The 57671-nt window shown below is 74.8% G+C and carries 52 protein-coding genes (1 of these 52 running past the window's edge); 28 read left to right on the top strand and 24 right to left on the bottom strand.

From position 1 onward, the window contains the following. Both BMY88_RS16745 and BMY88_RS16740 read right to left on the bottom strand, forming a co-directional pair. Positions 1-1377, bottom strand: the 5' portion of a protein-coding gene (locus BMY88_RS16745; RefSeq protein WP_091946005.1) for a DUF6049 family protein. The gene continues 879 nt to the left of window position 1, outside the view; 1377 of the gene's 2256 nt are visible here — the first part of the coding sequence; its start codon is at positions 1375-1377; its stop codon lies off the left edge, out of view. A 74-nt stretch (positions 1378-1451) separates the two neighbouring features. Beyond that, entirely contained in the window at positions 1452-1928 is a 477-nt protein-coding gene (locus BMY88_RS16740; RefSeq protein WP_091946002.1) for an NUDIX hydrolase, read from the bottom strand. A 123-nt stretch (positions 1929-2051) separates the two neighbouring features. Between BMY88_RS16740 and BMY88_RS16735 the strand changes: the two genes are divergently transcribed. After that, complete coding sequence (locus BMY88_RS16735; protein ID WP_244524736.1) at positions 2052-3563, top strand: CCA tRNA nucleotidyltransferase; 1512 nt, start codon at positions 2052-2054, stop codon at positions 3561-3563. A 1020-nt stretch (positions 3564-4583) separates the two neighbouring features. On the opposite strand, the gene BMY88_RS16725 is transcribed toward BMY88_RS16735, so the two are convergent. Beyond that, on the bottom strand, positions 4584-5885 hold the full coding sequence (locus BMY88_RS16725) for an MFS transporter (protein WP_091945996.1): 1302 nt from the start codon (positions 5883-5885) through the stop codon (positions 4584-4586). Between the two features lie 111 nt (positions 5886-5996). On the opposite strand from BMY88_RS16725, the gene BMY88_RS16720 reads away from it, so the two are divergent. Next, on the top strand, positions 5997-6656 hold the full coding sequence (locus BMY88_RS16720) for a YqgE/AlgH family protein (RefSeq protein ID WP_091945993.1): 660 nt from the start codon (positions 5997-5999) through the stop codon (positions 6654-6656). 109 nt (positions 6657-6765) lie between these two features. Here the strand turns inward: BMY88_RS16720 and BMY88_RS16715 are convergent, their stop codons facing one another. The 3 genes from BMY88_RS16715 to BMY88_RS16705 all read right to left on the bottom strand — a co-directional run bounded on the left by BMY88_RS16715 (position 6766) and on the right by BMY88_RS16705 (position 9471). After that, positions 6766-7533, bottom strand: a complete 768-nt coding sequence (locus BMY88_RS16715) for a hypothetical protein (RefSeq protein ID WP_091945990.1) — start codon at positions 7531-7533, stop codon at positions 6766-6768. A 173-nt stretch (positions 7534-7706) separates the two neighbouring features. Next, positions 7707-8786, bottom strand: coding sequence for an inositol-3-phosphate synthase (locus BMY88_RS16710; RefSeq protein WP_091945987.1), 1080 nt, complete (start codon positions 8784-8786; stop codon positions 7707-7709). A 73-nt stretch (positions 8787-8859) separates the two neighbouring features. Beyond that, positions 8860-9471, bottom strand: coding sequence for a PadR family transcriptional regulator (locus tag BMY88_RS16705; RefSeq protein WP_091945984.1), 612 nt, complete (start codon positions 9469-9471; stop codon positions 8860-8862). A gap of 166 nt (positions 9472-9637) precedes the next feature. Here BMY88_RS16705 and BMY88_RS16700 point away from each other — a divergent pair, with 166 nt between their 5' ends. The 3 genes from BMY88_RS16700 to BMY88_RS16690 all read left to right on the top strand — a co-directional run bounded on the left by BMY88_RS16700 (position 9638) and on the right by BMY88_RS16690 (position 14253). After that, the gene (locus BMY88_RS16700) at positions 9638-10054 is read left to right on the top strand and encodes a DUF5318 family protein (RefSeq protein ID WP_091946305.1); all 417 of its coding nucleotides are present in this window, start codon (positions 9638-9640) and stop codon (positions 10052-10054) included. Between the two features lie 168 nt (positions 10055-10222). Next, complete coding sequence (locus tag BMY88_RS16695) at positions 10223-12673, top strand: transglycosylase domain-containing protein (RefSeq protein ID WP_244524735.1); 2451 nt, start codon at positions 10223-10225, stop codon at positions 12671-12673. A gap of 20 nt (positions 12674-12693) precedes the next feature. Further along, positions 12694-14253, top strand: a complete 1560-nt coding sequence (locus BMY88_RS16690) for a glycosyltransferase family 87 protein (protein ID WP_244524734.1) — start codon at positions 12694-12696, stop codon at positions 14251-14253. Here the strand turns inward: BMY88_RS16690 and BMY88_RS16685 are convergent. Next, positions 14250-15062: a deoxyribonuclease IV gene (locus tag BMY88_RS16685; protein WP_211435694.1), complete on the bottom strand. Its 813-nt coding sequence runs from the start codon at positions 15060-15062 to the stop codon at positions 14250-14252. The genes BMY88_RS16690 and BMY88_RS16685 overlap by 4 nt on opposite strands. 118 nt (positions 15063-15180) lie before the next feature. On the opposite strand from BMY88_RS16685, the gene BMY88_RS16680 reads away from it, so the two are divergent. The 6 genes from BMY88_RS16680 (at position 15181) to dnaB (ending at position 21319) form a co-directional block, all read left to right on the top strand. Next, positions 15181-16248, top strand: a complete 1068-nt coding sequence (locus tag BMY88_RS16680; RefSeq protein ID WP_091945976.1) for a hypothetical protein — start codon at positions 15181-15183, stop codon at positions 16246-16248. 220 nt (positions 16249-16468) lie between these two features. Beyond that, positions 16469-16759: a 30S ribosomal protein S6 gene (rpsF, locus tag BMY88_RS16675; RefSeq protein ID WP_091945974.1), complete on the top strand. Its 291-nt coding sequence runs from the start codon at positions 16469-16471 to the stop codon at positions 16757-16759. 2 nt (positions 16760-16761) lie between these two features. Then, positions 16762-17268, top strand: a complete 507-nt coding sequence (locus BMY88_RS16670) for a single-stranded DNA-binding protein (RefSeq protein WP_091945971.1) — start codon at positions 16762-16764, stop codon at positions 17266-17268. A gap of 100 nt (positions 17269-17368) precedes the next feature. Next, positions 17369-17605 carry a 30S ribosomal protein S18 gene (gene rpsR, locus BMY88_RS16665; protein ID WP_026856604.1) on the top strand — a complete coding sequence of 79 codons (237 nt, stop codon included), beginning with the start codon at positions 17369-17371 and terminating at the stop codon, positions 17603-17605. Position 17606: 1 nt separating this feature from the next. Next, positions 17607-18062 (top strand): 50S ribosomal protein L9, encoded by a 456-nt coding sequence (gene rplI, locus BMY88_RS16660; protein WP_244524733.1) that lies wholly within the window; start codon positions 17607-17609, stop codon positions 18060-18062. Positions 18063-18706: 644 nt separating this feature from the next. Continuing rightward, positions 18707-21319: a replicative DNA helicase gene (dnaB, locus tag BMY88_RS16655; protein WP_091945968.1), complete on the top strand. Its 2613-nt coding sequence runs from the start codon at positions 18707-18709 to the stop codon at positions 21317-21319. 69 nt (positions 21320-21388) lie between these two features. Here dnaB and BMY88_RS16650 read toward each other — a convergent pair whose 3' ends face one another. Beyond that, positions 21389-22042 carry a class I SAM-dependent DNA methyltransferase gene (locus BMY88_RS16650; RefSeq protein ID WP_244524732.1) on the bottom strand — a complete coding sequence of 218 codons (654 nt, stop codon included), beginning with the start codon at positions 22040-22042 and terminating at the stop codon, positions 21389-21391. A gap of 64 nt (positions 22043-22106) precedes the next feature. After that, positions 22107-22805 (bottom strand): NUDIX hydrolase, encoded by a 699-nt coding sequence (locus BMY88_RS16645; RefSeq protein WP_091945965.1) that lies wholly within the window; start codon positions 22803-22805, stop codon positions 22107-22109. Positions 22806-22899: 94 nt separating this feature from the next. Here BMY88_RS16645 and BMY88_RS16640 point away from each other — a divergent pair, with 94 nt between their 5' ends. After that, the gene (locus tag BMY88_RS16640; protein WP_091945961.1) at positions 22900-23898 is read left to right on the top strand and encodes an SPFH domain-containing protein; all 999 of its coding nucleotides are present in this window, start codon (positions 22900-22902) and stop codon (positions 23896-23898) included. Then, positions 23895-24773, top strand: coding sequence for an NAD(+)/NADH kinase (locus tag BMY88_RS16635; RefSeq protein ID WP_091945959.1), 879 nt, complete (start codon positions 23895-23897; stop codon positions 24771-24773). The genes BMY88_RS16640 and BMY88_RS16635 overlap by 4 nt, the downstream gene beginning before the upstream one ends. Before the next feature lie 13 nt (positions 24774-24786). On the opposite strand, the gene BMY88_RS16630 is transcribed toward BMY88_RS16635, so the two are convergent. From BMY88_RS16630 to BMY88_RS16620, 3 genes are all read right to left on the bottom strand, one after another. Beyond that, positions 24787-25857 (bottom strand): T6SS phospholipase effector Tle1-like catalytic domain-containing protein, encoded by a 1071-nt coding sequence (locus tag BMY88_RS16630; RefSeq protein WP_091945956.1) that lies wholly within the window; start codon positions 25855-25857, stop codon positions 24787-24789. A 149-nt stretch (positions 25858-26006) separates the two neighbouring features. Continuing rightward, positions 26007-27206 carry a fatty acid desaturase family protein gene (locus BMY88_RS16625; RefSeq protein ID WP_091945953.1) on the bottom strand — a complete coding sequence of 400 codons (1200 nt, stop codon included), beginning with the start codon at positions 27204-27206 and terminating at the stop codon, positions 26007-26009. A gap of 38 nt (positions 27207-27244) precedes the next feature. Beyond that, positions 27245-28354, bottom strand: a complete 1110-nt coding sequence (locus BMY88_RS16620) for a ferredoxin reductase (RefSeq protein ID WP_091945949.1) — start codon at positions 28352-28354, stop codon at positions 27245-27247. A 93-nt stretch (positions 28355-28447) separates the two neighbouring features. On the opposite strand from BMY88_RS16620, the gene BMY88_RS24705 reads away from it, so the two are divergent. Next, on the top strand, positions 28448-29632 hold the full coding sequence (locus tag BMY88_RS24705; protein ID WP_211435693.1) for a PucR family transcriptional regulator: 1185 nt from the start codon (positions 28448-28450) through the stop codon (positions 29630-29632). A gap of 106 nt (positions 29633-29738) precedes the next feature. Here BMY88_RS24705 and BMY88_RS16610 read toward each other — a convergent pair whose 3' ends face one another. The 4 genes from BMY88_RS16610 to BMY88_RS16595 all read right to left on the bottom strand — a co-directional run bounded on the left by BMY88_RS16610 (position 29739) and on the right by BMY88_RS16595 (position 34038). After that, a complete protein-coding gene (locus tag BMY88_RS16610) occupies positions 29739-30344 on the bottom strand; it encodes a class I SAM-dependent methyltransferase (protein WP_170861146.1) in 606 nt (201 codons plus the stop codon). A 37-nt stretch (positions 30345-30381) separates the two neighbouring features. Then, the gene (locus BMY88_RS16605) at positions 30382-30828 is read right to left on the bottom strand and encodes a pyridoxamine 5'-phosphate oxidase family protein (RefSeq protein ID WP_091945943.1); all 447 of its coding nucleotides are present in this window, start codon (positions 30826-30828) and stop codon (positions 30382-30384) included. A 25-nt stretch (positions 30829-30853) separates the two neighbouring features. Beyond that, positions 30854-32206, bottom strand: a complete 1353-nt coding sequence (locus BMY88_RS16600; RefSeq protein WP_091945941.1) for a DNA polymerase IV — start codon at positions 32204-32206, stop codon at positions 30854-30856. Between the two features lie 95 nt (positions 32207-32301). Next, a complete protein-coding gene (locus tag BMY88_RS16595) occupies positions 32302-34038 on the bottom strand; it encodes a DEAD/DEAH box helicase family protein (RefSeq protein WP_091945938.1) in 1737 nt (578 codons plus the stop codon). 218 nt (positions 34039-34256) lie between these two features. Between BMY88_RS16595 and BMY88_RS16590 the strand changes: the two genes are divergently transcribed. Further along, positions 34257-35129, top strand: a complete 873-nt coding sequence (locus BMY88_RS16590; protein ID WP_091945936.1) for an alpha/beta fold hydrolase — start codon at positions 34257-34259, stop codon at positions 35127-35129. A gap of 3 nt (positions 35130-35132) precedes the next feature. Here the strand turns inward: BMY88_RS16590 and BMY88_RS16585 are convergent, their stop codons facing one another. Further along, positions 35133-35357, bottom strand: a complete 225-nt coding sequence (locus BMY88_RS16585) for a hypothetical protein (RefSeq protein WP_091945932.1) — start codon at positions 35355-35357, stop codon at positions 35133-35135. Between the two features lie 122 nt (positions 35358-35479). On the opposite strand from BMY88_RS16585, the gene BMY88_RS16580 reads away from it, so the two are divergent. Then, positions 35480-35839, top strand: coding sequence for a hypothetical protein (locus BMY88_RS16580; RefSeq protein ID WP_211435692.1), 360 nt, complete (start codon positions 35480-35482; stop codon positions 35837-35839). A gap of 45 nt (positions 35840-35884) precedes the next feature. On the opposite strand, the gene BMY88_RS16575 is transcribed toward BMY88_RS16580, so the two are convergent. After that, a complete protein-coding gene (locus tag BMY88_RS16575) occupies positions 35885-37522 on the bottom strand; it encodes a sensor domain-containing protein (protein ID WP_091945930.1) in 1638 nt (545 codons plus the stop codon). Positions 37523-37659: 137 nt separating this feature from the next. Here BMY88_RS16575 and pgm point away from each other — a divergent pair, with 137 nt between their 5' ends. Then, positions 37660-39294 (top strand): phosphoglucomutase (alpha-D-glucose-1,6-bisphosphate-dependent), encoded by a 1635-nt coding sequence (gene pgm, locus BMY88_RS16570; protein ID WP_091945928.1) that lies wholly within the window; start codon positions 37660-37662, stop codon positions 39292-39294. Between the two features lie 92 nt (positions 39295-39386). On the opposite strand, the gene BMY88_RS24700 is transcribed toward pgm, so the two are convergent. Both BMY88_RS24700 and BMY88_RS16560 read right to left on the bottom strand, forming a co-directional pair. Then, entirely contained in the window at positions 39387-40415 is a 1029-nt protein-coding gene (locus tag BMY88_RS24700; RefSeq protein WP_280138735.1) for a methyl-accepting chemotaxis protein, read from the bottom strand. 124 nt (positions 40416-40539) lie between these two features. Then, positions 40540-41439 (bottom strand): sensor domain-containing diguanylate cyclase, encoded by a 900-nt coding sequence (locus BMY88_RS16560; protein ID WP_244524731.1) that lies wholly within the window; start codon positions 41437-41439, stop codon positions 40540-40542. A 221-nt stretch (positions 41440-41660) separates the two neighbouring features. Here BMY88_RS16560 and BMY88_RS16555 point away from each other — a divergent pair, with 221 nt between their 5' ends. Further along, complete coding sequence (locus BMY88_RS16555; protein ID WP_244524730.1) at positions 41661-42623, top strand: hydroxymethylglutaryl-CoA lyase; 963 nt, start codon at positions 41661-41663, stop codon at positions 42621-42623. Positions 42624-42660: 37 nt separating this feature from the next. Next, entirely contained in the window at positions 42661-43194 is a 534-nt protein-coding gene (locus BMY88_RS16550) for a flavin reductase family protein (protein WP_244524729.1), read from the top strand. A 16-nt stretch (positions 43195-43210) separates the two neighbouring features. On the opposite strand, the gene BMY88_RS16545 is transcribed toward BMY88_RS16550, so the two are convergent. Further along, positions 43211-45439, bottom strand: a complete 2229-nt coding sequence (locus tag BMY88_RS16545) for a SpoIIE family protein phosphatase (RefSeq protein WP_244524728.1) — start codon at positions 45437-45439, stop codon at positions 43211-43213. 207 nt (positions 45440-45646) lie between these two features. Here BMY88_RS16545 and BMY88_RS16540 point away from each other — a divergent pair, with 207 nt between their 5' ends. Further along, positions 45647-46519 carry a hypothetical protein gene (locus tag BMY88_RS16540; protein WP_091945919.1) on the top strand — a complete coding sequence of 291 codons (873 nt, stop codon included), beginning with the start codon at positions 45647-45649 and terminating at the stop codon, positions 46517-46519. Here the strand turns inward: BMY88_RS16540 and BMY88_RS16535 are convergent. Next, positions 46435-46929, bottom strand: a complete 495-nt coding sequence (locus BMY88_RS16535; protein WP_244524754.1) for a hypothetical protein — start codon at positions 46927-46929, stop codon at positions 46435-46437. The two genes, BMY88_RS16540 and BMY88_RS16535, sit on opposite strands and share 85 nt — an antisense overlap. Beyond that, a complete protein-coding gene (locus tag BMY88_RS16530) occupies positions 46922-47287 on the bottom strand; it encodes a hypothetical protein (protein ID WP_091945916.1) in 366 nt (121 codons plus the stop codon). The genes BMY88_RS16535 and BMY88_RS16530 overlap by 8 nt, the downstream gene beginning before the upstream one ends. A 151-nt stretch (positions 47288-47438) precedes the next feature. Between BMY88_RS16530 and BMY88_RS16525 the strand changes: the two genes are divergently transcribed. After that, entirely contained in the window at positions 47439-48233 is a 795-nt protein-coding gene (locus BMY88_RS16525; protein ID WP_211435691.1) for a methyltransferase domain-containing protein, read from the top strand. A gap of 45 nt (positions 48234-48278) precedes the next feature. Here BMY88_RS16525 and BMY88_RS16520 read toward each other — a convergent pair whose 3' ends face one another. Further along, entirely contained in the window at positions 48279-49271 is a 993-nt protein-coding gene (locus BMY88_RS16520; protein WP_091945911.1) for an aldo/keto reductase, read from the bottom strand. 184 nt (positions 49272-49455) lie between these two features. Here BMY88_RS16520 and BMY88_RS16515 point away from each other — a divergent pair, with 184 nt between their 5' ends. The 7 genes from BMY88_RS16515 to BMY88_RS16485 form a co-directional block, all read left to right on the top strand. Beyond that, positions 49456-51237 carry an N-acetylglutaminylglutamine amidotransferase gene (locus BMY88_RS16515; RefSeq protein WP_091945908.1) on the top strand — a complete coding sequence of 594 codons (1782 nt, stop codon included), beginning with the start codon at positions 49456-49458 and terminating at the stop codon, positions 51235-51237. Positions 51238-51250: 13 nt separating this feature from the next. Then, a complete protein-coding gene (gene ngg / locus BMY88_RS16510) occupies positions 51251-53008 on the top strand; it encodes an N-acetylglutaminylglutamine synthetase (RefSeq protein WP_211435690.1) in 1758 nt (585 codons plus the stop codon). A gap of 96 nt (positions 53009-53104) precedes the next feature. Beyond that, complete coding sequence (gene crcB, locus BMY88_RS16505; RefSeq protein ID WP_091945905.1) at positions 53105-53497, top strand: fluoride efflux transporter CrcB; 393 nt, start codon at positions 53105-53107, stop codon at positions 53495-53497. Further along, positions 53494-53853 (top strand): fluoride efflux transporter FluC, encoded by a 360-nt coding sequence (locus BMY88_RS16500; protein WP_091945903.1) that lies wholly within the window; start codon positions 53494-53496, stop codon positions 53851-53853. Before crcB ends, BMY88_RS16500 begins: the two co-directional genes overlap by 4 nt. A gap of 31 nt (positions 53854-53884) precedes the next feature. Beyond that, on the top strand, positions 53885-55300 hold the full coding sequence (locus BMY88_RS24170) for an alpha,alpha-trehalose-phosphate synthase (UDP-forming) (protein ID WP_091945900.1): 1416 nt from the start codon (positions 53885-53887) through the stop codon (positions 55298-55300). Continuing rightward, positions 55297-56052, top strand: coding sequence for a trehalose-phosphatase (otsB, locus tag BMY88_RS24165; protein WP_091945898.1), 756 nt, complete (start codon positions 55297-55299; stop codon positions 56050-56052). Before BMY88_RS24170 ends, otsB begins: the two co-directional genes overlap by 4 nt. A 201-nt stretch (positions 56053-56253) precedes the next feature. Beyond that, positions 56254-57671 (top strand): methyl-accepting chemotaxis protein (locus tag BMY88_RS16485; RefSeq protein ID WP_244524727.1); only part of this gene is annotated, 1418 nt, incomplete at its 3' end.

The raw sequence follows: 57671 nt of genomic DNA, 5'->3' as shown, positions 1-57671 counted from the left end.
CGGCGCGAGGGGGTCCCCGCCAGGCTGGCCGGCGAGGAGCGTCAGCTCGGCGACGTAGCGCTGGCCGGCGATGCGCGTGCCCGCGGCGACGGATCCCGCACTGCCGGCGAGCCCGCTCAGCCCGGAGTCCGCGACCAGCCCCGTCGTCCCGTCGGCGAGCGGGGTGCGCGCGGCCGCGGCGTCGGACTCGAGCCCGACCGCCGCGGCGCCGTCGGTCAGGCTGGTCGACCCGACGACGACGGTGGAGACGCCGCCGTCCCGGAGGACGCCGAGGGTCTGGCCGTGCACGGTGCCGCCGGCTGCCCACATCAGGTCCGACCGCACCGGTACGCCGAGGGCGTCGCGCAGGATGCGGACGCCGGCGCCCCGCTGGTCGACGGGCGGGGCGCCCTCCTCCGGGACGGCGGGGAACGCGGCCGCCGTCCCGGTGGCGGGCAGGCTCCGTGCGGCCACCGCGGCGAGCCCGGCGGTGGTGAGGGCGTCGACGTCGACGTCGCCGTAGGGCAGCGCCACGACCGGATGGTCGGCGGCCACGGCGCGCAGCCGCTCCAGGAAGGCGGCGGCCGCCTCCGTGCCGTCCCCGCCGTCCGACGAGCCCGCGATCGCGTACGGGCCGTCGGCCATGACGGTCAGGGCCTCGACCAGCGCCGGGTCGATCGCCAGGGTCACCCGCGCGACCGGCTGCGGCGCCGCGCCGGGCGGGGCCGTCTCGGGGATCCGCTCCACGGCCGCCAGGGCCCGGTCCAGCCGACCGCCGGAGGCGACGAGGTCGGCGAGCTCGTCGTCGACGAACCGGCCCGCGGCGTCCCGGTGGGTGGGCTCGACCAGGGGCCACAGCCAGGCCACCCCGGTGGTCCGGATCGGGGGCGCCGATGCCTGGACGACGAAGGTGGACACCTCGCCGACCCGCCGCTGCTCGCCGTCCTCGCCGGCGCCGTTGAGGTTGAGCAGCACCGGGTAGACGCCGTCCTCGCCGAGCTGGAGGTCGGTGGTCGTGGTGGTGTAGTCGAACGGGATCGACTCCCCCGCGGGCAGCGGGTCGGCGATCGGCTTGAACGCCGCCGCCACCGTCGCGGCCGGGTCGGGGTCGGTGTCGGTGGCGACCAGCTCCGCCCGCGTGCGCAGCACCTCGCCCCGCTGGAGCCGGATGCTCAGGCCCGTCAGGTCCTCGTCGCCGGTGTTGGTCAGCGTGCCGCTCAGCGTGATGGGGCCACCGGGGGCGACGGTCGCCGGGTCCATCCGGTCGATCTCGATGCGGACGGGGCGGTCGGCGTCGGTCTCGCCGTCCCCCGGAGCCGCGCCAGCCGGGGACGGGGCGAGCCCCGCCAGGCCGGCCAGCAGCGGCAGCGCGAGCAGCGCGGCGAGCAGGACGCGCACCGGCGCCGAGCGTCGTCGGGGGCCTGTGCCCCGGCGTCCGGTGCCGTGCCCGAGCTTCGAGGAGGGGCCGCGCCTCACGCGCTGTCGGCGAGCAGCGCCGGGGCGCGCTCGACGAGGGCCCGCTCGTCGGCGTAGGCCAGCCGGGCGCTCAGCTCCTCGAGCGGCACCCACGCCACCTCGGTGACCTCGATGTCGGCGTCGGAGAGGGCGCCGCCGATCGCGCGGAGCAGGAAGTGGTGGACCGTCTTGTGCACCCGCCGGCCGTCGGCGACGAACCAGAAGTCGATGATCCCGAGCGGGGCGAGGACCTCGCCGATGATCCCGGTCTCCTCGGCGACCTCGCGGACGGCGGTGTCCGCGGGGGTCTCCCCCTCCTCGATGTGGCCCTTGGGCAGCGACCAGAGGAGCCGCCCGCGGCGGTCGGTGCGCCCGATCAGGGCAGCACGAGGGCCGGTGACCCCGTCATCGGCCACCACCAGGCCCCCGGCAGAGGTCTCGTCGACCCGGCGCAACCGGCGGCCGGGGCGCCCGCGCCCGCCCGTCCCAGCCATGCCAGGAGGGTAGCGCGCGCCGGGCGCGAGCCCCGGGAGCATCGCAGCGGGTGGCGGGCGAGGTGGGGGCCGTGCGCGGACACCGACCGGGGACGACCGGCCGCCGCACTACCCTGGCTCGTCGTGTCCAGCCAGCCCCCGGGTTCTCCGTCGCACCGCTCCGTCGTCGAGCCGGTGCCGGTCGCCGTGCAGCAGACCGTGCGGGAGCTCGTCGAGGTCTCCCCCGTGCTCGCCGAGCTGGGCGCCCGGTTCTCCGCCGCCGGGTTCCAGGCGCACCTCGTCGGGGGCTCGGTCCGCGACGCGCTGCTCGCCGCCGGCGCCCCCGGGTCCGGGGTGCCCGGCGACCTCGACGTCACCACCGACGCGCGGCCCGAGCAGACCCTCGAACTGCTGCGCGGCTGGGCGGGTTCCACGTGGAACCAGGGGATCGCCTACGGCACGGTCGGGGCCGAGGTGCGCGGCGTCCGGCTGGAGATCACCACCTTCCGCGCGGACCGCTACGACCGGGAGTCCCGCAACCCCGAGGTGGCGTGGGGCGACTCGCTGGTCGACGACCTGGCCCGGCGGGACTTCACCGTCAATGCCATGGCCGTGTCCCTGGCCGACGACCGCACGGTCACCGACCCGTTCGGCGGCCTCGGTGACCTGCTCGCGCGCCGGCTGCGCACACCGGGTGCGGCGTCGGACTCCTTCGCGGACGACCCGCTGCGGATGCTGCGCGCGGTGCGCTTCGTGGCGCAGTTGGAGCTCACGCCGGACGAGGACGTGCTCGAGGCGATGGCCAGGATGTCGGGCGAGCTGGGACGGATCACGCCCGAGCGGGTGCAGGCGGAGCTGTCGAAGACGCTGCTGCAGGACTCGCCGCGGGCAGCGCTGGAGCTCTTCGTCGACAGCGGCCTGGCCGACGTCGTCCTCCCGGAGCTCTCGGCGCTGCGGATGGAGATCGACGAGCACCACCAGCACAAGGACGTCTACACCCACTCGCTGACCGTGCTGGACCAGGCGATCTCCCGCGAGAAGGAGCTGGCGGCTGCGGGCGACGGCGTCGAGAGCCCCGACCTGGTGCTGCGGCTGGCGGCGCTGCTGCACGACCTCGGCAAGCCGGCGACCCGCCGGCACGAGGAGCGCGGCCGGGTCTCCTTCCACCACCACGAGGTGGTCGGCGCCAAGCTGGTGCGCAAGCGGCTGACGGCGCTGCGCTACCCCAAGGACGTCGTCGAGGCGGTCTCCCGGCTGACGTTCCTGCACCTGCGCTTCCACGGCTACGGCCGGGGGGAGTGGACCGACTCCGCGGTGCGCCGCTACGTCACCGACGCCGGCGACCTGCTCCCCCGGCTGCACACCCTCGTGCGCTCGGACTGCACGACGCGCAACAAGCGGCGGGCGGCGTCCCTGGCGTCGACCTACGACGCCCTGGAGCAGCGGATCGCCGAGCTGTCGGCGGCCGAGGACCTCGCACGGGTGCGCCCGGACCTCGACGGCAACGCGATCATGGAGCTGCTGGGGATCGGGCCCGGGCGCGAGGTCGGCGAGGCCTGGCGGCACCTCAAGGAGCTGCGACTCGAGCGCGGACCGTTGGACCGCGACGAGGCCGAGGCCGAACTGCTCCGCTGGTGGGCCGCCCGCACCGCCTGAACGGAGTGCGAGAGCGCAGGAAACCTCGCCTCTCGCCCTCCGCTGTGGATGACGACGGCGGGAGATCGGCGGCTACCGGCACCCTGCGCCGGTGCATCTGCCACCCATCGCGCTCGACGGCGAACAGGTCGCCCCGCGTTCCGTGCTGACGGCGAGGGGTGTCAGCGCCTACCGACTCCGCACCGCAGTGGCGTCCGGGAGGTGGCAGGAGCCCTTGCCGGGAATCTTCGTCAGCCACTCGGGTCCCCTGACGCGTCGCGAGCGCTGGTGCGCAGCGCTGCACTACGCGGGCGCCGGCTCGGCGCTCTCCCACCGCAGCGCTCCCCTGGCTCTGGGATGTCGAGTGCAGGAGGTCTCCACGACCCGACGGGCCGCGGGTGTCCGTGGCGCATACGAACTGCCCGCCGAGGGCGGTCTCGTCGAGGTCACCGCTCGCCACGGTCACCACCTGTGGTCGAGGGGGTTCGTCGTCGTGCACCAGAGTCGTCGTCCGGTCACCGCTGTGGACCTCCACCCCGGGGTGCGGGTCACCACGGCGGCCCGCGCTGCCGTCGACGCCGGCATCACCTCCGCGCGTCGGGCCGACGTCGACCATGTGGTCGCCGACGTCCTCCAGCGCGGGATCTGCTCGGTACCGGCGCTCGAGGAGGAGGCCGCTCGGCTGGGCAGGCGCCTGACGGCCTGGCTCCGGCAGGCCCTCGGTGACGCGCGGCGGGGGATGCGCTCGGTGGGCGAGTCCGACCTCCGACGCGTCGTCCTCGCTGCGGGGCTCCCCGAGCCGGAGTGGGGGGCGGCTGTCGAGACCCCGGCGGGCACGTTCTTCGTCGACGCGCTGTGGAGGGACCGCGGGGTGGCGGTCGAGGCGGACGGCTCGGCCTTCCACCTCTCGGCCGAGGACTGGGCAACGGGACCTCATCCGGCAGAACGCGCTGCAGTCGGTCGGGCTGCTGCTCCTTCGCTATCCCGTCCGCCGACTCCGCAGCGCCCCGGCGGACTGCGGCCAGGAGATCGCCGCCGCGCTCAGCTGACCGGAGTGCGAGAGCGCAGGAAACCTCGCCTGTCGCACTCCGCATAGGCGAGGGCGGTCAGGAGGTAGGCGGCGCCGATCCCGACCAGGACGCCGTACGAGACCCCGGACGCCGGCAGCAGGAACGCCCCCGCGACCACGGCGACGACGAAGGTGACGTTGAACAGGGTGTCGTAGACGGAGAAGACCCGGCCGCGGTGGGCGTCGTCGACGGTCTCCTGCAGGGTCGTGTCCACGCAGATCTTCACGCCCTGCCCCACGAAGCCGAGGACGAAGCCGGCGGCGACGGCGGTGGGCGGCACGAACGGCACCCCGAGCGCGACCTGGCCGACCCCGCCGGCGGCCAGCAGCACGACCGACCAGCGCGGCTTGCCGATCCGGCGGACCACCCGCGGCGTCACGGCCGCGGCCAGCAGCGCCCCCGCCGCACCGGCCGACAGCACCTGCCCCACGCCGGCCAGGCCGGTCGGCAGCAACGGCCCCCACGCCTCGAAGGTGTTGCGGTAGAGCAGCAGCGTCATCAGCGTGAGCAGCCCGAAGCAGACCCGGTGCACGGCCATCGCGGCCAGGGCGGCCGCCGCCGGGGGGATGGCGAACACGTGGCGGGCGCCGGCCACCATGCCGCGGAGCACGTCCCCGGCGGTGAGGCGCTCGGCGCCGAGGGACTCGTCGGGTCCCAGGTGCTCCCGGGAGAAGCCGGCCGCGACCGCCGACGCGGTCGCGTACGGGAGGACGGCGGCCGCCGCCACCACCGCGTAGGCCACGTCCCCGGAGCCCGCCAGCGAGGCGATCGCCACGGCCACCCCGCCCCCGACGACGGAGACCGCCGTGCCGGCCGTCGTCGAGAAGGCGTTGGCCGACACCAGCCACCGCTGCTCGACGGTGTGCGGCAGGCCGGCCGACAGCGCGGCGAGCAGGAACCGGTTGACCGCGAACACCAGCAGGCCGGCCACGTAGAAGGGGCCGCCGGCCACGCCGCCGGCGATCAGCGCTGCCACCACCAGCACCAGCAGACCGCGCGCCAGGTTCGCCAGGACGAGGACCTGGCGGCGGCTCCACCGGTCCAGCCACACCCCGGCGAAGGGCCCGACCAGCGAGTACGGCAGCAGGAGGACGGCGAATCCCGCGGCGACGTCGACCGGGTCGGCGGCCCGCTGCGGGTTGAACAGCACCGTGCCGGCGAGCGCGGCCTGGAAGACGCCGTCCCCGAACTGGGAGAGCAGGCGCGTGCCCAGCAGACGCCGGAAGTCGGGGCGGCCGAGCAACCGCCGGACCCCGCTCGGCGCCTCGTGCACCCGGTCACCCTAGGTCGGGGCCGGTACCGCCGCGTGACCGCCGGGCCGGTGCCGGCCCGCCGCGCCACTCGGCGCGTCGCCGCGGGCCGGGGTGGGGCACACTGGAGCGCGATGACCTCCCCGCCCGATCCCGATTTCGGCCCGCCGGCGCGGCCCACCACCGGGCGACGCCGCCCTGATGCGGTGCCGTCGCTGTCGACCGGTTCGGTCGAGGACGTCCGGCCCGGGTCGCTGCTCGTGGCGCTGCCCTCGCTCACCGACCCGACCTTCGCCGGCACCGTCGTCTACGTGCTGGACCACAACGACACGGGCACGCTGGGCGTCGTCCTGGGCCGGCCGAGCCAGGTCGAGATCCGCGACGTGCTCCCCGGCTGGTGCGAGCTCGCGGTGGACCCGGGGGTCTTCCACGTCGGCGGCCCCTGCGAGACCGACACCGCGCTGTGCCTGGCCACCAGCCCGCCCGGGGCGCTCGACGAGGACTCGGGCCTGCGCCGCGTGGCCGACGAGGTGTGCCTGGTCGACCTGGACGCCGATCCGGCCGAGCTCGAGGACCTGGTGACCGGGCTGCGGGTGTTCGCCGGGTACGCCGGCTGGTCTCCCGGGCAACTGGCCGGAGAGGTCGCCGAGGGCGCCTGGGCCTGCGTCGCGGGGGTCCCGGGCGACGTGATGAGCGAGCTGGCGGGGCCGGAGCTGTGGCGGCAGGTCATGGGCCGCCAGACCGGCCGGCTCGCCGTCCTGTCGACCGCGCCGGCCGATCCCTCCGTCAACTGAGGGCAGCGCCGCCGGGCGGTTTCTGGTAGGAATGAGCCCGGGAAGGGGCGGTCTGGGGAAGAGGCCGCCCCTTCCCGCACGTCCGGGCCCGGTCGGCTCGGGGTTCGCCTCAGAGGCCGACGGCGGCCAGCAGCGCCGGTTGCGCCGCGCCGTCCACCGTCTCCTCGTCCGCCGGCGGCGCGATGTCCCGCGGCCCGTGGTCGCTGAGCGAGACGGTGACCCGCGACTCCTGCCCCGGCAGGCCGGTGACGTACTGCAGGAGCAGGTCCGTGGAGCCGTCGACCGCGACCGTCCAGCCGGTCGGGGAGGCGAAGACCGTGCTCAGCCGGCCGTCGATGGAGCGCTGCCCCTCCCAGCTGTAGTCGCCGGCGCGGAACACCCCGGGGTCGTCGCCCTCGGGCGCGGACAGGTTCAGCACCAGCCGGACCAGGACGTCGGTCAGCGGTGCGCTGGCCTCCTCCCCCTCGGGGGCGAGGGGACGGCGGACGTAGCCGGCCGGCGGCAGGCCCGCGGCCTCGAGCGCCTCGGCCAGGCCCGGCACGTCGCCGAACCACACCCGGTCGGCGGTGAAGAACACCGTCCGCACCTGCTCGGCGCCCCCGGCGCTGGTGACGGCCTGCGCCCGGCCGACGTCGTCGGTGTAGTCCACCTCGCCGGTCAGTGTCAGCAGTGCGTCCTCGCCGTAGGGGGCGGTGACGACGAAGTCCGCCCCGCCTTCCTCGGTGTTGCGGGCGAGCAGGCCGGCGAGCACGTCGGCCTCGGCCTCGCTGACCGCGTCGCCCTCCTGCCGCTCGCCGTCGTCCGAGCAGGCGGCGAGCCCGGGGAGCACGGCCAGCACCACGCCCGCGGCCAGCAGGGGACGGCGGCGCGGCGGCATGGGCGTCAGCGTAGGCAGCAACGTGCGGGCGGCCCGGCGCACACGCGGAACGCGACGGGGCCGGGCCCCGGGAACGACGAGAGGACCTCCCTGCCCCCGCCGCGCGCAAGCTCGCGGTGGGCCCCCACCGGGGGGCGGGCAGAGAGGTCCTCGTCGTGTGGAGCGCGCGGCTGCTAGCGCTCGATGTCGCCGCGGATGAAGGCCTCCACGGCGTCACGGGCCTGGCTGTCGTCGTACTGGACCGGCGGCGACTTCATGAAGTAGGACGACGCCGACAGGATCGGGCCGCCGATGCCGCGGTCCTTGGCGATCTTCGCCGCGCGGACGGCGTCGATGATGATGCCGGCCGAGTTCGGGGAGTCCCAGACCTCGAGCTTGTACTCGAGGCTCAGCGGGACGTCACCGAACGCGCGGCCCTCGAGGCGGACGTAGGCCCACTTGCGGTCGCTCAGCCACGGCACGTGGTCCGAGGGGCCGATGTGGACGTTGTCCTTGCCCATGTCCCGGTCGACCTGGCTGGTGACGGCCTGGGTCTTGGAGATCTTCTTGGACTCCAGGCGCTCGCGCTCGAGCATGTTCTTGAAGTCCATGTTGCCGCCGACGTTGAGCTGCATCGTGCGGTCGAGCTGGACACCGCGGTCCTCGAACAGCTTCGCCAGCACCCGGTGGGTGATGGTGGCGCCGACCTGGCTCTTGATGTCGTCGCCGACGATCGGCACGCCCGCGGCGGTGAACTTGTCCGCCCACTCCTTGGTGCCCGCGATGAAGACCGGGAGGGCGTTCACGAACGCGACCCCGGCGTCGAGGGCGGCCTGCGCGTAGAACTCCGCCGCCTTCTGCGATCCCACCGGCAGGTAGCAGACGAGCACGTCGGCGCCGGACTCGCGCAGCGCGGCGACGACGTCCACCGGCTGGTCGTCGGACTCCTCGATGGTCTCGCGGTAGTACTTGCCGAGGCCGTCGAGCGTGGTGCCCCGCTGGACGGGGATCCCGAGCGGCGGCACGTCGCAGATCTTGATGGTGTTGTTCTCGCTGGCGACGATCGCCTCGGAGAGGTCGCGACCGACCTTCTTGGCGTCCACGTCGAACGCGGCGACGAACTGCACGTCGGAGACGTGGTACTCGCCGAAGCGGACGTGCATGAGGCCGGGGACCGAGGCGCTCTCGTCGGCGTCCCGGTAGTAGTGCACGCCCTGCACGAGCGACGCGGCGCAGTTGCCGACGCCGACGATGGCGACCTTGACGGCTCCCATGAGCTTCCTCTCTCCGTTGGACCCGGGGGTCCGGCTGTGTGTGCGGGGCGGGTGTCCGCCCCCGGGCACCGGGTCAGTGCGTGCGACCGTCATCCGCGGCCGTGCCGTCCCGGTGCTCCCTGTCTGTGGGCGCGCTCTCGGTGAGCTCCCTGTCGATGAGCTCCGAGAGCCAGCGGACCTCCCGGTCCACCGACTCGAGCCCGTGGCGCTGCAGTTCCAGCGTGTAGCGGTCGACCCGCTCGCGGGTCCGCCCCAGCGAGGACCGCAGGCCCTCCCGCTGCCGTTCCACCGTGCGCCTGCGGCCCTCGAGGATCCGCAGCCGCACGTCCGCGGCGGTGTGCCGGAAGAAGGCCAGGTGGACGCCGAAGTGGCCTCCGTCGTCGTACGCCTCCGGGCCGGCCTGGCTGACCAGTTCCTGGAAGCGCTCCTTGCCCTCCGCGGTGATCGTGTAGACCACCTTTCCCCGGCGGCCGGTGAGCGGCGGTGCGTCCGCCGGCAGCAGCTCCCCCGGGCCGGGTTCGACGGTGGTGACGAGCCCGGCCTTGTGGAGCCGCTTCAACGCGGGGTACAGCGAGCCGTAGGAGATGCTGCGCAGGCCGCCGAGGACCGAGGCGAGCTGCTTGCGCAGCTCGTATCCGTGCATCGGTGACTGTTGCAGCAGGCCCAGGATGGCGAACTCGAGCACTCCGCCCCCCAGGCCCTCTGCCGGTCGATGTATCGAGACGATACATCGGGGAGTGCGCGGGAGGCCACCATCCGGTCACCCGCGAGTGGCGTGGCGTCCGCCACGGACGACGGGGTGGGCCGTCCGGAGCCTCCGCCGCGTGCCGGTGCGTGCGTACCCTGGCGCGGTGCCCGGACGACGATCTGTCGTGGACTACTCGCTGCGGCGGCGTGCCGTCCTCGCCGCGGTGCAGACCGGGCGCACCAGCCTCTACGAGGTCTGCGACGCCGGTCCGTACCTGACCCGGGCGGCGCGGCACCACGGCGACCGGACCGAGGAGACCTGCCCGGTCTGCCGGGGACACCGGCTCACGACCGTGAGCTACGTCTACGGCGACGGGCTCGGGCACGTGTCCGGTTCGGCCAAGACGCACGCCGAACTGGCCCGGATGGACACCATGCAGGAGGAGTTCACCGTGTACGAGGTCGAGGTGTGCCGGGCATGCGGCTGGAACCACCTGGACTGCTCGTACGTGCTCGGTGTCGAACCCGAGCCCGGCCGCCAGTCGCGGCGCCCCCGCCGCCGGGCGGCGACGGAGCAGTAGCGGCGCCGGGAACACCCCGACCCCGGTCGCGTCGTTGTACCGGGCCGGACCGGGGCGTGCCCGTCGCAACGCCGTCGACATCCCCCGCTCGCACAGTCGAACACGCCACTCTGGGTAGTGGGACGTAACCGTCCCGTCCCACACGACAGTCAGGAAGGGGCTTCCTTCGTGCCCTCCCACGACGAGACGTCACCGGTCGGCCCAGCGGCCGGCTCCGTCCGCCGGCCTCCCCCCGCCCGCCCCGGCGGGCCCACCCGGGCCCGGACGACGGCGTCGCGCACCGGGTCCTCGGGCTCCGGTGGCAACCGCCCGCCCGGCTCCGGGTCCGGCGGCGGCCGGCCACCCGGCCCGGGCGGCAACGGTGGCGGGGGCAGGGGCTCCGGCGGGGGTGGCGGGAAGGGCGGCCGCAAGGGCGGGCCCACCCGCACGAAGAAGCAGCGCCGTCGCCGCAGGCTCAAGATCCTCGCCGGCGTGGTGGCGGGCATGTTCGTGCTGCTCGCCGTCTTCGTCGGCGTCGTCTACGCGACGACGGAGGTGCCCGACCCCAACAGCGTGCAGAACGCGCAGACGACGGTCGTCTACTACTCCGACGGCACCACCGAGATGGCGCGCCTGGGTGACGAGAACCGCACCAACGTCACCCTCGACCAGGTGTCGGAGCCGGCCCGCAACGCGATCCTCGCCGCGGAGAACCGCGACTTCTACTCCGACCCGGGCATCTCGTTCACCGGCATCGTCCGGGCGGCGTGGAACAACGTCACCGGCGGCTCCACGCAGGGCGGCTCGACGATCACCCAGCAGTACGTCAAGAACGCCTTCCTGACGTCGGAGCAGACGTTCAGCCGCAAGTTCCAGGAGCTCTTCCTGGCCATCAAGCTGGACAACGAGTACTCGAAGGACGAGATCCTCGAGAACTACCTCAACACCATCTACTTCGGCCGCGGTGCGTACGGCATCGAGGCCGCGGCCAACACCTTCTTCGGCGTGCCGGCGAGCGCGCTGACCGCCGAGCAGGGCGCCGTGCTCTCGGTGCTGATCCGCAACCCCTCCAACAACGACCCCGAGGTGAACCCGGAGGGTTCGCTGGGCCGGTGGGAGCGCGTCATGGACGCGATGGAGGAGGAGGGCTGGGTCACCGCCGAGCAGCGCTCCGCCGCGGTGTACCCGACGGTCCTGCCGCGCACCGACAGCAGCCTGGGCATCCCCGGCGGCCCGGAGGGGCTCGTCGTCCGGCAGGCGCTGGACGAGCTGCGGGCCAAGGGCTACACGGAGCAGCAGATCTTCGCCGGTGGCCTGCGCATCACCACCACGATCGACAAGCCGGCGCAGGACGCCGCGCTCGCCGCGGTCACCGACGTCATGGAGGGCGAGCCGGAGAACCTGCGCCAGGCGCTGGTCGCGATCGATCCGCGGACCGGCGCCGTCCGGGCGTACTACGGGGGCCTCAACGGCACCGGCACCGACTACGCGCAGGCGCAGCGCCAGCCGGGCTCGTCGATGAAGCCCTACGTGCTGGCCACCGCGCTGCAGCAGGGCATCGGGATCGAGTCGCGGCGCGACGGGTCGTCCCCGCAGACCTTCCCCGACCGCGACGCCCCGGTGCGCAACTCGGGCGGGGCCTCGTGCGGCAACTGCACGCTGGCCGAGGCGATGACCCGCTCGCTCAACACCACGTTCTACGGGCTGGCGTACGAGGTCGGCGCCGAGAACGTGCGGGCGACGGCGCTCGCGGCCACCGGGCTGCCCGAGTCCTGGCAGGGGGGCCTGCTGGAGGGCGCCACGACCCTGGCCAACGCCGACGGCTCCACCGGTGCGGCGATCGGCATCGGCGAGTACGAGATGCGCACCATCGACCAGGCGCACGGCTTCGCCACCCTCGCCGCCGGCGGCGTGGAGCGCAGCCCGTACTTCGTCGCGCGGGTCACCGACACCTCCGGTGCGGTGCTCCTGGAGTACGGCGGCGACCCCGGCGAGCAGGCCGTCCCGGGCGACGTCGCCAACGACACGACGGTCGCGATGCTGGACGTCGCCGACTACTCCCGCCGCACGCTGGACGGCGACCGCCCCGTGGCCAGCAAGACCGGTACCCAGGGCCTGAACGCCACCGACAACAGCGACGCCTGGATGGTGGGCTACACCCCGTCGCTGTCGACGGCGGTGTGGATGGGCACCGACGTGCGGGACCCGATCGTGAACGCCTCGGGGTCGATCATCTACGGCGCCGGCCTCCCGGGCGCGATCTGGCAGCAGTTCATGGACACGGTGCTCGCCGGCACGCCCGAGGAGCCGCTGCCCACCGAGGCGGTGATCGACGCCGACCGCGAGGGCCCGCCGGCGACGGAGACCGCGCCGCCGACCTCGGAGGCCCCGGCGACGGAGTCGGCCCCGCCCACGAGCTCGGCACCGGCGCCGGAGACCGAGGTGGAGGAGGCCCCGGAGACCTCGGTGACGCCCACCACCCCCTCGTCGCCGTCGTCCTCCTCCCCCGTCCCGCCCGTGGTCCCACCGGTAGGCGGCAGCACCGCGCCCGCGCCCGGCACCGTGCTGCCGCCAGGCGGCGGCGGTGGTGGTTTCGGCAACAACGGCGGCGGTCAGCAGCAGCCGAACACCGGCGGCTGACGGCCCGGCAGACTGGGCGCGTGACCGGCGCCGCGCACCCCACGGACCCCTCGGACAGCTCTGCTGCCGGGGGGTCCGTGCGGTGGCGCGAGCCGGCGGCGGCCGCCGTCGCCGACCGGCCGGACCGGGTGGTGCCGACCTGGAGCGACCCGGTCGCCGCGCAGGCCGGCGAGGCCGTCGGAGGTCCCTGGGGCCGGCACGGCGTCATCGGCCGGGCGCTGTTCTGGACGCCCCTGCGGGTCTGCCTGCTGTTCACCTCGGCGGTGCTCGCGCTGGCCTGGACGAAGCAGGCGCCCTGCTCCGCGGGCATGTGGTCGGGCCAGCGTCAGTACACGCACTTCTGCTACAACGACGCGGTTCCGCTGTTCGGGGTGCACGGGCTCGACGGGGGCGCCGTGCCCTATCTGGACTCCGCAGTCGAGTACCCGGTGCTGACCGGTGGGCTGATGGCCGTGGCGGCGGGCCTGGCCCGGGCCTACGGCGAGGTCTCCGGCGCCCAGGGCTTCCTGCCGGGCTTCCCCGACGTGCAGGTCTACTACGTCGTCACCTGCCTGCTGCTGACGCTCCTGGCCTTCGTGGTCACCCGCACCGTCATGGCGCTCGCCGGCCGCCGCCCGTGGGACACCGCGATGGTGGCCCTCTCGCCCCTGCTGCTGGTGCACGCCTTCACCAACTGGGACCTGCTGGCCGTCGCGCTGACCGGGCTCGGCATGTGGGCCTGGGCGCGGCAGCGCCAGGTGCTGGCCGGCGTGCTGCTGGGGCTGGCGGTGGCGGCGAAGTTCTATCCGCTGCTGGTGCTGGGCGCGCTGCTGCTGCTCTGCCTCCGGGCGGGTACCTGGCGCCCGTGGCTGCGCACCGCGGGCGCGGCCGCCGTCGCGTGGCTGGCGGTCAACGTGCCGGTGGCGGTGCTCGCCTTCGACAACTGGGCCACGTTCTTCACGTTCAGCCGCACCCGGCCGGCCAATCCGGAGACGCTGTGGAACCTGGTGATCACCCTCACCGACGGGCGGGCCTTCGACGGACCGCTCGCCGAGGGGCAGTCGCCCTCGGTGCTCAACACCGTGATCGCCGTCGCCCTGCTGGCCTACGGGTCGGGGGTCGCTTGGCTGACCCTCGCGGCCCCGGTGCGGCCCCGGGTGGCGCAGGTGGCCTTCCTGCTCGTGGCCGGCTTCCTGCTGCTGAACAAGGTGTGGAGCCCGCAGTTCTCGCTCTGGCTGCTCCCGCTGGCCGTGCTCGCCCGGCCGCGCTGGAGGTCGCTGCTGCTGTGGCAGGCCGCCGAGGCGCTGGTCTGGGTGGTCACGATGCTCTGGTACCTGGGGTCGGCGAACCGCGGCATCGACGAGGAGTGGTTCTGGATCGGCGTGCTGGGCCGCGACGCCGCGCTGGTCGTGCTCGTTGCGCTCGTCGTGCACGAGGTCTGGCGGCCCGACCACGACGTCGTCCGCGCGAGCTGGCGCGGCGTCGACGACCCGGCCGGGGGCGTGCTCGACCACGCGCCGGACCGGCTGACCGTCTCGACGATCGCCGCCCGCCTGCGGCGGAAGCCCCTTCCGGCCGGGACCGGCGTGGACGGCTCCTAGGCCAGCGCCTCCCGCAGCATCGCGACCTCCTCGGCGTGGGCGGCGGCGTCGCCCGGGGTCTCGAGCACGATCGCGGCGTCGGCGGCGCGCGCGACGGCCAGCAGCACCTCGGTCGGGATCTCGCCGCCGACCAGGGGTGCGTGCCGGTCCCGGCTGGAGCCGGCCGGGTCGCGGCTGTTGTTGAGGTGGACGACGTCGATGCGGCCGGTGATCGCGCGGACGTCGTCCACCGCCGTCTCCAGGTCCCAGCCGGCCGCCCAGGCGTGGCAGGTGTCGAGCACGAAGCCGGCGCCGAACTCGCCGATGCCCTCCCACAGCCGGGCGAGGGCGTCGAGGTCGCGGGCCATGGCGTTGCCGCCGCCGGCGGTGTTCTCCACCAGCAGCGGAACGGGGAAGCCGCCGGCCTCGGCCTGCCGCGAGAAGGTCTTGCGCCAGTTGTCGACACCGACCGCCGGGTCCTCGCCGGCCAGCACGTGCCCGCCGTGCACGACCAGGCCCAGGGCGCCCACCGCCGCCGCTGCCTGCGCGTGCTGGCCGAGCAGCTTGCGGCTGGGGATGCGGATCCGGTTGTTGGTCGTGGCCACGTTGAGCACGTACGGGGCATGGACGACGACGGCGACGTCGCCCTCGCGCAGCGCGTCGGCGTCCGGACGCGGCACCGGCGCCTTCCAGCCCTGCGGGTCGCCGAGGAAGACCTGCACGCCGTCGGCGTCCATCTCCGCCGCACGGGCCATCGGCCCGCCGTCGACGAGCTCGTTCTCCTCGGTCAGGCCGGGGCCGACGTGTACACCGATCGGGTGGGTCGCCACGGCCGCGACAGTAGTTCGGGGGTACGACGAGGTTTGGGCGTAACCGCGGACACACATCCTCGTTCTGCACCGGGCGGGGGTTACTCCCCGGTAACTCGACGGAGGGTGTGCCGAGGACATGGCGAGCGGTCGGATCCGGCGCAGCGCCCGCAGGGGGCCGGCCGGGGCGCTGCTGCTCTGGCTGGTCCTCCTGGCCGCCGCGGTGCTCGCGGCACCGGGCGCGAGCGCCGATCCCGACGGCCGGGTCGGCCCCGCGGTCGAGATCCCGATCCGGGACCTGACACCGCCGTACGTGTCGGTCGACGACGGCGACACGGTGCGCTTCGTCAACCAGATCCAGGACAAGACGGTGCAGGTCGGCGGCGGCGGCCTCCTGCCCACCCTGATCAGCGTCACGGTGCGCACCGAGGTCACGCTGACGATGCCGTCGGGCACGCGGGTGCTCCCGCCGGGCGGCTCGTGGGACGAGACCTTCGACCGCGACTGCTCGCTGCCCGGACTGATCGACGTCTGCCTGATCGGCTACACATACCGGCTGCAGAGCAACGCCTCGCTGACCTCGGTGCTGACCGACGCCGTCCTCCGGCTCCTGCCGCCGCTGCCGGTGCCGACGCCGTTCGTGGTGACGACGCTCCCGCTGCCGAACCTGCCCGGCATCAACCTTCCGCGGCTGCCGGTGCTCGACGTCCCGACCCTGCTGCCCGGTGTCGGGGCGGTCGTGCCGCAACTCCTGCCGCAGACGCAGCCGCCGGCCGGACCGGCGGTGCCGCCCGCCGCGCTGCCGGCGCCCGCGGCCGGCCCCTCGGGCATCGACGGCTCGCCCTACGCCTACGACACGGGTACCGGGGCCGCGGCGATGTCACCCGCCGGCTCGGTCGCCGTCGTGCTCGACCTGGCGCGCGTCGTGCCCGCCTCCGGGGCGGGGAGCGCTGCCGGCGGCGGCGGGAGCGGTGGCGCGGCGGGCCGCTACGACGGCGCCTCGGTCCCGGTCTTCGGCCGTCTGTCGGGGCTGGAGGACCCGGCGCTGGACGAGGAGAGCGCCACGAGCGCCGGCCCCGCGGGGGCCGGGGAGCCGACGTTGCCGCTGCCGGCGCTGGTCGCGGTGGTCGCGCTGGCGGCCACGACGGCGGCGCTGGTGCGCACCGGGGCCGGCACCCGCAGCGCGGGGTCGCACCGCTCGCGCTGACGAGTCCTCGGCGGCCGCCGTCCCGGGTCGGGGCCGGCGGCCGGCGCGTGCCCGGACCGGGCTGTGGACGAGGTGGCGGGGCCCGTCGGGTGCGCTGGTAGCCTGTGCGGTGGCGCGTTCCGGATGCCGTTCCACGGGAGCCGGGGCGCGCGACGCATGTACGACCCTCCTGCCGCAGATCCGCTGCGGCCGCCGAGACCAGAGGAGGTGGGGTTTCTCCATGCGCAACTACGAACTGATGGTCATCCTCGACCCCGAGCTCGAGGAGCGCACCATCGCGCCCTCCCTCGACCGGTTCCTGACCGTCGTCACCAACTCCGGTGGCACCGTCGGCAAGGTCGACATCTGGGGCCGTCGCCGGCTCGCCTACGAGATCAAGAAGCAGCTCGAGGGCATCTACGCCGTCATCGACATCAACGCCGAGCCCGCGGCCGTGGCCGAGCTCGACCGGCAGCTGAACCTCAACGAGTCGGTGCTCCGCACGAAGCTGATGCGCCCCGAGGCCCACTGACCATGGCCGGCGAGACCGTCATCACCGTCATCGGCAACCTGACCTCGGACCCGGAGCTGCGGTTCACGCCCTCCGGCGCCGCGGTCGCCAACTTCACCGTGGCCTCCACGCCCCGCACCTTCGACCGTCAGTCGCAGGAGTGGAAGGACGGCGAGGCGCTGTTCCTCCGGTGCAACGTGTGGCGTCAGGTGGCCGAGAACGTCGCCGAGTCCCTCACCCGCGGTTCGCGGGTCATCGTCAGCGGGCGGCTCAAGCAGCGCTCGTTCGACACCAAGGAGGGCGAGAAGCGCACCGTCATCGAGCTGGAGGTCGACGAGATCGGCCCCTCGCTGCGCTACGCCACCGCGAAGGTCACCAAGGCCTCCCGCGGTGAGGGTGGCGGCGGCTTCGGTGGCGGCGGCGGTGGTGGCTTCGGTGGCGGAGGCGGCGGGGGTGGTGGCGGCGGCGGTGCCGGCGCCAGCGACCCGTGGTCGACGCCCGCCGGCCCCTCGGACGAGCCTCCGTTCTGAGTAAGGACCCCCTCGCCCCCCACGCCCCGCTCCGCGCGGCGCGGGCCCCTGCGAGGGGGCCATCCACGTTCCTGAACAACGTCGTACCTGGAGAACCCCAGTGCCCAAGCCCCCCATCCGCAAGGTCAAGAAGAAGGTCTGCCAGTTCTGCAAGGACAAGGCGACCTACGTCGACTACAAGGACACGACCCTGCTGCGGAAGTTCATCTCCGACCGCGGCAAGATCCGTGCCCGCCGCGTCAGCGGCAACTGCAGCCAGCACCAGCGTGACGTCGCCGTGGCCGTGAAGAACAGCCGCGAGATGGCACTGCTGCCCTACACCTCCACGGCGCGCTGACATGAGCACGATGAAGCTGATCCTCACGCAGGAGGTCACCGGTCTCGGGTCCTCCGGCGACACCGTCGAGGTCAAGGGCGGCTACGGCCGCAACTACCTCCTGCCCCGCGGGCTGGCCATCAGCGCCACCCGGGGTGCCGAGAAGCAGGTCACGTCGCTGCGCCGAGCGCGTGCCGCCCGCGACGTGCGCAGCCTCGAGGAGGCGCAGGCCGTGGCCGGTCGCCTCACCGGGCTGACCGTGCGCGTGCCGGCCCGCGCCGGCGAGGGTGGCCGCCTGTTCGGGCGCGTCACCACCGCCGACGTGGCCGCGGCCGTGACTGCTGCCGGCGGCCCCGAGCTGGACCGCCGCCGGATCGAGCTGCCCAGCAGCATCAAGACGACCGGCCAGCACCAGGTCACCGTCCGGATCCACCCCGAGGTGGCCAGCACGCTGACGATCGACGTCGTCGCCGCCTGAGGCGCGAGTCGTCCCGCGAGGGGCGTCGGACTTCGGTCCGGCGCCCCTCGCTGCGTTCCGTGGGCTGCCGCGCCCGCTGAGCGCCCCGCTGCGGGGGTCGGGACCGGCAGGGCTCCCCCGGGCCGCGCCGGCCGCAGTCGTGCGCGGCAGCGGCCCGTTCGCGGGGTCGCGGTGGGGTGCGGACGCGCGCGCCCTGCCGCCCGGCCGGCTGTGGACGACGACCGGCGCTGTGACCGCTGGGACGGGTGCGGCACGCGGGCGACACGCCGAGGGACGACACGTCGAGTTCTCCCGTATTTCTCCCGTCCACACCCCGCGCGTCGTCCCCGCGCTGGTCAGGGGCGGGAGAGGCCGGCGACCGCCCCGCCGTCCCCCGCTGTCTCCACATGTCGACACGCCTGTGTCCACCGACTTGTCCACAAGTTGTGCAGAAGTCGACCCACACCGGTGTTGGACGGACCGGTCCGCCGTTCCTAACGTCCTCCTCGCCTACCTGCCCGCGCCGAACTGTCGGTGCCCCGCGGTAGGAACGTCTCGAACGCACGTTCGAGACAGGTGACGAACGTCCTGGTGCTCCCCCACCAGACCCCGGCCGGTGGCCGGGGTCGGTGGCGGGGTGCGCCCGGAGTGGATGGAGGACCGACGTGGCGGTGGCCGACGACTTCAGCCGGCCGCAGGCGACGGCGCCGGCGTACGACCGGCAGCCGCCGCAGGACGTGCAGGCGGAGCAGTCGGTGCTCGGCGGGATGCTGCTGAGCAAGGACGCGATCGCCGACGTCGTGGAGCAGCTGCACGGCAACGACTTCTACCGGCCCGCGCACCAGATCGTCTTCGACTGCATCCTCGACCTCTACGGCCGCGGCGAGCCGGCCGACGCGATCACCGTCGCCGCCGAGCTCAACCGCACCGACCAGCTGTCGAAGATGGGCGGCGCGGTCTACCTGCACACGCTGATCGCCTCGACGCCGACGGCGGCCAACGCCGGCTACTACGCCGCGATCGTCGCCGAGCAGGCGGTGCTGCGGCGGCTGGTCGAGGCCGGCACGCGCGTCGTGCAGCTGGGCTACGGCGCCGCGGGCGGCAAGGGCGACGTCGACGACATCGTCGACCGCGCCCAGCAGGAGATCTACGACGTCACCGAGAAGCGGATGAGCGAGGACTACTCGCGGCTGGAGGACGTCCTCCAGCCGACGATGGACGAGCTCGACGCGATCGCCAGCCGCGGCGGCGTGAGCCGCGGGGTGCCGACCGGCATCCGCGACCTGGACGAATTGACGAACGGTCTGCAGGCCGGGCAGATGATCGTCATCGCGGCGAGGCCCGGCGTGGGCAAGGCCCTCGCCCTCGACACCCCCGTCGCCACCCCGACCGGCTGGACGACGATGGGCGGGATCGCGGTGGGGGACCGCGTTCTGGGATCCGACGGCCGGCCGACCACGGTGGTGGCCGCCACGGACGTGCTGACCGACCGGCCCTGCTACGAGGTGCACTTCTCCGACGGCTCGGTGATCGTGGCCGACGCCCAGCACCAGTGGCTGACCGAGACCCGCGCCAGCCGCCGTTCGGCACACCGGGCGCGCACCGGCTACGACCGCTACCGGAACCAGCGCACCTTCGCCGAGGTGCGCACCACGGAGGAGATCGCCCGCACCGTCCGGTGCGCGACCAAGGACGCGCGGCTCAATCACTCGGTGACGAATGCCGCGCCGCTGGACCTGCCCGACGCCGACCTCCCCTTGCCCCCCTACGCGCTGGGCGTCTGGCTCGGAGACGGCACCTCTGCCGCGGCGCAGTTCACCAGCGCCGACCCGGAGATCGCCGCCTACATCGAGGGCGAGGGCCTGGTGGCCGAGCTGGCGGGTATCGACCGCCGGTACTCGCTCCGCCTCCCTGCGCCCGCCATCGCCCCGCGGTCGTGCCCCGTGTGCGGCGAGGTCTTCGTCCCGCGGACGTCCCAGGTGCAGACCTGTGGCAAGACGTGCGGCGGGCGACTCCGGGCCGCGGGCGGCGTGGGCCAGCAGGCTGCCTGCCCCGACTGCGGGGGTCCCTCCTCGGGGATGGCGCTGTGCCAGCCGTGCCGCGACGACCACGGCACGGTCACGGCGCTGCTGCGCGGCCTGGGCGTGCTCGGGAACAAGCACATCCCGACGTCGTACCTGCGGGCGTCGGTCGGGCAGCGACGCGCGCTGCTGGCGGGGCTGCTCGACACCGACGGCACGGTGGCCCCCAGCGGTGCGGTGCAGTTCGCGGTGACCAGCCGCCGACTGGCCGAGGACGCCCGCGAGCTGATCGCCGGCCTGGGCCACCGGGTGCGGATGAGTACGAAGCGGGTGCGAGGCCGTACCGAGGAGTCCTCGACCTGCTACACGCTGACCTTCAGCACGGACGACGAGGTCTTCCGGCTCGAGCGCAAGAAGCTGCTGCACAAGGAGCGCGGGGCGCGGACCTTCACCGCGCGCGGCGTCCGGTTCATCACCGACGTCCGGCCGATCCCCAGCGTTCCGGTCCGGTGCATCCAGGTGGACGCCGCGGACTCGCTGTTCCTCGCCGGCCGCAGCTTCATCCCGACGCACAACTCCACGCTGGGTCTCGACATCGCACGGTCGGCGGCCATCAAGAACCACCAGGCGACCGTCATCTTCTCGCTCGAGATGAGCAAGCACGAGATCACCATGCGTCTGCTGTCGGCCGAGGCGAAGGTGCCGCTGCACCACATGCGCGCCGGCACGCTCTCGGACGAGGACTGGTCGAAGCTGGCCCGCCGGATGGGCGAGGTGGCCGACGCCCCGCTCTACATCGACGACTCGCCCAACATGACGATGATGGAGATCCGGGCCAAGGCGCGGCGTCTCAAGCAGCGCAACGACCTCAAGCTCGTGGTCATCGACTACCTGCAGCTGATGACGTCGGGCAAGCGGGTCGAGAGTCGCCAGCAGGAGGTCTCGGAGTTCTCCCGTGCCCTCAAGCTCCTGGCCAAGGAGATCGAATGCCCGGTCATCGCCATGTCGCAGCTGAACCGAGGTTCTGAGCAGCGCCAGGACAAGAAGCCGATGCTCTCCGACCTTCGCGAGTCGGGCAGCATCGAGCAGGACGCCGACATGGTGATGATGATTCACAGAGAAGACATGTACGAGAAGGAATCACCGCGGGCCGGCGAGGCCGACATCATGCTGGTCAAGCACCGCAACGGCCCCACGGCCAACGTCACGGTCGCCTTCCAGGGCCACTACAGCCGCTTCGTGGACATGGCCAACTGACCCGGACCAGACCCGCGACGGGCCCGGAGCCACCACGGCTCCGGGCCCGTCGCACGTTCGGAGCCGGCCTCAGTGGGGACGGCGGGCGGCGAGCAGCACCTGCGGACGCTCGAAGTGCCCGGCGGGCAGGCGTAGCTCGGCCACCGGCTCGAGGCCGGCGTCCACCAGCAGCGCGGCGAGTTGCTCCGGCCGCCACAGACGGGTCGTCCACGACACCGGCACCCCGCCGTACGCCTCCGTGCGCACGACGTCGCCGTCCCCCACGTGCGTGCCCAGCAGCAGCATCCCGCCGGGCACGAGGGCGCGGGCGAGCGCGGCCAGCACGCCCGGCAGCACGTCCCGGGGCAGGTTGAACAGCGACCACCAGCCCAGCACGCCGCCCAGCGAGGCGTCGGCCGGTCCGAGCTCCGTCACGGACGCCACGTCGAACCGCAGGCCCGGGTGCAGCCGGCGCGCGTGCCCGATCATCCGCGGCGACAGGTCCACCCCCGACACGTCCAGCCCCAGGCCCGCCAGGTGCGCCGTCACCAGCCCCGGGCCGCAGCCGACGTCCAGCACCGGCCCCAGCTCCCGCACCTCCTCCGCGAACGCCGCCAGGGCGGCCCGCAGCCACGGCAGCGGGCCGAGCTCACCGGCGCCCATGGCCACGTAGGCGTCGGCCACCCGGTCGTAGGACGCGCGGACGGCGTCCAGGTCGGCAGGGTGGCTCCCGGTCCCGGTCACGGCCGCCACCGTAGGACCCGGCGCTGACGCTTCGCGTGTTCCACGTGGAGCCGGCCCCGCGCGGTCAGCTGTCGGCGCGCAGCAGCGGCGGGTGCAGGAGGGTCGCCGGTCCCCGGCGGTACAGCTGGGCCGGGCGGCCGCCGTCCCGGGTCGTCGTCTCCCCCGTCGCCTCCAGGAAGCCGGCCGCGCTGGTGACCTTCCGGTGGAAGTTGCGCGGGTCCAGCGGCCGCCCCCACACCGCCTCGTACACCCGGCGCAGCTCGGCGACGGTGAACCCGGCCCGGCAGAACGACGCAGCCAGCGCCGTGTACTCCAGCTTCGCCCGCGCGCGGTCCACCCCGTCGCGCAGCACCCGGTCGTGGTCGAACGCGAGCCCGGGCAGCACCTCGTCGACCGGCGCCCAGCGCGCTGCCGCGGCGTCGGTGCCGGCCTGCGGATCCGGCGGATCGGCCACCAGGGCCAGGTGCGCCACCGTGACCACTCGCATCCGCGGGTCCCGGTCGGGCGCACCGTAGGACGCCAGCTGCTCCAGGTGCGCCGTCCCCGGCGCCAGGCCCGTCTCCTCGGCGAGCTCCCGGGCGGCCGCGGCCAGCAGGTCCTCGTCCGGCCGCACGAACCCGCCGGGCAGCGCCTCCCGCCCGGCGAACGGGTCCTCCCCCCGGCGGACGACCAGCACGCAGAGCGCGCCGTTCCGGACGGTCAGGACGACGAGGTCCACCGTCACCGCCACCGCGGGGAACGCGCTCGGGTCGTAGCCGGCCACGCCCCCAGCCTAGCGCGAGCAATCGTCAGGTTGACGACAAGCCGTCGCGACGCTTATCGTCAGTCCGACGACAACATCCACCGAGGAGGCCCCGATGGCCGACATCACCCGCTATCCGCTCGTGCGCCACCTGCGCAGCAGCGCCACCGCGCACGTCCTGCACGTGCGCAACGGCCGCGTGGTCCAGGGCGCCACCGGCGCGAGCTTCTGGTTCCGCCCGCTGTCGGCCGTGCTGTCGGAGGTCCCGGTCGACGACCGCGAGCTCCCCCTGCTCTTCCACGCCCGGACGGCGGACTTCCAGGACGTCACGGTGCAGATGACGCTGACCTTCCGCGTGATCGACCCCGGCCTGGCCGCCGCGCGCGTGGACTTCTCGATCGATCCCGGCACCGGCGTCTGGCGGGGGACCCCCCTGGAGCAGGTCGCCGGCCTGCTGACCGAGTCGGCGCAGCAGCACGCCCTGGACCTGCTGACCGGCATCGACCTGGCCACGGCGCTGACCCGCGGCGTCGCGCCGATCCGGGACACCGTCGAGCGCGGGCTGGCCGCCGACACGCGGCTGGCGGAGACCGGCGTCGCCGTCATCGGGGTCCGCGTGGTCGCCGTCCGGCCGGAGGCCGACGTCGAGCGGGCCCTGCAGACCCCCACCCGCGAACGGGTGCAGCAGGAGGCCGACCGGGCCACCTACGAGCGGCGGGCGCTGGCGGTCGAGCGCGAGCGCGCCATCAGCGAGAACGAGTTGGCCAACCAGATCGAGCTGGCCCGGCGCGAGGAGGAACTGGTCGGCCAGCGCGGGGTGAACGCCCGGCGGGAGGCCGAGCACGCGGCGGCGGCCGCGGAGGTGGCCAGCGAGGCGCAGGCCCGCCGCGACCAGCGGGCGGCGCAGGTCCGGGCCGAGGCCGAGCGGCTGGCCGGCGCGGCCCGCGGCGACGCGACGTCGGCGTACCTCACCGCGCACGCCGAGATCCCGGCCGACCTGCTGCTGGCCGTCGCCGCCCGCGAGCTGGCCACGAGCCTGCCCAAGATCGACAGCCTGGTGCTCACCCCCGACCTGCTGACCCCGGTGCTGGCTCGGCTCGGCGGTGCCCGGTGACCCTGGCTCCGCGGGTGGTCGTGGTCTCCCGCAGCACCGAGCTGCGGGAGCTGGTCGCCCGGCACGGCACGGCCGCGCAGGCGGGGTTCTTCCTGCGCAGCCGTGGCCGTGACCTCGCCGAGGTAGTCGAGCGCGACGCCGCGGTGACCCGGGCGATGGCCGCGGCGACGGCGGGCATCCCGGTCGACTGGCGGCGCGGCGGCGTCGAGCGGGCCGACCTCTCCCGCTACCTGTTCGGCCCGGACGACGTCGTCCTCGTCGTCGGGCAGGACGGGCTGGTCGCCAACGTCGCCAAGTACCTGGACGGGCAGCCGGTGATCGGCGTCGACCCCGAGCCCGGCCGCAACGCCGGCGTCCTGGTGCGGCACCGGCCGGACGACGTCGCCGCCCTGCTGCGGGACCGGCCGGCGCCCACGCCCCTGACGATGGTGGAGGCCGTGGCCGACGACGGGCAGGTGCTGCGGGCGCTCAACGAGGTGTACGTGGGCTCCCCGACCCACCAGACCGCGCGCTACCGGCTCACCGCGCCCGGGGCCGAGCCGGAGCGGCAGGCGTCGTCGGGGGTTCTGGTCTCCACGGGCACCGGCGCGACCGGCTGGTGCCGCTCGGCCTGGCTGGAGCGGCGCAGCGGCCTGCCGCTGCCGGTCCCGACCGATCCGGGGCTGGCCTGGTTCGTGCGCGAGGCGTGGCCGTCGCCGGCCACGGGGACGACGTGCACCGAGGGGCTGCTGGCCGCCGGTGCTGCGCTGGAGTTGGCGGTGGAGTCCGACGGGCTGGTGGCCTTCGGTGACGGGCTGGAGGCCGACCGGCTGACCCTCACGTGGGGTCAGCGGATCGTGCTGCGCCGCTCCGAGCGGCGGCTGCAGCTGGTCTGAGGGCGGACCGCCGTCACAGCAGCGACCGCACCCAGGGCTCCAGGTGGGGATTGCGCGGCAGGTAGGGCGGATCGCCGGTCCCCCACCGGTGCAGGACGCCGGGATCCAGGGTCTCCGCGACGGTCTCGCGGACCGGACGGGAACGGCGCCGGTTGCCGGGCAGCAGGCCGGCGAGGCGGCCCAGGAGCGTGCTGGACCAGTCGTCGATCCGCCCGTTCCACTCCTCCCCCGTGGGCGCCGGGGAGGGCGGGTCGACGACCAGCCCGGCCTCCACCGCCCGCTCGACGATCCACTCGCGGGTCACCACGGAGAGCGGATTCCTGCGCTGCGGGTCCCGGGTGCCGCCTCCGCCGACGTTGGTGTGGCCACCCACGAACCAGCGCTGCTCGACCGACGTCGGATGATCGGGCATCGGCACGGGCACGCTCGTCCACATCGTCGGCATGAACAGCCCGCGGCGCTCGTCCAGGGCCACCGCGTGGCAGGCGACGTCGACGAGCCCGCTCAGGTTCGTGTTGTGGAACTCGTAGCGGCGGCGGGTGAGCCACCGGCCCAGGCCGCCGGGGATGCCGAGGGCGCCGACGGTGTCGAAGACCCCGAGGAAGCGGATCCGCACCAGCCGCGATCGGGCCAGCAGCAGTTCGTCCTGGGCCGTGCGCGGCCGCGCCTCGCCCTGCTGGAGCTCGCGCAGGCCGGGCGCGGCGGTGTCGCGGTACCGCCGGAAGACGGCCTCCGCGGGGAGGTCGGCCGCGCTGATGAGCCCGCACTTGGCGATCATCCCGGCGAGACTGCGGGCGGTGAACGCGCCCCGGCTGTAGCCGATCAGGTGGATGTGGTCGTCGGCTGACTCGTAGCGCTCGGCGAGGAAGTCGTACGCGCGGCGGATGTTCTCCTCGACCCCGACGCCGAAGGCGCCCCCCATCAGGCGGTCGGACACCCCCGTGCCCACGCCACGGACGTAGCACCGCTCCTGGCGCACCCCGGGCGCCTCGTCCGGCACCCGGCCGTGGATCTGCACGACGTTGGTGTTCGTGTTGTCGTCGCTCCAGGTGCCGTCGAGGAAGGCGGCGAGGTTGCGGCGCATCGGCAGGACCTCCTGGCCGCCGGCGGGGTGAGGGACCGATGCTCCCGGCGGGCGTCGCCGCGGTCCAGGGGTGTCGTCCCCGCCCGGACGGTCGAATGCCCGTGGCCCGGAACGCGATGCGTTCCGGGCCACGGGATGCGGAGGTCGGGTCAGCCGGCCATCTCGGCCAGCGTCAGCCGGCGGCGGACCGTTCTGGAGCCGGTCGACATCTTCCACAGCTTGACCAGCTGCTTCGGGAGGTTCGCCGGCGTCGTGTTGTCCAGCCACCCGTTGGGGAGCGAGAGCCGGAAGATCTTGTGCCAGGCCGAGTAGACCTGCTGGGGCAGCGGCGCCTCGTGGTAGTTCAGGCCGTACTCCTCGAACAGGGCCTTCACCTGTGGCGAGATCTCCGCGTACCGGTTGCTCGGCAGGTCGGGGAACAGGTGGTGCTCGATCTGGCGCGACAGGTTCCCGGTCATGAGGTGCATGAGCTTGCCGCCGGAGATGTTGGCCGAGCCGAGCATCTGCCGGACGTACCACTCGCCCTTGGTCTCGCCCTCGATCGAGCGCTTCTCGAACGTCTCGACGCCCTCGGGGAAGTGCCCGCAGAGGATGACCGAGTTCGACCACAGGTTGCGGACGACGTTGGCCACGAAGTTGGCCGCCAGGGTCGGCACGAAGTTCGGCCCGGACAGCAGCGGGTGGACGACGTAGTCCTTGCGCACCTGACGCCCGATCTTGCGGAGCACCTCCTTGCCGCGGCGGCGGAACTCCGGATCCTTCGTCTGACCCTTCGCGATCACGGCGCCGAGCTCGAGGTCGTAGGCGGCGATGCCGTACTCGAAGAAGCAGGCGTTGAGGAAGCTCCACACCGGCTGCAGCAGGTGGCCGGGGGCCCACTTCTGGTCCTCGTCGACCCGCATGATGCCGTACCCGAGGTCGTTGTCCTTGCCGATCACGTTCGTGTACGTGTGGTGCAGCTGGTTGTGCGAGTGCTTCCACTGCACGGCCGGGCTGGCCATGTCCCACTCCCACGTCGTGGAGTGGATCTTCGGGTCCCGCATCCAGTCCCACTGGCCGTGCAGGATGTTGTGCCCGATCTCCATGTTCTCGAGGATCTTGGCCACCGAGAGGCCGATCGTCCCGAGGATCCACGCGGGCGGGAAGCCCGAGGCCAGCAGGACGGCCCGGCTACCCAGCTCCACCTTGCGGTGCACGTCGATGACGGTGCGGATGTACCGCGCGTCGGACTCGCCGCGCTCGTCGAGCACGCTCTGCCGGATCGCGTCGAGCTGCTTGCCCAGGAGCTCGATGTCCTCGGCGGTGAGGTGGGCGATCGGGTTGTCGGACTTCTTCTGGATGGCGGTCATGCGGTCCGGCTCCTCGGGGGGTCGGTCTCGGACGGGGATCAGTGGTCGAGCTGGCAGGCGCCGGCGGCTGCGCTGATGCAGGTCTGGACGACGACGCCGTCGCCCGGGGCGGCGGTGGTGACCTCGCCGGTGCGCAGGTCGCGCACGGCCCCCTCGCGCAGGGGGAGGACGCAGCCGAAGCAGATGCCCATGCGGCAGCCGCTCGGCATGAGGACTCCGGCGGCCTCGGCGGCGTCGAGGATCGGGGTGGCGCCGTCGGCGTCGACCGTCGTCCCGTCGGCGGTGAACGTGACCGTGCCGCCCTCGCCGTCCGCGGCGATCACGGTCGGCCGGAAGCGCTCGGTGTACAGCCGGTCGGCGAGGCCGGCGCCGGCCCAGTGCGCCTCGAGCGCCTCCAGCATCCCGACCGGCCCGCAGGCCCAGGTGGAGCGCTCGGCCAGGTCGGGGACCAGGGCGGCGATGTCGGCGGCGCCGAGCATGCCGGCGGTGTCGGTGTGCTGCTCGACCAGCCGGATCCGGCCGGTGGCCGCCATCCCGCGCAGCTCGTTGGCGAAGATGACGTCGTCGGCCGTGGGCGCGGAGTGCACGAGGACGACGTCGGCGGCGTCCTCGTCGGCCAGGTTGCGCAGGATCCCCATCACCGGGGTGATGCCGGAGCCCGCGGTCACGAACAGCGTCTTGCCCGGGCACGGCCGCGGCAGCACGAACTCGCCGGTCGCCTGGTCCAGGTGCAGCAGCGTGCCGGGCTGGGTGCGGTGCACCAGGTGGTTGCTGACGGTGCCGTCCGGGATCGCCTTGACCGTGATGGTGAAGCAGCCGTCCGCCCGGCCGAGCACCGAGGTGATCGAGTAGGCGCGCCACTGGCGGACGCCGTCGACGTCGACGCCGATGCGCACGTACTGGCCCGGCACGTGGGGGAGCCAGTCGCGGCCCGGGCGGATCACGAGCGTCGCGGCGTCCCGGGTCTCCCGGTGGACCGCCTCGACGCGGCCGCGCAGTGCCGCACCGGAGCGCAGCGGGTCGACCATGTCGAGGTAGTCCTGCGGCAGCAGCGGCGTCGTCGCGAGCTCGGCGATCCGGAGCAGCCGGTCGCGCAGCGCCGTCAGCCGGGGCCGGGTCGGGGAAGGACTCGGCTGCATAACGGTCATGTCTCGAGGTTTCCCAATTTTCGGGCTAAGTACCTGTGCTCCGGACGTGAATCGGGCGGCATACTTTGTTCGTCGGAGACAAAAGGGGTGGCAGTGGCCGAGGATGACTCACCGTTCCCGCCGCACGTCGTGACGGCGCTCACCGAGCAGCTGCCCGCGGTCGCGGAGTCCACGATCGCGACCATCGTCGTCGAGGTGCCGAGCTACGCCGGGGCCTTCAGCGGCGACATGGGCCGCACCATCGAGCGCGCCGTCCAGGTGGCCCTCGGCGGCTTCCTCAACCTGGCCACCGGCGGGGGCGACCCCAGCCGGCCGATCGGCCCCGCGCTGGACGGCGCCTACGCCCTCGGGCGGGGTGAGGCGCGCAGCGGACGGTCGATGGACGCGCTGCTGGCCGCCTTCCGGGTCGGGGCGCGGGTGTCCTGGCGGCACATGAGCGGCGCGGCCGTGGCCGCCGGCATGTCGGCGGAGGGGCTGGCGCGGTTCGCCGAGCTCGTCTTCGCCTACATCGACCAGCTGTCGGCCTCCAGCGTCGCGGGGCACGCCGACGAGCTCGCCTCCACCGGCCGCGCCCGCCGCCGGCACCTGGAGCGGCTGGCGGCCGTGCTCGTGGCCGGCCGACCCCTGCACGACCTCACCGCGGCCGCCGAGCGGGCGGAGTGGCTGCCGCCGCGCACCCTCACCGCCGTCCTGCTGCCCGAGACGCACGCCCGGGCGGTGCTCTCCACCCTGGACGTGCGGACCCTGGTCAGCGCCGAGGAGCTCCCGGCCGGCGACCTGCCCGGCCCCGAGCGCGTGGCGCTGCTCGTCCCGGACGCGGAGGGCCGCGGGCGGGGGCCGCTGCTGGCCGCGCTGCAGGGCAAGGACGCCGTCGTCGGCCCGCCACGCTCGTGGACGGCGGCGCAGGCCTCCTACGCGCGCGCCCAGCGGGCCGTGCAGCTGGGGCTGCGGGCCGAGGGGACGGCGCCGCTGGACACCGAGGAGCGGCTGGCGGAGCTGGTGCTGCGTGCCGACGCCACCGCACTGGCCGACCTGCGGACCCGGGTGCTGGCACCGCTGGACCGCGTCGGCGCCACGGCCCGCGAGAAGCTCGTCGAGACCCTGCGCTCGTGGCTGCTGCACCACGGCCGGCGCGACCGGGTGGCCGCGGAGCTGTTCGTGCACCCGCAGACCGTGCGCTACCGCATGGGGCAGCTGCGCGACCTGTTCGGTGACCGGCTCGACGATCCGCGCACCGTCCTGGAGCTGACCGTGGCTCTGGCGGTCCCGGCCACCTGAGGAACACCCGAGCCGGGCTCCCCCGGGCTCCCCTGGGCAATTCCGCGCTTCCGCGCGGTGCAGAAGCGCGGAATTGCACCGGGGCGGAAGCGCGGAATTGCCCGGATCAGGCGGCGGTCAGCACCGCCACCAGGAAGTCCGACTCCTCGGTGAACGGGTGCAGGTGCCACGTCGACAGCAGCAGCGAGGGGATCAGCCCGGCACCGCGCGCGTCGGCGAGGAAGTCGTCGAAGGGGTAGTCGCGGCCGGCGCCGAAGCCGACCACCGCCCGCCCGTCGGGAGCCAGGTGGGCGCGTAACCGGCGCAGCACCTCACCCCGCGTGCTCGGGGCGAGGAACGTGACGACGTTGCCCGCGCACACGATCGCGTCGAACCGGTCGGGCAGGTCCAGCAGCGCCAGGTCGCCGACCAGCCAGCGCGGCCCGGGGTGGTCGGCCTCGGCGGCCGCGATGAGGACCGGGTCGACGTCCACCCCGACGACGTCGTGCCCGGCGCGTGCCAGGTGCCCGCCGATCCGGCCCGGGCCGCAGCCCGCGTCGAGCACCCGCGAGCCGCGCGGCAGCATCGCGTCGATCAGCCGCGCCTCGCCCACGATGTCCACGCCCCGCTCGGCCATCGTGCGGAAGCGCTGCACGTAGGCGGCCGAGTGACCCGGGTCGGCCTCCGTCATCCGCGCCCAGGCACTGGGGGGAGGAGCGCTCGCTTCCGTCATGCGCCCATGGTCTCCCGCGCGGTCGCCGGCCCGTCGGTCAGGTGCGGACGTGCTCCTCGAGACCGCGGCCGGGATGCCACGACAGGATGCGGAGCGCCGTCCGGTCGGCGGTGTGGCCGGTCCAGACCACCTCGGTGAGGTCGAGCCGGAACACGTGCGCGTCGTCGGCCTCCCCCTCCCCGACCGCCCGCCCCGCGACCTTCGCCTCGCCGGGCCAGGCCGCGCCGTCCTCGCCCGGGTCCACGGTCGGGCTGTGCAGCGCGAGCCGCGGATCGCGGAGCAGGTCGCGCGCCTTCACCGCGCCGGTCATCGACCCGATCCGCAGCTCGCCGTCGGCGGCGAAGTCCACCTCGGTGCCGCTGATCCGCGGCCCCCCGTCCGCCCGGAGGGTCGCCATGGTCGCGTGCCGCGACGCGGCGAACGCCTCCCGCACGAGCGCCGCGAGGGCCGGCACCTCGGCCTCGATCTGCTGCCAGCTCGCCATGGGCGCAGTGTCCCGCCGGCACGGCTCACCGCGGCCGGTCGTCCGCGCGCCAGTCCGGTGGGTCGGCCGGCTGCAGGGCCGGGTCGTCGGCGGCGAACGTGCGCACCGGCCCGGGCGGGGTGCGCGGCCCCTCGAACCGCACGGTCACCCGGCCGATGCCCCGCCCCCAGACCCAACCGGGACCCAGCTCCTCGTGCCGCACGTCCTGCCCCGGCCACCAGCGCCGCTCGGCGGGCAGGACGTCCGGCTCGGCCGCCGCGACCGGGACGTCGGGCTGCGCGGGGGTCGGCTCGTCGTCGGCCTCCAGCGCGAAGAGGTCGCCCTGCGCGTACAGCGAGAGCCCGGAGACGCCCACCCCCAGCAGGCGCAGGCCGCCCGCCGTGCCCGCCTCGTCGAGCAGCCGGTGGGCGATGCCGGAGATCAGCCGCGCGTCGTCCGTGGGCTGCGGGAGCGTCTGGGACCGGGTGAGCGTCGTGAAGTCGTAGCGGCGCAGCTTCAGCGTGACCGTCCGGCCCGAGTACGCCGCCGCGCGCAGCCGCCCGGCGACCCGGCCCGCCATCGCGTCGATCTCCCGGCCGAGCACGGCCCGGTCGGTCAGGTCCCGCTCGAACGTCTCCTCCGCCGACACCGACTTGGTCTCCCGGTCCGGGACGACGGCGCGGTCGTCCTCGGCGCGGGCCAGCTGGTACAGGCCCCCACCGTGCGCGCGGCCGGCCAGGGCGACCAGGTCCGGCAGCGACCGGGCGGCCAGGTCACCGACGGTGCGCACCCCGATCGCGTGCAGCCGCTCGGCGGTCGCCGGCCCCACGCCGCCCAGCGAGGTCACCGGCAGTGGGTGCAGCACGTCGAGCTCGGTGCCGGGCGGGACGACGACCAGGCCGTCCGGTTTGTCCATCTCGGAGCCCAGCTTGGCCATCAGCTTGGAGCTGCCGATGCCGACCGAGCCGGTCACCCCGCCGGTCGCCGCCGCGATGCGCTCCTTCAGGCCCCGGGCGAGCTCGGTGACCCCCGCGACGGACAGGTCGTTGCCCGGCGCCGCCGCGAGGTCGACGTACGCCTCGTCGATCGACACCGGCTCGACCAGCGGGGACAGCTCGCGCAGCAGCGACATCACCACCTCGGAGGTGGCCCGGTACGCCGGGAAGCGCCCGCCGAGGAACGCCGTCCCGGCCGGGCAGCGGCGCCGCGCCTCCGCCGTCGACATCGCCGAGCGGGCGCCGAAGGCCCGCGCCTCGTAGGACGCCGTGGCGACGACGCCGCGCCCGCCCACCCCGCCGACCACGACCGGCCGGCCCCGGAGGGAGGGCTTGTCGCGCTGCTCGACGGCGGCGAAGAAGGCGTCGAGGTCCAGGTGCAGGACGCTGGCCTCTCGACGCACGGCTCGATTGTCCCGCGGACCGCCGACACGCCGGGACGAGCCGACCGGGAGCCGTCACCCGGCGGCCCGGTGCCGCCGTGTGGTGGCCGGTGCCGTCACGCCTCGGTCAGCGCCGTGCTCGGCAGCCAGTCGGCCTCCAGCAGCTCGGCGATCTCCTGCAGCGACGAGGTGTCCGCGCCCGCGGTGGAGCCGCTGACCGCCAGCCGCTCGACCATCACGCGGGCGACCTGCTCCTCCACCGTGTCCTCGGCGAAAGCGACCCGCCACGGCGAGGTCTGGCCGTCCCGGTGCGTGCGGCCGGTGACCTGACGGGCCTGGATGCCGGAGAAGCGGGGCTGGTGGAACAGGCCGACGCGCGGGGTGTCGCCGGCCGCCGTCCCGGTGGGCAGCAGCTCCCCGGCGTGCAGGCTGATCGAGGCCGTGACGGTGAAGACGCAGACCGGGGCCGCGCCGGTCTGGAAGCGCAGCCGCTCCGCCTCGACGTCGAAGCGGTCCCGGCCGTAGATGCCCGCGACGGCGATGCCGGCGTCCAGCAGCGCCTCCCGGATCGGGTCGGCCGCGGTCTCGACGAACTCCACCGACACCGCCACCTGGCGCTCGGCCTCCACCTGCGCCTTCACCCAGTCGACCGTCGCCGGCACCCGGATCAGCCCGGCCTTCTGCCGGAAGCGCAGCAGGGCGGCCCGGCCGCGGGCGGTCTGCCGGCCGCGGCGGGCCAGCTGCATCTCCGCGCGGAACTCCGACCACTCGGCCTCGTAGCTCGCGCGCTCGGACGGGCTCAGCGCGACCGCCGCGCCGCTCACCGACACCGGCCCCCAGGGCGCCGATCGGTGCAGCGCCGCGGGCGGTTCACCGCCGGTCAGCCACTCCTGCAGCCGGTCGAGGTCGGCGCGGCGCTCGTCGGCGTCCTCGGTCCAGGCCCAGCCGTAGCGGCCGCGTTCCACGTGGAACCCGTGCTCGCCGAGCCTCGCGGGCAGGTCGGCCCAGGCGCGCAGCGGCTCGCCGGCGCGGGCGGCGAACTGCGGCGCCAGGTAGGGCAGCTCGAGCGGCGTGTGCGCGGGGGTGGCGGTCGCGGCGATGACGAAGGGGGCGTCCTTCACGCGGGCGGCCCCGGAGACGGACTTCCAGTGCTTCCAGCGCTGGGTGGTCGTGTGCCGCACCATGTGCGCCTCGTCGCCGATGACGACGTCGAACTGCGGCGCCGTCTTCAGCAGGGCGGCGACCTTCGCCAGCCGGTCCCAGGTCGTGACGCACCAGCGCAGGCCGCCGTCGCCGAAGCCGGCGATGGACCGGGTCCAGTGCGGGATGGTGATCGCCGCGGGGCGGTCGGCGACGACGAGCACCCGGTCGCCGCCGCGCATCTCGCAGATCTCACGCGCGGCCATGATCGCCGTCCCGGTCTTGCCGACGCCGGGATCGTCGCCGAGCAGGAACACCCGGTGGCCGGCCGCGGCCGAGGCGATGACGGCGTCGGCCCCCGTGCACTGCTCCTCGCGCGGCTCCAGCGACTTCGCCGGCGGCAGGGGCCGGGGCTCGTCGTTGAGCTCGTCCTCGAGGAAGCGCTCCAGCGTGTGCGGCGGCGGGTCGTAGGGCGCCAGCGCCGGCGGGAGGTGTGCACCCACCCACACCGAGGCCTGCAGGCCCGGGTGCCAGACGGCGCCGGGGGCAGGCGCGCGGAAGGGGACGGCGAGCACCCACACCCGCTCGCCGGGACCGGCCACGGGCAGGTCGGGAGCGGGCTTCGCCGCGCGGCGGGCGGGCGCGCGACGCTTCGGCGCCGTGCGTGTCGTGCCGCTCGCGCGGGTCGTCGTGCGGCGGCGCCGTCCGGGCATGCGGGGGTTCCTCCTCGGGGCGGGACGTCCCGGCGATGGTGCGCCGCACCACCGACGATCCGGCGGCAGCACGCCGAGCGCCGCCGGGATGATCGCGACCCGCGCGTCGTCGCCGCCGGCCTCCCGTCCGGCCGCGCGGACGGCACACCGGAGGGAAGGACGGCGATCATCCCGGCGCCGGGCGGCCGGCTCCGCGGGTGCTCTGGTGGAATCGCCGGGTGACCGCGAACCCCGAGGAACGGCTGCACGCCCGGACCCTCGGCGAGGCCGGCCCGCGGGTCGTGTTCGTGCACGGCCTGTTCGGCCAGGGCAGGAACTGGACGACGATCGCCAAGGGCCTCGCCGACCGGCACCGGGTCACCCTGCTGGACCTGCCCGACCACGGGCACTCGCCGTGGACCGAGCGCATCGACTACCTCGACATGGCCGGGCTGGTGGCGGCGGAGCTGGAGTCCTTCGGCGAGCCGGCGACGCTGGTCGGCCACTCGATGGGCGGCAAGGTGGCGATGCAGCTGGCGCTGCGCCGGCCCGAGCTGCTGCGCGCGCTCGTCGTCGTCGACATCGCGCCAGTCGAGTACCCGGTGTCCGGCGGCCGCACCGACGACCCGGACGAGGAGGCCTCGCCGTTCGGCGCGTACATCGCCGCGATGCAGGCCGTCGACCTCGACCGGCTGACGACGCGGGACGAGGCCGACGCGGCGCTGCGCGAGGCGGTGCCCAGCCGGATGGTGCGGTCGTTCCTGCTGCAGAGCCTGGTCCGGGACGGCGTGGGGGCGGACGCGGGCTGGCGCTGGCGGCTCAACCTCGACCTGCTGGGCCGCGACCTCGAGGAGCTGCGCGGCTTCCCGGACCCGCCGCCGGGCGCGACCTTCGACGGTCCGGTGCTGTGGCTCGCCGGGGCGAACAGCCACTACGTGCTGCCGGAGGACCGCGCGCGCATGGACGAGCTGTTCCCCCGCACCCGGCTGGTGAAGGTCAAGGGCGCCGGGCACTGGGTGCACTCCGAGCAGCCCGAGATCTTCCTCGAGACCCTCCGCCGGTTCCTCGACGGGGTCGAGCACCGGGACGGCCCGGGGGCCGCGGAGGACTGAGGATCAGCCGGCGAGGCGGGCGCACTCCGGGCACTTGTCGGCGGCGGGGAGGTCGCGCCACTCGCGGTCGGCGGTCGCGTCGACCAGCAGGCCGCACTCGGAGGCGGTGAGCCCGTCGATCACCGGCCGGGAGACCGCGTGGAGGGGGCCCGGGTCGGACGAGGCGGGCGCCGCGGCGCGGGCCACGGCGTACGCGGGGGCGGTGGTCGCGTAGAGGGTCGCCGTCATCGCCCCAGGGTGGCCGCCGCACATGACGAACGGATGACGGCGGTCCGACCGTCGGGCGACGGTTCGTCCCCGGCCTGCCATCCTGGGCGCGTGGGCACCCGGTGGGACGGCGGCTGCGGCCCGTGACGCCGGACGACGTCCGCGCGATCGCGCTCGCCCTCCCGGAGGTGACCGACGGCGACCACCACGGCAGGCGCGCGTTCCGCCTCGGCACCCGGATCCTGGCCACCCAGTGGTCCCCGACCCAGCTCAACGTGATGCTCGACGAGTCCGGGGCGCGGGCGGCCGAGGGTGGCCCGTGCAGCCTCCTGTGGTGGGGCAAGCAGCTCTCCGGCGTCCGGGTGGACCTCGCCGTCGCCGGGCCCGGGCTGGTCGCGGAGCTGCTGGAGGAGGCGTGGGCCCGGCGGGCCCACGCCCGGCTGCTGGCCGAGCGCCCGGCCGCCGAGCGCCCGGCCGCCGAGACGCCGGTCGACGAGGCATAGGAGCCCATCCCCACGTCTCGGGCGCCGGGACGCGGGCAAAGCTTCCTATGCCCGGCGGGTCGCCTCGGCGAGGTCCGGCGTGCTGTGGCGTCGCTGCTTGGCGCGGTACATGTCCTTGTCGGCCTGCCGCATGAGGTCGAGGGGGTCGCTGCCGGCCCGGCCCCAGGCGACGCCGACGCTGGCGCTCACCGGGATGTGCCCCTGCGGCAGGCGCGCCGGCTCGGCCAGCGCGGCGCGGACGCGGTGCCCCAGCTCCAGCGCCGTCTCCGGCTCCGCGTGGCCGCGGCTGATCACGAAGAACTCATCGCCGCCGATGCGGCCCACCACGTCGTCCGGCCGCACCGCCGCGCGCAGCCGGGCCGCGGTCAGCTTCAGCACCTCGTCGCCGACGTCGTGCCCGTGGGTGTCGTTGATGGGCTTGAACCCGTCGAGGTCGACGAACAGCACCCCGATGAGCGCGTCCCCGAGGTCGGCCAGCGCCTCGTCGAGCGCGGCGGACACCGCCTCCCGGTTCGCGAGCCCGGTGAGCGGGTCGGTCATCGCGCGCACCGTGAGCTCCTCGCGGGTGCGCACGTGGGCCGAGACGTCGGCGAAGGACAGCAGTGCACCGGGGGCACCCTCGTCCTCGCCCAGGGCGATGACACCGACGGCGCAGACGTGGACCTGACCGCCGGGCACCCGGACCGCCACCTCGAGCTCGCCGTCGCGGCCCTCGTCCAGGGCGGCGGCGAGCGCGGTGTCCAGCACCGCCCGGTCGTCGGGACGCAGCGCGGCCGTCAGCGCCGCGAGCGGATCGGCGCCCGGCCGGCCGACGAGCTCGTCGAAGCGGGGGTTGGCGAAGACCACCGAGCGGTCGGCGCCCAGCTGCAGGATGGCCAGGGGCAGCGACTCGGCGACGCGGCGCAGCAGGCGCTCCTGCTGGCGCAGGGCCTCGTGCGCGGCCATCTCGTCGGAGATGTCGTTCATGTGCGTGAGGACGACGGCGTCCGCGGGGTCCTCGGCGGGCGTGTAGTGGTTCTCCAGCTCCAGCCAGGCCCAGCTGCCGTCGGCGCGCAGGTGCCGCAGGCGGACCCGCTGGCTGGCCTGGGTCGACAGCAGCTCCAGCCAGTTGGCGATCGCCCGTTCCTGGTCCTCGGGGTGGATGAACTCCGAGGAGCGCCGGCCGACCATCTCCTCGGGCGTCCAGCCGAGCATCCGGGTGGTGCGCTCGTCGATGCCGGTCACCACGGCCAGGCCGCTCTTGGTGGCCGTCGCGGTGCGGGGGGCGCGGGAGACGGTGATCCACTCGCCCTCGGGGGCCGACGGCGCCTCCTGCTCCTCGCCGGCGACGTGCAGGACACCCAGGAGGACGCCGTGGACGGGGCGGACGTCGACGAACGTGAGCGACATCGGCTGGTCGGGGTTCTGCCTGGTGCGCACGGTGACGGTGCCCAGGCCGGTGGTGAGCGCGCGTTCCCAGGCGACGACGACGGTCATGGCGTCGGAGGGGGCGATGGCGTCGAGCATCGTGGCCCGGTCCGGCGGCACGGGCAGGGCACGCTCGGGCGCCAGCCCCACCGACTCCGGCATGGGCAGCAGGACACCGTCGGCGGCCATCGCCGCGAATGCCGCGTGCGGCAGCGCGAGCAGCGACCCGAGGACGGCCTCGGGTGCGCTGTCGCCGGCTGAGCGGTCGCTGGTCACACCCCCTCATCGGCCGCCCCGGCAGCCGGGCTGAACCGCGGGCGGGAGCGGCCCACTCCAGCGAGTGAGAAGGCCGGTTCCGGAACGTCCCCCGGAGGTGGGTCGCGCGACCCCGCACGAGGCGCGAGGATCGGTGCATGAGCGACGTCCGCGCAGGTCAGCCCGCCGAGCCCAGCGACCTGGTCGACGTGGCCGCGCTGGTCACCGCCTACTACACGCTCGACCCCGACCCGACCGAGCCGGCGCAGCAGGTGGCGTTCGGGACGTCGGGGCACCGCGGCTCCTCCCTCGACGCCGCCTTCAACGAGGCGCACATCCTGGCCACGACACAGGCGATCTGCGAGTACCGCGCCGCGCAGGGGGTCGACGGGCCGCTGTTCCTCGGCCGGGACACCCACGCCCTGAGCGAGCCGGCCTGGGCCAGCGCGCTGGAGGTGCTCGCGGCCAACGACGTGACCGTCCTCGTCGACGCCGCCGACCGCTACACCCCGACGCCGGCGGTCAGCCACGCGATCCTGCGCGCCAACCGGGGGAAGAACGGCGGCCGCGCGGACGGCATCGTCGTCACCCCGTCGCACAACCCGCCGCGCGACGGCGGCTTCAAGTACAACCCGCCGCACGGGGGTCCGGCGGACTCCGACGCCACGAAGGCGATCGCCGACCGGGCCAACGAGCTGCTGCGCGCCGGGCTCGACGGCGTGCGGCGGATCCCGTTCGCGCGGGCGCGGGCCGCGGCGTCGGCGTACGACTTCACGGGCACCTACGTCGAGGACCTGCCCAGCGTGCTGGACCTGGACGCCGTCCGCGCCGCCGGCGTGCGCATCGGGGCCGATCCCCTCGGCGGCGCCAGCGTCGACTACTGGGGGGCGATCGCCGAGCGGCACCGGCTGGACCTGACCGTCGTCAACCCGCTGGTCGACCCCACCTGGCGCTTCATGACGCTGGACTGGGACGGGAAGATCCGGATGGACTGCTCGTCGCCGTCGGCCATGGCGTCGCTGATCGGCAAGCGCGCCGACTACGCGATCGCGACCGGCAACGACGCCGACGCCGACCGGCACGGCATCGTCACCCCCGACGGCGGGTTGATGAACCCCAACGCCTTCCTCGCGGTCGCGATCTCGCACCTGTTCAGCTCGCGCCCCGAGTGGGGCGCGCAGACCGCCGTCGGCAAGACGCTCGTCTCCTCGTCGCTGATCGACCGGGTGGTCGCGGGGCTGGGCCGCCGCCTGGTCGAGGTGCCGGTCGGCTTCAAGTGGTTCGTGCCGGGCCTGCTCGACGGGTCGGTCGGGTTCGGCGGCGAGGAGTCGGCCGGCGCCTCCTTCCTGCGCCGGGACGGCGGGGTGTGGACGACGGACAAGGACGGCATGCTGCTCGCGCTGCTGGCCGCCGAGATCCAGGCGGTCACCGGCCGGTCGCCCTCGCAGCTGCACGGCGAGCTCACCGAGCGCTACGGGGAGTCGGCGTACGCGCGGGTGGACGCCCCGGCGACCCGCGAGCAGAAGGCCGCGCTCGCGAAGCTCTCGCCGGAGGCGGTCACCGCGACCGAGCTGGCCGGCGAGCCGATCGTGGCCAAGCTGACCCGCGCGCCGGGCAACGACGCCCCGATCGGGGGCCTGAAGGTGGTCACGGAGAACGCCTGGTTCGCCGCCCGTCCCTCGGGGACCGAGGACGTCTACAAGATCTACGCGGAGTCGTTCGCCGGCCCGGACCACCTGGCGCGGGTGCAGGAGGAGGCGCGCGCCGTCGTCACCGCGGCCCTGGCCGGCTGAGCCGAGGGAGTGCCGTCCCCCGTGATCATCGGCGGGTGGCTGTCCGACGCGCCGCCGGGAGCAGCCACGTGCCGATGATCAACTCGGGGGTGTCATCCGGAGGATGACGATCGAACGAGCGCGCCGTACCAGCCGAGACCCTCGTAGGTCTCGTAGCCGGGGGTGCGGGCGAAGCCGATCGTCGTCCCGCCCTCGTCGTAGGAGCCGCTGGCGGCGCCGTCGGTGCGCAGGGCGATGCGCTCGGTGAGCACGCCGACCCCGTCCGAGGCGGCGATCACCCGGCCCTCGGAGTCGAGCAGGAGGCTGCGGGTGCGGGCCCGCTCGTCGTCGGCCAGGCGCAGCCCGTCGAGGATCGCGCGGGTCTGCGGTCCCCAGTCGAAGAAGACGCCGAGGGTGCCCACCACCTCGCCGTCGGTCTCGCCGCCGCGGCGGACCGCGGTCGCGTAGGTGGCGACGGTCGCGTCCAGCGCGGCGGACCGGGAGACGTCCTCGACGGCGTAGGCGTCGCCGTCCGCGGTGGCCAGGGCGTCGCGGAACCACGCGGCACCGCTGACGTCGCTGCCGATGACGTGCGGCCAGCGCCGGGGTGCCGCCGTCGCCACCACCCGGCCCTGCCGGTCGGTGACCCAGAGGTCCAGGTAGACCGTGTAGTTGCGCAGGATCACGGCCAGCCGGCGGACCGCCTCGGCCGCGCTCCGGCCGGCCGGGTCGCCCTCCTCGGCGGCCGCGACGACGGCGGCGTCGGTGGCCCACCAGCGGACGTCGCAGGTGCGCTCGTAGAGGTTGCGGTCGACGAGCTCGACCGCGGAGAGGGCCAGGTCGGCCAGGCGTTGCCCCCGCACCTGCCCGACGAGGCGGCTGCCCAGCTCCTGCAGCGCGCCGACGGTCGGGGCCAGCTCCTCGGACAGGCCGGCGCTGATCGACGCCGCCTGCTCGGCGATCTGCTTGACCTCCTCCGCGACGACGGCGAACCCGCGCCCCACCTCGCCCGCCCGCGCCGCCTCGACCAGTGCGTTCAGGGCGAGCATGCGGGTGGTGCGGGCGATGGCGTCGAGGTCGCGCAGTCGCGCGGCGGACTGGGCCTCCACCTGCTCGGCGAGCGCCACGACTCTCTCGGGCACGCGGGCCTCCCCCATCGGCAAGGCCGCGATCACCCGGCCGGTCCCTGGAGTTTCGGCGTGTGCTTGTAGTCACTCCATCCGGCGCGCGTTACGTCGGTGTGAACACTTCCGCACAGCGGCGCTGTCAGCGCCGCCGCTGCTTGTCGGCGTACATCGCGTCGTCGGCGGCCCGGACCACCTGCTCGCAGGCGACGTCGGGGTCGGCGCCGGGCTCCACGGTGCCGATGCCCACGCTCATGCCCACGGCGATCAGGGTGCCGCCGATGTCCAGGGGGTCGACGAGGGTCGTGCGCAGCCGCTCGGCGAGCACCTCGGCGTCGGCACGCTCGGTGTTCTCGCAGACGATGCTGAACTCGTCGCCGCCCAGGCGCGCGGCGGTGTCGCTCGCGCGGAGCACCGAGGTGAGCCGCGCGGCGAAGGCCACCAGCACGGCGTCGCCCATCGGGTGTCCGTACCGGTCGTTGACGTCCTTGAAGCCGTCGAGGTCGACGGTGAGCACGCACGTGGGCGTCTGCTCCCGGTGGCCGCGCTCCAGGGCGTGCCGCAGCCGGTCGGCGAAGAGGGTCCGGTTGGGCAGCCCGGTGAGCGCGTCGTGCAGCGACCGGTGCACCAGTTCGGTCTCCAGCAGCTTCCGCGCGGTGATGTCCTCCACCACCATCACCAGGTGCGTGGGGTCTCCCGGCTGCTCGGCCACCCGGGTCGAGGTGAGCTGCACGGGCACGCCGCTGCCGTCACCGCGGACGAGCCGGCTCTCCACCCGGGCCACCTGCCCCGGCTCGGCGTGCAGCCCGGCGGTGGCCTCCCGGACGGCCGCGAGCTCCTCGGGGTCGGTCAGGTCGTACAGGCAGGTACCGATGAGCTCGGCCGCCGGACGGCCCAGCAGGCGCTCCAGCTCGGCGTTCACCTCCAGCAGCGTGCCGCCCGGATCGCAGATGGCCATGCCGAGCGGGGCGCGCCCGAAGGCCTCGCGGACGCACGGCGGCCGCTCCCCGGCCACGACCGCGGTAACGCTGCGCTTCGCCACGTCCCACCTCCCGCGGTCATCCTGGACGCCCCCCGTGACGGTTCCGGGCCGCACTCCATCTGCCTAATGCCCGGTCGGGTTCCACGTGGAACGTGATCTCGGTCCTTCGCGGGCGGTTTGCCACCCGGGCGGGCCTCCGGGCCGGTCTCCCCGCGGTCCGGGGCAGGATGGGTACCGAATGCGCCGGGCCGCCGACGCCCGCGCGCTGGAGAGGAGGAGCCGTGCACCTCGACGACCGGGACCCCTTCGACCTGGTGCTGCCTCCCGCGGTGGACATCCGCGAGGTCGGCATGCGCGACGGGCTGCAGCTGGAGGCGCCCCTCCCCCTCGCCGACAAGCTGGCCATGCTCGAGGCGCTGGTCGCCACGGGGGTGCGCCGGATCGAGGCCACCTCGTTCGTCTCCCCGCGGGCGGTGCCGGCCCTGGCCGACGCCGACCAGGTCGCCGCCGAGCTGGGCCGCTGGAGCGGGGTCGCCTTCTCCGCGCTGGTGGCCAACCCGCGGGGCGCCGTAAGGGCCGTCGACGCCGGTGTCCCCGACCTCGAGTACGTCGTCTCGGCCTCCGACGGGCACAGCCGCGCCAACGCGGGCCGCGGCACCGCCGAGGCGGTCGCCGCGATCGGCGAGATCGCCGGGCTCGCTTCCGGGGCCGGAGGCACGCTCGAGGTCATCATCGCGACCGCCTGGGACTGCCCGTTCGACGGGCGCACGCCCATCGCCCGCACGGTCGACGTCGCCCGCGCCGCCGTCACCGCGGGAGCCGACCGCCTCTGCCTGGGCGACACCATCGGGACGACCACCCCGATGCGGGTCGTCCGGCTGCTGGACGCCGTCCGCCGGGTCTGCCCCGGCGTGCCGGTCGGCGTGCACTTCCACGACACCCGGGGCACCGGCCAGGCCAACGCGCTGACGGCGATCCAGGCGGGCGTCACCCAGCTCGACTCCTCCGTGGGCGGGCTGGGCGGCTGCCCGTTCGCCCCCGGCGCCAGCGGCAACATCGCCACCGAGGAGCTGGTCTACCTGCTGGAGGAGTCCGGCGTGCACACCGGCATCGACCTCGACGCCGTGCTGGCCGCGGCGCGGGTCACCGAGCGCGCCGTCGGCCGCGAGCTGCCCAGCTCGCTGTACCGCGCCGGGGGGCGCTCGGTGCCCCGGGGCACCGAGCAGGCGGTGGCCGCCTCGTGACGGGCCTCGTGACGGACCTCGTGATGGACTCGGGGGCGTGAGCTCGGCCCTCCCCTCCCCCGGTGACCCGGCCGGCGCTCCCGTCGACCCGCAGGTCATGCGCGACGTGCTGGGGCACTTCGCCTCCGGCGTCATCGTGGTCACCGCCGCGACGGAGGGCGGGCCGATCGGCTTCACCTGCCAGTCGTTCAGCTCGCTGTCGCTGGACCCACCGCTGATCGCGCTCGCCCCCGCCCGGACCTCCCGCACCTGGCCGCGGCTGCGGGCGCTGGGCCGGTTCTGCGTGAACGTGCTGGCCGAGGACCAGCACGGGCTGTCCACCACGTTCGCCGGCAGCGCGCCCGACCGCTTCGCCGGCGTGGCGTGGCGCGCCAGCCGGCAGGGACAGCCGGTGCTCGACGGCGTGGTCGCGTGGATCGACTGCGCGCTGTGGGCCGAGTACGACGGCGGCGACCACACCCTCGTCGCCGGCCGGGTGCTGGACCTCGGGGCCGATCCCGCGCGCCGCCCGCTGCTGTTCCACCGCGGCGGCTACGGCCTCCTCGGCGGCGGCACCGACCTCGAGGTCTGAGGTCCGGGTCGGCCGCTCAGCCCAGCCGGACGGCGAGCAGGGCGACGTCGTCGCGGCCGTCGAGGGTGCCGGCCACCGCGGCGTCGCACAGCTGCCGGGGGGTGGCGCCGGGCGGGATGGTGGCGATCCGCGCGACGAGCTCCTCGATGCCGAGGTCCAGGTCCAGTCCCGGGCGCTCGATCAGCCCGTCGGTGTAGGCCAGCAGCGTCGACCCGGCCGGGACGTCCAGCACCACGGTCGGGCGGTGCGCGCCGTCGTCGACCCCCACCAGCAGGCCGGTCACCTCGTCGACCACCCGGACCGCGCCACCGGGCTCGCGCAGCAGCAGGGGCGGGTGCCCGGCGTCGGCGAGGTGCACCCGCCACGGCTCGCCCGCCGCGGCCGGCGGCACGGCGCGGGCGTAGGCGATCGTCGCCATCGAGGCGACGCGCAGGCCCTGCACCAGCCGGTCGACCCGGCCCAGGACGACGCCGGGATCGGGGTCGGGGGCGTCCCACACGCAGGCGCGGATGAGCCCCCGGAGGTGCCCCATGGCCGCGGCGGCGGCGAGGTCGTGGCCGACGACGTCGCCGATGACCATGCCGACCGACCCGTCGGGCAGGTGCAGGAGGTCGTAGAAGTCGCCGCCGACGTCCGCCGCCGTCGACGCGCTCACGTAGTGCGCCGCCGCGGTGATCCCGGGGATGTCGGGCAGGTCGGGGAGCAGCGACCGCTGGAGCGTGTCGGCCACGGCGTGCTCCTGCTGGTAGAGCCGCACGTTGTCCATCGCCAGCGCTGCGCGCCGGGCGAGGTCCTCGGCCAGGTCGACGTCCTCCCGCGTGAACGTGCGGTCGCCGGAGGCGATCAGGGCCATCGCACCGCGCGTCCGGCGGCGGGCGACCATCGGAACGGTCACCACCGAGTGGCCGCCCACGGCGTCGAAGGCGTCCCGCGCCGCCTCGGTGGCGAAGGCGGCCTCGATGCGCGCACGGTCGCGGTCGATGAACGTCGGCCGGTTGCTGCGCATGCTCTGCCGGCTCGGCGATCCCGGGGGGAGGTGCTGGGCGTGCAGGGTGCTGAAGGCGCGCAGCTCCTCCTCGTGGCCGTCCCGGTGGCGGTAGGCGGTCTCCGCCACCTCCCCGTGCTCGTCGACGAGGGTGAGGAACACCCAGTCGGCCAGGAGCGGGACGCACAGGCCGGCCAGCCGCTCCAGCAGGTCGGACATGTCCAGCGTCGCGATGAGCGTGCTGGTGGCCTCCGCCATGAGCGCCAGGCGGTTGGTGGCCTTCTCCACCTGCAGGCGCGCGCTCTCCGCGTCGGCCCGCGCCTGCTCGGCGGTGGCGCGGGCGAGCTCGGCCTCCTGGCGGGCGGCCTGCTCGGCGGCGAACGCGGACTCGCGCTCGTGCTCGACGCGGACGCGCTCGGTCACGTCGGTCTGCACGCCGACGAAGCTGACCAGCTCACCCTCGCCGTCGAACACGGGGCTGATCGACAGCTGGTTCCAGAACGCGGTGCCGTCCTTGCGGTAGTTGAGCAGCGTGGTCGTCAGCGGGCGCTGCGCGCGCAGGGCGGCGCGGATCTCCTCGAGCGCCCCGGGGTCGGTGGCCGGACCCTGCAGGAAGCGGCAGTTGCGGCCCACCGCCTCGTCGTAGGAGTAACCGGTGATCCGGGTGAAGGACGGGTTGACCCAGATCAGCGGGTCGTCGGGCTGCCGCGGGTCGCTGATGGTGAAGGTGATGTCGGTGGCGATCACGGCGCGCTCCCGCAGCGCCTGGAGCTGGGCGTCGGGATCGTCGGTCAGGGCCGGGGTCTCGACGTCGAGGAGGACGACGAGGGAGAGCTGCTGGTCCTCGGCCGTGGGGTGCGAGAGCGGGAAGCCGGTGACCCACAGCAGCCGGTCGGCGGCGCCGTCGTCGGCCCCCGGCCGCAGCCGCACGGCCTCGCCGGTCACCGGCCGGCCCTGCGCGACGAGGGAGAGCGGCCCGCCGGTGGAGGCCAGCGGCTCGCCCGCGAGGTCGGTCAGCCCCGCCGCAGCACCCCAGGCGTCGATGGGCACCGGCAGGGTCACCCGCCCGGCCATCTCCACGGCCGCGGTGTTGGCGAAGGTGACCGCGCCGGCGATGCGGTCGATGAGCAGGACGGCGACCGGGCTGTCGGCGAGGACGCCGGGCAGGGCGGCCGACGCGGTCCGGGGCGAGGGGTGGCCCGAGACGACGGCGCTGGCCGTGGCGACGAGGCCGGCCTGCTGGCCCGCCTGCCCGTCCACGGTCGAAGGGAGCTGGACCCCCGGTCGGGTCTGGTCGTGGGCGCGCGGCACCGGACGACTTTATCGGTTGCGCACGACCTGTTCCACGAGAGCCCCGGGCGGGCGCCTCTCGTGATGCCGACGTGTGATCGGTGCGGCAGCGGGAACGACTGCGGGCGGAACGTCCGCAGGTGCACCGCGCACCGGCCCGTCAGGGAGGGGACCGCCATGGGACTGCTCGACCGACTCCTCGGCCGGCGCCGGCACGACGACCGGCGCGACGCCCGCTACGACGCCGGCTACGACGGGTACGACTCCCGCGACGACGACCGATACGCCGGCGGCCATCAGGGCGAGGCGGACACCGGGTACGGGCAGCAGCCGCGGCAGGCGCCGCGGGGGCGCGGCCCGCTCACCGACGCGCAGGCTGTGGAGCGGTACCGCTACCTGCTGCGCACCGCTCCCCCGGACCAGATCGAGGAGGCGCACGCGGAGGCGTTCGCCCAGCTGACGCCCCAGCAGCGGCAGGAGGTCCTGGTGCAGCTGGCCGCCGCCGTCCCGTCGGGCGAGCGCCCGCGCACGGACGACCCCCGCACGCTGGCCCGGGCGGCCACGCGGGCGGAGATCCGGCAGCCGGGCACCCTGGAGCGCGTCTTCGGCCCCGGGCCCGGTGGCTACGGCGGTGGCTACGGCAGCGGGTACGGGCCCGGCTACGGCGGCGGCCCCGGGCGGGGCTACGGCGGAGGCTTCGGGATGGGCGGGATGGGGGCCGGCATCGGCGCCACCATGCTCGGCACCATCGGTGGCCTCGTGGTGGGGTCCGCGGTGGCCGACGCCCTCTTCGACACGGGGCTGGGCGACGGCGGGCTGTTCGGCGGCGGCGACGAGGAGGCCTACGCGGAGGGCTACCAGGACGGCGCGGGCGCGGACGACGGCGGTGGCTATGACGGCACTGGCTCCGACGGCGGTGGCTATGACGGCACTGGCTCCGACGGCGGTGGCGACGTCGCCGGTGACTACGGCGGCGGGGGCGACGACTTCGGCGGCGGGTTCGACGGGGGAGGCGACTTCGGCGGGGACTTCGGCGGCGGCGACTTCTGAGCCCGGCCCTGCCCGCGCAGGTACAGCAGGCCGAGCACCGGCAGCACCAGCGGGACGTACCCGTAGCCGGAGCCGAACCCCGACCACACCGTCTCGTCGGGGAACGCCGCGCGGTCGGCCAGCGAGAGGACGCCGACCACCAGCACGCCGGTCAGCTCCACGAGGCAGGCGACCAGCGCGGTGCGGCGCCCGGCGCGGCCACCCCGCAGCAGCCCGGCGGCCGCGGCGACGTACACCGCGGCCGCGAGCGCCGACAGCAGATAGGCCAGCGGTGCCTCGGAGAACCGGGTGGCCAGCTGCACCGCGGCCCGCGACCCCGCCGCCAGGGCGAAGACGCCGTACAGCGCGACCAGCACCCGCCCCAGCCCCTCCGCGGGCGGGGCCTCGCGCGGACCGGCGGGCTCAGCCACCTCCGGCCTCCCACAGCTGGAGCAGCCGCCAGACCATGACCGCGACCGCCGCGGCCGGTACCGCGAGCACGGTGCCCGCCCAGCGGCTGGTCTCGGTGCGGGCGAACAGCACGCCGGCCACGGGCAGCAGCAGCGCCCCCGCCAGGTAGCCGAGGAAGGTCGCCGTCTCGGGCAGCGCGGCGTCCCCGGCCAGGCGGACCCCGGCGACGACCGCCTGGACGACCAGCAGCGCCTCGAGGACGGCGGCCAGCACCAGGTGCAGCAGGCCGATCCGGCGCCGCGCCACGGTCGACGCCAGGCCGGCCAGGGCCAGCAGCGCGGCGACGACGGTGGTGGGGACGACCAGCGCCGTCGTCACCGGGCCGCTCCGCTGTGCACGCCCCCATCCTCCCGCGCGGTCGCGGGCCGCCACGCACGAGGTCGACCGAGGGCGGCGTGGCGACCGGTGCACCACGGGCTCGACCGGACCGCACGGCGGCGCGACCATGCCGGGGGGTGAGGAGGACGCCATGACGGACTACGCACTCGAGGTCACCGACGCGGAGATCGCCCGGTACCGGCTGATGGCCGAGCTGGCCCGCACCGAGGAGGCCGAGGCCTGGCGCGCCGCCGGCATCGTGCCCGGCGCGAGGGTCGCGGACGTCGGCTGCGGTCCGGCCGCGGTCGCCGTCGCCGTCGCCGCGGTGGTCGGCGCGGGCGGCTCGGTCGTCGGCGTGGAACCGGACCCGTCGGCCCGGGCGGCCGCGCGGCGGCTCGTCGCCGAGGCCGGCGCCGCCAACGTGGAGGTGCGGGAGGGCAGCGGCACCGACACGGGCATCCCGCCGGGATCGGTGGACGTCGCGCTCCTGCGGCACGTGCTCGCGCACAACGGCGGCCGGGAGCAGGCGATCGTCGACCACCTGGCCTCGCTGGTCCGGCCGGGCGGGGCCGTCTACCTCGTGGACGTCGACGGCACGGCGATGCGCGTCCTGGACGCCGACCCCGGGCTCGCCGACATCAACGAGCGGTACGCCGAGCTGCACCGGCGGCGCGGCAACGACCTCCGGATCGGACTGCGGCTGGGCCGCCTGCTGGCCGCCGCGGGTCTGGAGGTCGAGCGGCACGCGGGCCGCTACCTCATCGGCGAGATGCCGCCCGGCATCCGCCCGCCCGCGTGGGCGGCCCGCGACGCCCTGCGCGCGCAGGGGCTCGCGTCCGAGGACGACCTCCGCCGCTGGGAGGCCGCCTTCGAGCGGATGGACGCCGCACCGGTCCGCCCGATCACGTTCGCGCCCTTCTTCGTCGGCATCGGCCGCCGCCGCTGAGCGGCGGACGACCGGCTCCGGGCCCGGCCGGCCGCCGCCGGGCGGTCAGACGTGCACGCCGGACATGTCGGCGTACCGGTCCCCCGCCGTCGCCCCGCGCGGCGCGGCGTCGTCCAGCCGGCGCAGGTCCGCGTCGGTCAGCGAGACCTCCGCCGCCGCGGCGTTCTCCTCCAGGTAGCTCACCCGCTTCGTACCCGGGATCGGCACGACGGTCGGGGAGCCCGCCCGCCCGTCCTGCGCCAGGACCCACGCCAGGGCCAGCTGGGACGCGGTGACGCCCTTCTCGCCGGCGATCTCCCGCACCCGGTCGACCAGCTCCAGGTTGCGGACGAGGTTCTCGCCCTGGAAGCGCGGGTCGTGCCGGCGGAAGTCGTCGGGCGCCAGGTCGTCGAGGCTGCGGATCCGCCCGGTGAGGAAGCCGCGGCCGACCGGCGAGTAGGCCACGAAGCCGATCCCGAGCTCGGCGCAGGTGGCCAGGACGCCGTCCTCCTCCGGATCGCGGGTCCACAGCGAGTACTCGGTCTGCACCGCCGTGACCGGCTGGACGGCGTGCGCGCGCCGGATCGTCTCCGGGGCGGCCTCCGAGATGCCGGTGAACCGCACCTTGCCCGCCTCCACCAGCTCGCGCAGGGCGCCCCACGTCTCCTCGACGGGGACCGTGGTGTCGACCCGGTGCTGGTAGTAGAGGTCGATCACGTCGACGCCCAGCCGCTGCAGCGAGGCGTCGCACGCGCGGTGCACGTACTCCGGGCGGCCGTTGACGCCCAGCCGGGCGCCGTCCTCGCCGCGCTCGTTGCCGAACTTGGTGGCCAGTACGACCTCCTCGCGGCGGCCGGCGATCGCCCGGCCCACCAGCCGCTCATTGGTGAACGGGCCGTACATGTCGGCGGTGTCGAGGAAGGTCACGCCGAGGTCGAGGGCGCGGGAGATCGTCCGCAGGGCCTCGGCCTCGTCCGCCGTTCCGTAGAACTCGCTCATCCCCATGCAGCCCAGCCCCATGGCCGGCACCTGCAGGGCTCCCAGTTCGCGCATCCGCATGGCGGCGTCCGTGCCCAGGGGCAGGCCCGGGCAACCGGGGACCGGCCCTGCCGCGCGGCGCGGGCGCGGCCACCGGGCGCCTCGCCCGGCCCGTGTCCGTTCCACGTGGAACGGGGGTGAGACCGCTCACGACGCGCCCGGCTCTGGTCGCGGCAGATCGTGCACGGGAGTTAGATCAACTCGTATGTGCGGCCTCTCCGGCGAGATCCGGTTCGACGGCACCCTCGCCGACATCACCGCCGTCGGGCGGATGGTCGACCAGCTGGTCCCCCGCGGGCCCGACGGGCAGGGCATGTGGAGCGCGGGGCGGGTGGCCTTCGGGCACCGCCGGCTCTCGGTCATCGACCTGTCCGCGGCCGGCGGCCAGCCGATGGTCGACAACGAACTCGGCCTGACGGCGGTCTTCAACGGCTGCATCTACGACTACCGGGAGCTGCGGGCCGAGCTGGAGGGCCACGGCTACCGGTTCTTCTCCACCAGCGACACCGAGGTGATCCTCAAGGGCTACCACCACTGGGGCACCGACGTCGTGGACCACCTGCACGGCATGTTCGTGTTCGCCATCCACGAGCGCGACACCGGCCGGGTCGTGCTGGCCCGCGACCGCCTCGGCATCAAGCCGCTCTACCTGGCCGAGACCCCGGGCCGGCTGCGCTTCGCCTCGACCCTGCCGGCCCTGCTCCGCGCGGGCGACGTCGACACCTCGATCGACCCCGTCGCCCTGCACCACTACCTGAGCTGGCACGCCGTCGTCCCGGCGCCCCGGACCATCCTCAACGGCGTGCGCAAGCTCCCCCCGGCCACCGTGCGGGTGGTGGAGGCCGACGGCACGAGCCGGGAGCACCGGTACTGGGCGCCGACCTACGAGCGGCGCGCGGAGCACGCGAACTGGTCCTCCCGCGACTGGGAGGACGCGATCGAGGAGGCGCTGCGGGTCGCCGTCCGCCGCCGGCTCGTGGCCGACATCCCGGTCGGGGTCCTGCTCTCCGGTGGGCTGGACTCCAGCCTCATCGTCGGCCTGCTCGCCGACGAGGGCCAGACCGGCCTGTCCACGTTCAGCATCGGCTTCGAGTCCGTCGGCGGCCGCGAGGGCGACGAGTTCCAGTACTCCGACGTCATCGCCGAGCGGTTCGCCACCGATCACCACCGCATCCGGGTCGGCTCGGACGAGCTGGCCGGCGCGCTCGGCCACGCGATCGGCGCCATGGCCGAGCCGATGGTCAGCCACGACGTCGTGGCCTTCGACCTGCTGTCGGAGCGGGTCAGCGAGTCCATCCGCGTGGTGCAGTCCGGCCAGGGCGCCGACGAGGTGTTCGCCGGCTACCACTGGTACCCACCCCTGGCCGGGGTCGAGCGCGAGGAGGCCGTGGAGCGGTACGCGCGGGCGTTCTTCGACCGCGACCACCGGCAGATGCGGGCGGTGGTCTCCGACCGGTACGCCCTGGACTCCGACCCCAGCCTGGAGTTCGTCCGCCGGCACATGTCCGCTCCGGGCGCCCGGACCGCCGTGGACGCCGGGCTGCGCCTGGACAGCGAGATCATGCTCGTCGACGACCCGGTCAAGCGGGTGGACAACATGAGCATGGCCTGGGGCCTGGAGGCCCGGGTGCCGTTCCTGGACCACGACCTCGTCGAGCTGGCCGCCGCGTGCCCGCCGGAGCTCAAGCTCGCCGACGGCGGCAAGGGCGTGCTCAAGGCGATCGGACGGCGGATCATCCCGCCGGAGGTCATCGACCGGCCCAAGGGCTACTTCCCGGTGCCGGCCATCACCCACCTCGAGGGCAAGGTCCTCGGGCTGGTCCGCGACGCGCTCAGCAGCGACGCGGCCCGCGAGCGGGGGCTGTTCCGGCCCGAGTACGTGGCGGGCCTGCTCGCCGACCCCAACGGCGAGCTCACGCCGTTGCGCGGCAACAAGCTCTGGCAGCTGGGGCTGCTGGAGCTGTGGCTGCAGAACCACGGGGTCTGAGAGGGGACCGGCCGTGTCTCCCCGGCTCGCGGGCCACCGCCGCCGTCCCCCCGTCGCCTCCACGCCGGACCTGACCAGCCGCTCCTGGCACGAGCCGTCGGCCCGTGAGCGGGAGGGCATGGCCAGCGACGTCGTCCTGGACCTGGGCTGGGGCCGGCTCGTGTTCGGCCAGACGTTCCGCGAGCTGGAGGGCATCGTCAGCGCGCTGCGCGCGGAGGCGACCGGACGGCGCGACATCTGCGTCTACCCGCGGGACCCGCAGGTGCTGGTCGGGATGGCGCCCGACGAGCTCTTCATCGACCCGTCGCTCATCTACCGTCTCGACCTGCACCGCTACCGGCCGCGCCCCGACGTCATCCGCGGGGTCTTCGTGCGCACGGTGACCTCGCACGCGGAGATGGAGCTCATCGACGACCTCTACGCCCGCAACGGGATGGTGGCCTCGGACCCCGCGCTGATGTGGGCCAACCACCGCACCCGCACCTTCACCTACCTCGTCGCCGAGGACACCCGCACCCGCAAGATCGTCGGCACCGTGACCGGGGTGGACCACGCGCTCGCGTTCGGGGATCCGGAGGGCGGCACCAGCCTGTGGTGCCTCGTGGCGGACAAGCAGGACGCCCCGCCCGGCACGGGCGAGGCCCTGGTGCGGGTGCTCGCCGAGCGGTACGTCGCCCGCGGCCGGTCCTACCTGGACCTCTCGGTGATGCACGACAACAAGCCGGCGATCACGCTGTACCGCAAGCTCGGCTTCACCCGGGTGGCCGCCGTCTGCGTGAAGAGCAAGAACCCGATCAACACACCGCTGTTCGCCTCGCGGCCGCCCGGCCTGGAACGGCTCAACCCCTACGCCGCGATCATCGCCGAGGAGGCCCTGCGCCGCGGCATCCGGGTGGAGGTGACCGACGCCGAGTGGGGCGAGATGCGCCTGACGCTCGGCGGCCGGTCGGTGCTGACCCGCGAGTCGCTGTCGGAGTTCACCACCGCGGTGGCCCTGAGCCGCTGCGACGACAAGCGGGTGACCCGCCGGATCATGCGCCGCGCCGGCGTGCGGGTGGCCCGGGGTGCCCTGGCGGCCGGCGGCGACCTCGAGGAGGCGCGTGCCCTGCTGGCCGACGTCGGGGCGGTCGTCGTCAAGCCGGCCCGCGGCGAGCAGGGGCGGGGGATCACCGTCGGGGTGACCGACGACGCGGGGCTCGAGCGCGCGGTCGCCCTCGCCCTGCAGTTCTGCCCCGACGTGCTCGTCGAGGAGCTCGTGCCCGGGGAGGACCTGCGCGTCGTCGTCATCGACCGGCAGGTCGTCGCCGCGGCCGTGCGGCGCCCGGCCGAGGTCATCGGCGACGGCCGGCACGCGGTGGCCGACCTCGTCCGCTCCACCTCCCGGCGGCGCGAGCGGGCGACCGGCGGCGAGTCGCGCATCCCGCTGGACGACACCACCGCGGAGGTGGTCGCCGAGGCCGGCTACGGGATGGACGACGTCCCGCCCAACGGGGAGCGCGTCCCGGTCCGGCGGACGGCGAACCTGCACACCGGCGGCACCATCGAGGACGTCACCGACCGTCTCCACCCGGACATCGCCGAGGCGGCGGTGCGCGCGGCCGAGGCGCTGGGCATCCCGGTGACCGGCATCGACTTCCTCGTGCCCGCCGTCGACGGCCCCGACTACGTGTTCATCGAGGCCAACGAGCGCCCGGGGCTGGCCAACCACGAGCCGCAGCCGACCGCCGAGCGCTTCGTCGACCTCCTGTTCCCCGAGACCCGCCGCCGGTGAACTCCGGCCGCCGGCGCGAGGCATAGGAAGCTGTGCCCGCGTCTCCGGCCCGGAGACGTGCGGAGAGCTTCCGATGCCTGACACGGGGGAGGTCGAGTGGCGTACGTGTGGGCCGCGGTCGGCGGCGCTCTCGGCGCGCTCGCCCGCTGGGGCGTGAGCTCCGCGCTCCCCTCCCCCGCCGGCGACTGGCCGTGGGCGACGCTGCTGGTCAACCTCTCCGGCTGCCTGCTGATCGGCGTCCTCCTGGGCGCGCTCCTCCCCCGGTTCCCGGAGCGCACCTGGCTGCGCCCGCTGCTCGCCACCGGCGTGCTCGGCGGCTACACGACGTACTCGGCCTTCGCCGTGGACGTCGTCCGGCTGGCGGACGACGGCGCGGCGGGCCTGGCCGCGGGGTACGTCCTCGCCTCGGTGGCCGGCGGGGTGCTGGCGGCGGCGACCGGGCTGTGGCTGGGGCGGCGCGCCACGAGCATCTCGCGGGCGACCGCATGACGGGGGTGCTGGTCGTGCTCGGCGCGCTGGCCGGGGCGCCGCTGCGGCTGCTCGCCGAGCGGGTGGCCACCGCCCGGCGCGGCCCGGGCAGCGTGTTGGGCACCCTCGCGGTCAACGTCGCCGGGTCGCTGCTGCTCGGGCTGCTGCTCGGCGCGCAGGACGTCCCCGCCGGGCTGGTGGCGCTGGTCGGTACGGGCTTCTGCGGCACGCTGACGACGTTCTCCACCCTGGGCGCCGAGCTCGTCGGGCTGGGCGAGCAGCGCGCCGTCGGCCGGCTCTGCGCCTACCTGGGCGCCACGCTGGTCCTCGGTCTCGGAGCGGCCGCTGCCGGCTACGCGGTGGCCGCCGGTTTCTGACCGCCGTCGGGTCGGTAGGGTCGCAGGCGGTATGGCCGACACTGCGGAGCACCAGATGCGGGCGGAGAGCCCGGTGGTCGTCGTGGCCAACCGGCTCCCCGTGGACCGGGTCACCGACCCCGACGGGACCACCCGCTGGCAGCGCAGCCCCGGTGGCCTCGTCACCGCGCTCGAGCCCTTCGTGGCCGGCCGCGGCGGCGCATGGGTCGGCTGGTCGGGCGACGCCGGGCAGGCGCCGGAGCCCTTCGAGTCCGGCGGCATGTCGCTGATCCCGGTCGAGCTCAGCGAGGAGGAGGTCGACCGCTACTACGAGGGCATGTCGAACGCCTCGCTGTGGCCGCTGTACCACGACGTCGTCGAGAAGCCCGAGTACCACCGCACGTGGTGGGACACGTACGTGCAGGTCAACAAGCGGTTCGCCGACCGCGCCGCCGAGGTCGCCGGCGAGGGCGCGATCGTGTGGGTGCACGACTACCAGCTTCAGCTGGTGCCGGCGATGCTGCGCCAGCGTCGTCCGGACCTGACGATCGGCTTCTTCTTGCACATCCCGTTCCCGCCCTACGAGCTGTTCACCCAGCTGCCCTGGCGGTCGGCGATCGTGGAGGGCCTGCTCGGGGCCGACCTGGTCGGCTTCCAGATGCCGAGCGCCGCGAGCAACTTCGTGCAGCTGGCCCGCCGGCTGCACGACCTGCCCACCCGCAAGGAGTTCATCCAGTACGACGGGCGGACGGTGACGGCGCGGGCGTTCCCGATCTCGATCGACGCCGAGGCCTTCGACGGGCTCGCGAGCTCTCCCGAGGTGGTGTCCCGCGCGGCGGAGATCCGCAAGGAGCTCGGCGACCCGGACCGAATCATCCTCGGCGTCGACCGGCTGGACTACACCAAGGGCATCGCCGTCCGGCTCAACGCTCTCCAGGAGCTGCTGGAGGACGGCGTCGTCGAGGCGCCGTCCACGGTCTTCGTGCAGGTCGCCACCCCCAGCCGCGAGCGCGTCGAGCACTACGTGCACATGCGGGAGACGATCGAGCAGCAGGTCGGCCACATCAACGGCATCTTCGGCACGCTCGGCGGCCCGGCGGTGCACTACATCAACCAGTCCGTGCCCCGCGAGGAGCTCGTGGCGCTCTACCGCGCCGCCGACGTCATGCTGGTGACGCCGTACCGCGACGGCATGAACCTCGTGGCCAAGGAGTACGTGGCCGCGCGGGGCGACCTGGGCGGCGCCCTGGTGCTCTCGGAGTTCGCCGGGGCCGCGGCGGAGCTCAAGCAGGCGTTCCTGGTCAACCCGCACGACATCGCCGGGCTGAAGGCGCAGCTGCTCCGGGCCCTGCGGGTCGAGCCGGAGGAGAGCGCCAAGCGGATGCGCGCCATGCGACGGCACCTGTTCAAGAACGACCTCGACCACTGGGCGAGCTCCTTCTTCGCGGCTCTGAAGGCCCAGGCGTGACCGTGCTCCCCGCTGACCTCGTCGCCGCGCTCCCCCGCCTGGCCGCGCGCCGCCCGCTCCTGATCGCCTGCGACTACGACGGCGTCCTCGCCCGGCTCCGCGACGACCCGTCGGCCGCGGTGCCCGAGCCCGGCGTCGCCGAGGTGCTCGCCCGGCTGGCGACCCGCGACGGCGTCACGGTGGCCCTGGTGAGCGGACGCGGCGTCGACGACCTGCGCCGCACCAGCGGGCTCACCGGCCCGTACCGGTGGGTGGGCAGCCACGGCGCGGAGTTCGACGGGCCGATCGGCCCGGAGGCCGCCCGGCGCCGCGACGCCCTCGCCGCCCGGCTGGCCCCGCTGGTCGACGGCACGCCGGCCGCGCGGCTGGAGGTCAAGCCGGCCAGCGTCGCGGTGCACGTCCGGCAGGTCACCGACCGGACCGCGGCGGCCGCGCTGCTGGCCCGGGCCCGTGAGCAGGCCGATCCGGAGCTCACCCTCAAGCCGGGCAAGGACGTGCTCGAACTCGCCGTCACCGACGCCGACAAGGGCAGCGCCCTGTGCCGGCTGCGCGACGACCTGGGCGCCGCGTGCGTGCTCTACCTCGGCGACGACCTCACCGACGAGGACGCCTTCGCCGTCCTCCGCCCGCACGACCTGGGGGTCAAGGTCGGTCCCGGCGACACGCGGGCCACCGCCCGGGTGGCCGACCCGACCGCGGCGATCTCGCTCCTGGTCGCCCTCGACGAGGCGCTGACCAGCACCCGGGGCTGACCCGCCGCCCGGACGGCCCCCCGGAGCGGGGTGTGCGCGCCGCGCGCGGCGCGCATCGACAGGTCGACACCGCTGTCGCCTGTGACCTCGGGGTCCGGCGACAATTGCGTCACTGACGGGCGTGGGAGCGTCGGCGGGCGTGGAGCGGGCCCAACGATGGCGTCGCTCGCACCCGCCGTCCCCGCTCTCCCTGGAGCCCCCGTGTCCACCACCGCCCCCGCACCTCCCCCCGGCCGGTCCGCCGGGTGGTTCGCCGACCGCCCCCTCGCCGTGAAGTTCGCGATCCTCACCGGGACCGTCGTCCTCGCCAGCGGCGGCATGCTCGGGTCCATGCTGGTCGGCAACTCCAGCGTGCGTCAGGCCGCCGATGACCTCGTGGTCCTCGAGGAGGCCCAGGCGCTGGTGCTGCAGCTGGACACCCGCGCCAGCGAGCTGAAGGTCGACGGGTACAAGGCCACGGTCCGGCCCGACCCGGCCGGCCAGCTCGAGGAGCTGGCCGAGGACATCGCCACCCCGCAGGCCCTCCTGGCAGAGCTGCAGGACATCGAGCTCACCGGGCAGAGCGCCGAGGCCGTCGCCGGCCTGGGGCAGAGCTACGGCGCCTACACCGACGCGATCACCGCGTTCGTGAACCTCGCGGTGGCCGACCAGGCTGCCGCCCGCGTCCGTTGGGAGGAGATCCAGATCGCCAACGACCTCACCGACGGCGCGGTGGGCGAGGCGAAGGACGCGCTGGCGGCGGAGAGCGAGCAGGCCCGGACGAGGCTCGACGACGCCATCGCGCAGTCGCAGCTGGTGAGCCTGGTGATCGCGCTGGTGGGTCTGCTCGTCATCGGCGGGGTGAGCCTGCTGACGATGCGGTCGATCACCCGCCCGGTGACGCAGGTGAAGCGCGCGCTCGACGCCCTGGCCGTCGGCGACCTCACCGTCGCCACCGGGGTGACGTCCCGCGACGAGGTGGGCCAGATGGCCGCCGCCCTCGACAGCGCGCAGGCGGGCCTCCGGCAGGTCATGGCCGGCGTCGCGGCTTCGGCGACCGCGGTCGCGGCGTCGTCGGAGGAGCTGTCGGCGACGTCGGCGCAGATCTCGGCGTCGGCGGAGGAGACCTCCGCGCAGTCCGGGGTCGTCTCCGACGCGGCCGAGGAGGTGTCGCGCAGCGTCGCGACGGTCGCCGCCGGTGCGGAGCAGATGGGCGCGTCGATCCGGGAGATCTCGCAGAACGCGGCCGAGGCCTCCGAGGTGGCCATGCGCGCGGTGAGCGCGGCCGAGGCGACGACGGCGACGGTGAACAAGCTGGGCGAGTCCTCGGCGGAGATCGGCAACGTCGTGAAGGTGATCACGAGCATCGCGGAGCAGACGAACCTGCTGGCGCTGAACGCCACGATCGAGGCGGCGCGGGCCGGGGAGGCCGGCAAGGGCTTCGCCGTGGTGGCCAACGAGGTCAAGGAGCTGGCGCAGGAGACGGCGAAGGCCACGGAGGACATCGCGCGCCGGGTGCAGGCCATCCAGGGCGACACCACCGCGGCGGTCGCGGCGATCGGGGAGATCTCCCAGATCGTCGCCCAGATCTCCGACCGGCAGACCACCATCGCCAGCGCGGTGGAGGAGCAGACGGCGAC

Source organism: Trujillonella endophytica, from assembly GCF_900110555.1.
Classification (GTDB): domain Bacteria; phylum Actinomycetota; class Actinomycetes; order Mycobacteriales; family Geodermatophilaceae; genus Trujillonella; species Trujillonella endophytica.
The sequence above is the reverse complement of the archived record's forward strand: the minus strand, read 5'-3'. Positions and strand labels throughout refer to the sequence as shown.

Coding starts and splice junctions, on each gene's coding strand:
- BMY88_RS16720 (WP_091945993.1), top strand. CDS start 5,997: ATGACCTCCCCGCCCGATCCCGATTTCGGCCCGCCGGCGCGGCCCACC.
- BMY88_RS16500 (WP_091945903.1), top strand. CDS start 53,494: ATGACGGGGGTGCTGGTCGTGCTCGGCGCGCTGGCCGGGGCGCCGCTG.
- rpsF (WP_091945974.1), top strand. CDS start 16,469: ATGCGCAACTACGAACTGATGGTCATCCTCGACCCCGAGCTCGAGGAG.
- BMY88_RS16620 (WP_091945949.1), bottom strand. CDS start 28,354: ATGACCGTTATGCAGCCGAGTCCTTCCCCGACCCGGCCCCGGCTGACG.
- BMY88_RS16630 (WP_091945956.1), bottom strand. CDS start 25,857: ATGCGCCGCAACCTCGCCGCCTTCCTCGACGGCACCTGGAGCGACGAC.
- BMY88_RS16585 (WP_091945932.1), bottom strand. CDS start 35,357: ATGACGGCGACCCTCTACGCGACCACCGCCCCCGCGTACGCCGTGGCC.
- BMY88_RS16520 (WP_091945911.1), bottom strand. CDS start 49,271: ATGCGGATGCGCGAACTGGGAGCCCTGCAGGTGCCGGCCATGGGGCTG.
- BMY88_RS16715 (WP_091945990.1), bottom strand. CDS start 7,533: ATGCCGCCGCGCCGCCGTCCCCTGCTGGCCGCGGGCGTGGTGCTGGCC.
- BMY88_RS16740 (WP_091946002.1), bottom strand. CDS start 1,928: ATGGCTGGGACGGGCGGGCGCGGGCGCCCCGGCCGCCGGTTGCGCCGG.
- BMY88_RS16710 (WP_091945987.1), bottom strand. CDS start 8,786: ATGGGAGCCGTCAAGGTCGCCATCGTCGGCGTCGGCAACTGCGCCGCG.
- BMY88_RS16515 (WP_091945908.1), top strand. CDS start 49,456: ATGTGCGGCCTCTCCGGCGAGATCCGGTTCGACGGCACCCTCGCCGAC.
- BMY88_RS16540 (WP_091945919.1), top strand. CDS start 45,647: ATGGGACTGCTCGACCGACTCCTCGGCCGGCGCCGGCACGACGACCGG.
- BMY88_RS16610 (WP_170861146.1), bottom strand. CDS start 30,344: ATGACGGAAGCGAGCGCTCCTCCCCCCAGTGCCTGGGCGCGGATGACG.
- BMY88_RS16595 (WP_091945938.1), bottom strand. CDS start 34,038: ATGCCCGGACGGCGCCGCCGCACGACGACCCGCGCGAGCGGCACGACA.
- BMY88_RS16525 (WP_211435691.1), top strand. CDS start 47,439: ATGACGGACTACGCACTCGAGGTCACCGACGCGGAGATCGCCCGGTAC.
- BMY88_RS16670 (WP_091945971.1), top strand. CDS start 16,762: ATGGCCGGCGAGACCGTCATCACCGTCATCGGCAACCTGACCTCGGAC.
- rplI (WP_244524733.1), top strand. CDS start 17,607: ATGAGCACGATGAAGCTGATCCTCACGCAGGAGGTCACCGGTCTCGGG.
- BMY88_RS16605 (WP_091945943.1), bottom strand. CDS start 30,828: ATGGCGAGCTGGCAGCAGATCGAGGCCGAGGTGCCGGCCCTCGCGGCG.
- BMY88_RS16680 (WP_091945976.1), top strand. CDS start 15,181: ATGGCGAGCGGTCGGATCCGGCGCAGCGCCCGCAGGGGGCCGGCCGGG.
- pgm (WP_091945928.1), top strand. CDS start 37,660: ATGAGCGACGTCCGCGCAGGTCAGCCCGCCGAGCCCAGCGACCTGGTC.
- BMY88_RS24170 (WP_091945900.1), top strand. CDS start 53,885: ATGGCCGACACTGCGGAGCACCAGATGCGGGCGGAGAGCCCGGTGGTC.
- BMY88_RS16625 (WP_091945953.1), bottom strand. CDS start 27,206: ATGACCGCCATCCAGAAGAAGTCCGACAACCCGATCGCCCACCTCACC.
- BMY88_RS16640 (WP_091945961.1), top strand. CDS start 22,900: ATGGCCGACATCACCCGCTATCCGCTCGTGCGCCACCTGCGCAGCAGC.